The 57,671-nt window shown below is 39.5% G+C and carries 54 protein-coding genes (2 of these 54 running past the window's edge); 34 read left to right on the plus strand and 20 right to left on the minus strand.

Annotated features, from left to right (window positions below):
• Positions 1 to 607 carry the 5' portion of a hypothetical protein gene (locus FHS59_RS14035; protein ID WP_184495948.1) on the minus strand. It extends 122 nt beyond the left edge of the window, so the window shows 607 of its 729 coding nt (coding positions 1-607); it begins with the start codon at positions 605 to 607; its stop codon lies off the left edge, out of view.
• 74 nt (positions 608 to 681) lie between these two features.
• Between FHS59_RS14035 and FHS59_RS14040 the strand changes: the two genes are divergently transcribed.
• Both FHS59_RS14040 and sdaAA read left to right on the plus strand, forming a co-directional pair.
• Positions 682 to 1,086, plus strand: a complete 405-nt coding sequence (locus FHS59_RS14040; protein ID WP_184495950.1) for an OsmC family protein — start codon at positions 682 to 684, stop codon at positions 1,084 to 1,086.
• Between the two features lie 32 nt (positions 1,087 to 1,118).
• Positions 1,119 to 2,027, plus strand: a complete 909-nt coding sequence (gene sdaAA, locus FHS59_RS14045) for an L-serine ammonia-lyase, iron-sulfur-dependent, subunit alpha (RefSeq protein ID WP_184495951.1) — start codon at positions 1,119 to 1,121, stop codon at positions 2,025 to 2,027.
• Here sdaAA and FHS59_RS14050 read toward each other — a convergent pair.
• From FHS59_RS14050 to FHS59_RS14070, 5 genes are all read right to left on the minus strand, one after another.
• Positions 2,016 to 2,474, minus strand: coding sequence for a hypothetical protein (locus FHS59_RS14050; protein WP_184495953.1), 459 nt, complete (start codon positions 2,472 to 2,474; stop codon positions 2,016 to 2,018). The two genes, sdaAA and FHS59_RS14050, sit on opposite strands and share 12 nt — an antisense overlap.
• Positions 2,471 to 3,409: a calcium/sodium antiporter gene (locus FHS59_RS14055; protein WP_184496116.1), complete on the minus strand. Its 939-nt coding sequence runs from the start codon at positions 3,407 to 3,409 to the stop codon at positions 2,471 to 2,473. Before FHS59_RS14055 ends, FHS59_RS14050 begins: the two co-directional genes overlap by 4 nt.
• Positions 3,410 to 3,416: 7 nt before the next feature.
• Positions 3,417 to 4,064, minus strand: a complete 648-nt coding sequence (gene upp, locus FHS59_RS14060) for a uracil phosphoribosyltransferase (protein WP_184495955.1) — start codon at positions 4,062 to 4,064, stop codon at positions 3,417 to 3,419.
• Between the two features lie 61 nt (positions 4,065 to 4,125).
• A complete protein-coding gene (locus FHS59_RS14065; RefSeq protein ID WP_184495957.1) occupies positions 4,126 to 5,421 on the minus strand; it encodes an OmpA family protein in 1,296 nt (431 codons plus the stop codon).
• Positions 5,422 to 5,542: 121 nt separating this feature from the next.
• The gene (locus tag FHS59_RS14070) at positions 5,543 to 6,823 is read right to left on the minus strand and encodes an OmpA family protein (protein WP_184495959.1); all 1,281 of its coding nucleotides are present in this window, start codon (positions 6,821 to 6,823) and stop codon (positions 5,543 to 5,545) included.
• A gap of 172 nt (positions 6,824 to 6,995) precedes the next feature.
• On the opposite strand from FHS59_RS14070, the gene FHS59_RS14075 reads away from it, so the two are divergent.
• The 9 genes from FHS59_RS14075 to FHS59_RS14115 all read left to right on the plus strand — a co-directional run bounded on the left by FHS59_RS14075 (position 6,996) and on the right by FHS59_RS14115 (position 15,056).
• Positions 6,996 to 7,904, plus strand: coding sequence for a M20/M25/M40 family metallo-hydrolase (locus tag FHS59_RS14075; protein ID WP_184495961.1), 909 nt, complete (start codon positions 6,996 to 6,998; stop codon positions 7,902 to 7,904).
• Between the two features lie 10 nt (positions 7,905 to 7,914).
• A complete protein-coding gene (hpt, locus tag FHS59_RS14080) occupies positions 7,915 to 8,451 on the plus strand; it encodes a hypoxanthine phosphoribosyltransferase (protein WP_184495963.1) in 537 nt (178 codons plus the stop codon).
• 15 nt (positions 8,452 to 8,466) lie between these two features.
• Positions 8,467 to 9,039, plus strand: a complete 573-nt coding sequence (locus FHS59_RS14085) for an adenylate kinase (protein ID WP_184495964.1) — start codon at positions 8,467 to 8,469, stop codon at positions 9,037 to 9,039.
• A 72-nt stretch (positions 9,040 to 9,111) separates the two neighbouring features.
• Complete coding sequence (obgE, locus tag FHS59_RS14090; protein ID WP_184495966.1) at positions 9,112 to 10,107, plus strand: GTPase ObgE; 996 nt, start codon at positions 9,112 to 9,114, stop codon at positions 10,105 to 10,107.
• 76 nt (positions 10,108 to 10,183) lie between these two features.
• A complete protein-coding gene (locus FHS59_RS14095; RefSeq protein ID WP_184495968.1) occupies positions 10,184 to 10,756 on the plus strand; it encodes a nucleotide exchange factor GrpE in 573 nt (190 codons plus the stop codon).
• Between the two features lie 7 nt (positions 10,757 to 10,763).
• Positions 10,764 to 11,876, plus strand: coding sequence for a molecular chaperone DnaJ (gene dnaJ, locus FHS59_RS14100; protein ID WP_184495970.1), 1,113 nt, complete (start codon positions 10,764 to 10,766; stop codon positions 11,874 to 11,876).
• A gap of 81 nt (positions 11,877 to 11,957) precedes the next feature.
• Positions 11,958 to 12,845 carry a hypothetical protein gene (locus FHS59_RS14105; protein WP_246388441.1) on the plus strand — a complete coding sequence of 296 codons (888 nt, stop codon included), beginning with the start codon at positions 11,958 to 11,960 and terminating at the stop codon, positions 12,843 to 12,845.
• Between the two features lie 14 nt (positions 12,846 to 12,859).
• Entirely contained in the window at positions 12,860 to 13,753 is an 894-nt protein-coding gene (locus FHS59_RS14110) for an ABC transporter ATP-binding protein (RefSeq protein ID WP_184495971.1), read from the plus strand.
• Positions 13,746 to 15,056 (plus strand): ABC transporter permease, encoded by a 1,311-nt coding sequence (locus FHS59_RS14115; RefSeq protein WP_184495973.1) that lies wholly within the window; start codon positions 13,746 to 13,748, stop codon positions 15,054 to 15,056. The genes FHS59_RS14110 and FHS59_RS14115 overlap by 8 nt, the downstream gene beginning before the upstream one ends.
• 164 nt (positions 15,057 to 15,220) lie before the next feature.
• On the opposite strand, the gene FHS59_RS14120 is transcribed toward FHS59_RS14115, so the two are convergent.
• Positions 15,221 to 15,691: a Dps family protein gene (locus FHS59_RS14120; RefSeq protein WP_184495975.1), complete on the minus strand. Its 471-nt coding sequence runs from the start codon at positions 15,689 to 15,691 to the stop codon at positions 15,221 to 15,223.
• A 144-nt stretch (positions 15,692 to 15,835) separates the two neighbouring features.
• Between FHS59_RS14120 and FHS59_RS14125 the strand changes: the two genes are divergently transcribed.
• Together FHS59_RS14125 and FHS59_RS14130 are read left to right on the plus strand one after the other, a co-directional pair.
• Positions 15,836 to 17,071 (plus strand): sensor histidine kinase, encoded by a 1,236-nt coding sequence (locus FHS59_RS14125; RefSeq protein ID WP_184495976.1) that lies wholly within the window; start codon positions 15,836 to 15,838, stop codon positions 17,069 to 17,071.
• Between the two features lie 355 nt (positions 17,072 to 17,426).
• Positions 17,427 to 19,007 carry a peptide chain release factor 3 gene (locus tag FHS59_RS14130; protein WP_184495978.1) on the plus strand — a complete coding sequence of 527 codons (1,581 nt, stop codon included), beginning with the start codon at positions 17,427 to 17,429 and terminating at the stop codon, positions 19,005 to 19,007.
• 38 nt (positions 19,008 to 19,045) lie between these two features.
• Here the strand turns inward: FHS59_RS14130 and FHS59_RS14135 are convergent, their stop codons facing one another.
• On the minus strand, positions 19,046 to 21,463 hold the full coding sequence (locus FHS59_RS14135) for a TonB-dependent receptor plug domain-containing protein (protein WP_184495980.1): 2,418 nt from the start codon (positions 21,461 to 21,463) through the stop codon (positions 19,046 to 19,048).
• A 551-nt stretch (positions 21,464 to 22,014) separates the two neighbouring features.
• On the minus strand, positions 22,015 to 23,661 hold the full coding sequence (gene ade / locus FHS59_RS14140; RefSeq protein WP_184495982.1) for an adenine deaminase: 1,647 nt from the start codon (positions 23,659 to 23,661) through the stop codon (positions 22,015 to 22,017).
• Between the two features lie 130 nt (positions 23,662 to 23,791).
• Between ade and cmk the strand changes: the two genes are divergently transcribed.
• The 9 genes from cmk (at position 23,792) to FHS59_RS14185 (ending at position 31,564) form a co-directional block, all read left to right on the plus strand.
• Complete coding sequence (cmk, locus tag FHS59_RS14145) at positions 23,792 to 24,496, plus strand: (d)CMP kinase (protein WP_184496118.1); 705 nt, start codon at positions 23,792 to 23,794, stop codon at positions 24,494 to 24,496.
• Positions 24,480 to 25,376 carry a 4-hydroxy-3-methylbut-2-enyl diphosphate reductase gene (locus tag FHS59_RS14150; protein WP_184495984.1) on the plus strand — a complete coding sequence of 299 codons (897 nt, stop codon included), beginning with the start codon at positions 24,480 to 24,482 and terminating at the stop codon, positions 25,374 to 25,376. The genes cmk and FHS59_RS14150 overlap by 17 nt, the downstream gene beginning before the upstream one ends.
• Before the next feature lie 137 nt (positions 25,377 to 25,513).
• Positions 25,514 to 26,866 carry a Na(+)-translocating NADH-quinone reductase subunit A gene (locus FHS59_RS14155; RefSeq protein ID WP_184495986.1) on the plus strand — a complete coding sequence of 451 codons (1,353 nt, stop codon included), beginning with the start codon at positions 25,514 to 25,516 and terminating at the stop codon, positions 26,864 to 26,866.
• Between the two features lie 3 nt (positions 26,867 to 26,869).
• Positions 26,870 to 28,072, plus strand: coding sequence for an NADH:ubiquinone reductase (Na(+)-transporting) subunit B (locus tag FHS59_RS14160; protein ID WP_184495987.1), 1,203 nt, complete (start codon positions 26,870 to 26,872; stop codon positions 28,070 to 28,072).
• Positions 28,059 to 28,823, plus strand: coding sequence for an NADH:ubiquinone reductase (Na(+)-transporting) subunit C (nqrC, locus tag FHS59_RS14165; protein ID WP_184495989.1), 765 nt, complete (start codon positions 28,059 to 28,061; stop codon positions 28,821 to 28,823). Before FHS59_RS14160 ends, nqrC begins: the two co-directional genes overlap by 14 nt.
• 30 nt (positions 28,824 to 28,853) lie before the next feature.
• Positions 28,854 to 29,537: an NADH:ubiquinone reductase (Na(+)-transporting) subunit D gene (locus tag FHS59_RS14170; RefSeq protein WP_184495991.1), complete on the plus strand. Its 684-nt coding sequence runs from the start codon at positions 28,854 to 28,856 to the stop codon at positions 29,535 to 29,537.
• Positions 29,538 to 29,553: 16 nt separating this feature from the next.
• Positions 29,554 to 30,165, plus strand: coding sequence for an NADH:ubiquinone reductase (Na(+)-transporting) subunit E (nqrE, locus tag FHS59_RS14175; protein ID WP_184495993.1), 612 nt, complete (start codon positions 29,554 to 29,556; stop codon positions 30,163 to 30,165).
• A 129-nt stretch (positions 30,166 to 30,294) separates the two neighbouring features.
• On the plus strand, positions 30,295 to 30,924 hold the full coding sequence (locus tag FHS59_RS14180; RefSeq protein ID WP_184495994.1) for a 3-keto-disaccharide hydrolase: 630 nt from the start codon (positions 30,295 to 30,297) through the stop codon (positions 30,922 to 30,924).
• 85 nt (positions 30,925 to 31,009) lie between these two features.
• The gene (locus FHS59_RS14185; RefSeq protein ID WP_184495996.1) at positions 31,010 to 31,564 is read left to right on the plus strand and encodes a DUF502 domain-containing protein; all 555 of its coding nucleotides are present in this window, start codon (positions 31,010 to 31,012) and stop codon (positions 31,562 to 31,564) included.
• A gap of 53 nt (positions 31,565 to 31,617) precedes the next feature.
• On the opposite strand, the gene selD is transcribed toward FHS59_RS14185, so the two are convergent.
• The 8 genes from selD to FHS59_RS14225 all read right to left on the minus strand — a co-directional run bounded on the left by selD (position 31,618) and on the right by FHS59_RS14225 (position 42,009).
• On the minus strand, positions 31,618 to 32,658 hold the full coding sequence (gene selD, locus FHS59_RS14190) for a selenide, water dikinase SelD (protein ID WP_184495998.1): 1,041 nt from the start codon (positions 32,656 to 32,658) through the stop codon (positions 31,618 to 31,620).
• Positions 32,630 to 33,685, minus strand: a complete 1,056-nt coding sequence (gene mnmH, locus FHS59_RS14195; protein ID WP_184496000.1) for a tRNA 2-selenouridine(34) synthase MnmH — start codon at positions 33,683 to 33,685, stop codon at positions 32,630 to 32,632. Before mnmH ends, selD begins: the two co-directional genes overlap by 29 nt.
• 67 nt (positions 33,686 to 33,752) lie before the next feature.
• Positions 33,753 to 34,073 (minus strand): thioredoxin, encoded by a 321-nt coding sequence (gene trxA / locus FHS59_RS14200; protein ID WP_184496002.1) that lies wholly within the window; start codon positions 34,071 to 34,073, stop codon positions 33,753 to 33,755.
• A 156-nt stretch (positions 34,074 to 34,229) separates the two neighbouring features.
• Entirely contained in the window at positions 34,230 to 35,000 is a 771-nt protein-coding gene (locus FHS59_RS14205) for a lipoprotein (protein WP_184496004.1), read from the minus strand.
• A 111-nt stretch (positions 35,001 to 35,111) separates the two neighbouring features.
• Complete coding sequence (gene dnaE / locus FHS59_RS14210) at positions 35,112 to 39,398, minus strand: DNA polymerase III subunit alpha (protein WP_184496006.1); 4,287 nt, start codon at positions 39,396 to 39,398, stop codon at positions 35,112 to 35,114.
• A 228-nt stretch (positions 39,399 to 39,626) separates the two neighbouring features.
• On the minus strand, positions 39,627 to 40,271 hold the full coding sequence (rsmG, locus tag FHS59_RS14215) for a 16S rRNA (guanine(527)-N(7))-methyltransferase RsmG (protein ID WP_184496008.1): 645 nt from the start codon (positions 40,269 to 40,271) through the stop codon (positions 39,627 to 39,629).
• The gene (locus tag FHS59_RS14220; RefSeq protein WP_184496010.1) at positions 40,271 to 40,882 is read right to left on the minus strand and encodes an RNA polymerase sigma factor; all 612 of its coding nucleotides are present in this window, start codon (positions 40,880 to 40,882) and stop codon (positions 40,271 to 40,273) included. The genes rsmG and FHS59_RS14220 overlap by 1 nt, the downstream gene beginning before the upstream one ends.
• Positions 40,873 to 42,009, minus strand: a complete 1,137-nt coding sequence (locus FHS59_RS14225) for a glycosyltransferase (protein WP_184496012.1) — start codon at positions 42,007 to 42,009, stop codon at positions 40,873 to 40,875. The genes FHS59_RS14220 and FHS59_RS14225 overlap by 10 nt, the downstream gene beginning before the upstream one ends.
• A gap of 122 nt (positions 42,010 to 42,131) precedes the next feature.
• On the opposite strand from FHS59_RS14225, the gene tgt reads away from it, so the two are divergent.
• Genes tgt through FHS59_RS14240 form a run of 3 tightly spaced genes read left to right on the plus strand, consistent with a single transcriptional unit; the run spans position 42,132 to position 45,251 of the window.
• Positions 42,132 to 43,262 carry a tRNA guanosine(34) transglycosylase Tgt gene (tgt, locus tag FHS59_RS14230; RefSeq protein ID WP_184496014.1) on the plus strand — a complete coding sequence of 377 codons (1,131 nt, stop codon included), beginning with the start codon at positions 42,132 to 42,134 and terminating at the stop codon, positions 43,260 to 43,262.
• Positions 43,263 to 43,265: 3 nt separating this feature from the next.
• Entirely contained in the window at positions 43,266 to 44,339 is a 1,074-nt protein-coding gene (locus FHS59_RS14235) for an LptF/LptG family permease (protein ID WP_184496016.1), read from the plus strand.
• Complete coding sequence (locus FHS59_RS14240) at positions 44,340 to 45,251, plus strand: DMT family transporter (RefSeq protein ID WP_184496018.1); 912 nt, start codon at positions 44,340 to 44,342, stop codon at positions 45,249 to 45,251.
• Between the two features lie 3 nt (positions 45,252 to 45,254).
• Here the strand turns inward: FHS59_RS14240 and FHS59_RS14245 are convergent, their stop codons facing one another.
• From FHS59_RS14245 to ispE, 3 genes are all read right to left on the minus strand, one after another.
• On the minus strand, positions 45,255 to 45,587 hold the full coding sequence (locus FHS59_RS14245) for a type II toxin-antitoxin system PemK/MazF family toxin (protein ID WP_184496020.1): 333 nt from the start codon (positions 45,585 to 45,587) through the stop codon (positions 45,255 to 45,257).
• Positions 45,574 to 45,816, minus strand: a complete 243-nt coding sequence (locus FHS59_RS14250; RefSeq protein WP_008198770.1) for a ribbon-helix-helix domain-containing protein — start codon at positions 45,814 to 45,816, stop codon at positions 45,574 to 45,576. Before FHS59_RS14250 ends, FHS59_RS14245 begins: the two co-directional genes overlap by 14 nt.
• An 80-nt stretch (positions 45,817 to 45,896) precedes the next feature.
• Positions 45,897 to 46,706, minus strand: coding sequence for a 4-(cytidine 5'-diphospho)-2-C-methyl-D-erythritol kinase (gene ispE / locus FHS59_RS14255; protein ID WP_184496022.1), 810 nt, complete (start codon positions 46,704 to 46,706; stop codon positions 45,897 to 45,899).
• Between the two features lie 528 nt (positions 46,707 to 47,234).
• On the opposite strand from ispE, the gene ilvD reads away from it, so the two are divergent.
• The 9 genes from ilvD to leuB form a co-directional block, all read left to right on the plus strand.
• Entirely contained in the window at positions 47,235 to 48,914 is a 1,680-nt protein-coding gene (ilvD, locus tag FHS59_RS14260; RefSeq protein ID WP_184496024.1) for a dihydroxy-acid dehydratase, read from the plus strand.
• 4 nt (positions 48,915 to 48,918) lie between these two features.
• Positions 48,919 to 50,613 (plus strand): biosynthetic-type acetolactate synthase large subunit, encoded by a 1,695-nt coding sequence (ilvB, locus tag FHS59_RS14265; protein WP_246388443.1) that lies wholly within the window; start codon positions 48,919 to 48,921, stop codon positions 50,611 to 50,613.
• A 9-nt stretch (positions 50,614 to 50,622) separates the two neighbouring features.
• Positions 50,623 to 51,123 (plus strand): acetolactate synthase small subunit, encoded by a 501-nt coding sequence (ilvN, locus tag FHS59_RS14270; protein ID WP_184496026.1) that lies wholly within the window; start codon positions 50,623 to 50,625, stop codon positions 51,121 to 51,123.
• A gap of 179 nt (positions 51,124 to 51,302) precedes the next feature.
• Positions 51,303 to 52,346, plus strand: a complete 1,044-nt coding sequence (ilvC, locus tag FHS59_RS14275) for a ketol-acid reductoisomerase (protein WP_184496028.1) — start codon at positions 51,303 to 51,305, stop codon at positions 52,344 to 52,346.
• A gap of 18 nt (positions 52,347 to 52,364) precedes the next feature.
• On the plus strand, positions 52,365 to 53,873 hold the full coding sequence (locus tag FHS59_RS14280; protein ID WP_184496030.1) for a 2-isopropylmalate synthase: 1,509 nt from the start codon (positions 52,365 to 52,367) through the stop codon (positions 53,871 to 53,873).
• Positions 53,874 to 53,877: 4 nt separating this feature from the next.
• Complete coding sequence (gene leuC / locus FHS59_RS14285; protein ID WP_184496032.1) at positions 53,878 to 55,284, plus strand: 3-isopropylmalate dehydratase large subunit; 1,407 nt, start codon at positions 53,878 to 53,880, stop codon at positions 55,282 to 55,284.
• A 109-nt stretch (positions 55,285 to 55,393) separates the two neighbouring features.
• On the plus strand, positions 55,394 to 55,984 hold the full coding sequence (gene leuD / locus FHS59_RS14290) for a 3-isopropylmalate dehydratase small subunit (RefSeq protein WP_184496034.1): 591 nt from the start codon (positions 55,394 to 55,396) through the stop codon (positions 55,982 to 55,984).
• A 6-nt stretch (positions 55,985 to 55,990) separates the two neighbouring features.
• Positions 55,991 to 57,577, plus strand: coding sequence for an alpha-isopropylmalate synthase regulatory domain-containing protein (locus FHS59_RS14295; RefSeq protein ID WP_184496036.1), 1,587 nt, complete (start codon positions 55,991 to 55,993; stop codon positions 57,575 to 57,577).
• Positions 57,546 to 57,671 carry the 5' portion of a 3-isopropylmalate dehydrogenase gene (gene leuB, locus FHS59_RS14300; protein WP_184496038.1) on the plus strand. Its footprint extends 942 nt past the window's final position, so only the first 126 of its 1,068 coding nucleotides appear in the window; it begins with the start codon at positions 57,546 to 57,548; its stop codon lies beyond the right edge, outside the window. Before FHS59_RS14295 ends, leuB begins: the two co-directional genes overlap by 32 nt.

Genomic DNA, 57,671 nt, shown 5'->3' on the forward strand with positions numbered 1-57,671 from the left:
CGGTTACATTACTTCTGAAAACCCCAAATTCAAAGTTGATTGCGGCTTTTAGATTGGCTCCAATTGCTAATTCCGATTGGCCAATTCCTTGCAAAAGTCTTCCTGTTCCTAAAATATTGAATCGGCTTTGGTGTACCTCTGGGTCGTATTGCTCTGTGACAGTTTCTACTCGGTTGAGGGCATACTCAATGTAATAAGGGGCAATTAGTCCTATAGATGGTCCTACAGCTGCTAAAGCAGAAACCTGAACGCCTTGATTAGGAGCTTTTTTAAACAGGATGATTTCTCTTCCATATTGTGGGCGGATGGAGTATAGATAATTGGACTTTCCAAAAATATAGCTGTTCCCTAATACGGTGTTGTATCTTACTTCCTTTGGGTTTTTAACATTGGAAAGCTCTACTGCCCAAAAACTAAATTGATCATCAGCTATTCTTGTCCCGACTTTAAACACAAATCCACCGATCAAACCACCGTTGGTATTTTTGTTTACACCAAACAGGTATTCTTTGTCGTATTCATAGTTACCAATGTCTTCTCGCTGCGCAAAAGAGTCCATTGCAATAAGAATGAAGAATAGAGGAAGTAGTAATTTCAGCTTTGTCATTCGAAAAGGTCGAAAATATTGCCCTAATTTGTGGATCCAATTATTATTTAAACTGATTTTAAAAGTAAGGGTTTATGCCAACTATAAAAAGTTCATATTTAGGAAATTTGAGAACTACCTCAGAGCACATCCAATCTGGAACAAGCATTCTGACTGATGCGCCTGTAGATAATAACGGTAAAGGTGAAAAGTTTTCGCCTACTGACCTGGTTTGTAGTGCGTTGGGTAGTTGTATGGTGACCATTATGGGTATAGTGGCAGAAAGAAATCAGGTTAGCCTAGAGGGACTCACTTGGGAAGTGACAAAAATAATGCAGGCATCTCCAAGAAAAATTCAGGAGATAATTGTGGATTTCCATTGGGAAAATCCTGTAACTGATACTGCGATGATCCAGAAATTGATGAATGCTGCAAAAACATGCCCAGTGGCTTTGAGCTTGGATCCGGCTATTAAGCAGACAATTAATTTCAATTTCTGAGTTCAGAATATCAAAAATAGAACCCAACAAGTATGTGCTATTTATTTGAATCGTTCAAAGGCTGGAAGATTTATTGTGAGGAAAAAAATGTAACGCTTCATGATTCTGTGATTGAATATGAAGTAGAACAAAAGAACGCTGAATCCAATCAAATAAAAGCCGGAATTTTAAATGCCTATCAGGTCATGAAAGATGCGGTGAAAACCGGTCTTGAAGAAGAAATGACATCACGATCAGGCATGATCAATAATGGAGCTAAAAAGGTCTTTAATCATCCTCTTGCTGTTTTATCTCCTGAATTTCAAAAGCTGATAGCCCGAGCACTTGCTGCGAAAGAAGTGAATTCCTGTATGGGTAGAGTAGTGGCTGCACCGACTGCTGGTGCTTCAGGTATCTTGCCTGGAACTTTGGTGACCCTGCAGGAAATCCATGGCTTATCAGATGAAAAGATTGTTGAGGGATTGTTAGTTGGGGCAGGGATAGCTCTGATTATTGAAGAAAAGGCAAGTTTGGCAGGAGCAGTAGGTGGATGTCAGGCCGAAACAGGATCTGCCGCAGCTATGGCAGCTGGTGCAATGGTTTATTGTTTAGGAGGATACACAGATCAAGTATTTAATGCTGTGGCTATCACTATCCAATGTATGCTGGGGTTAGTTTGTGATCCTGTTGCTGGTTTGGTAGAGGTGCCTTGTGTAGTAAGGAATGCTTCGGCTGCTTCTATTGCTTTCAGCTCAACCCAAATAGCATTGGCGGATGTAAGCTCTGTAATACCTGTAGACGAATGCATTGAAGCGATGGGTGAGATCGGGGCGTCAATGGAAAGCCGATATAAAGAAACTGCTATGGGGGGACTTGCGGCTACTTTGACAGGACAGCAAATTTCGAAGAGGGTTTTAATTCAGGATATCGAAATTCTTCCTGATGATGAATCAACCGAGTAATTTTTGAAAAAACGGGATAGTTAAAATCTGATCAATACTCAAACAAAAAATGGTAGCCCAAAAAAGGCTGCTCAAAAGCATATTTAGATAAATATGCCTTTTTTTTGCCCCAAAGGAAACCATAATCAAAGTTCCACCAATCGGTGTCAGTACAAGCGGAGTTATTGCAGCTATTCCAACCTGCCCATATTTTTTCCAGACTTTAACAAGAGCCCTGTTTTTCTTAGAGAATATGGGCTTTTTCTTATTGAATCTCAGTTTTAAGTAGTCTTTGAATTTTGAGCCAATCAGAGTAAAAAGAACAACACTAGTCATCATTCCTGCCACAGTTACGGTAATTGAGCCGACAACACCATATCCTGCAGCAGACCCCAAAACAGGTCCTGCGATAAATTTGAAAAGGCTTAAAAAATAAATTCCTAGAAATGTAATGAAGGATTCACTCATAGTAAGAAATACATATAACTTCCGTATCCTATTACTAAAATCAGCCCTTCAATAAATGAAATTCTCATTTTGGTTCTCATTAATGGGAATAGAATCAACGTAAATCCGATCATCCACAAATAGTCCAGGCTTAAAAATTCACCTGAGACTTCGATTGGCTTGATGATAGCTGTTATCCCAATTATGGAAAGAATATTCATAATGTTGCTTCCCAAAATGTTTCCAATCGCCATGTCTGTTTTCTTTGCTAGGGCTGCCATGATTGAAGTGATCAATTCAGGAAGACTTGTTCCTATTGCTATGATAGTTACTCCAATTACCCTCTCAGAAACGCCAAACTCTCTGGAAATTTTTATGGCATTGTTGACCAAAAGTTCGGAACCAAAATATAGGCCGACAATTCCTCCAAAGAAAAGAGAAATTGCCACTAGCCAGCTATAGCCTTTTACATGCTCAACTTCCTCTTCACCTTCTGTATTATCTCCAAGTCCACCTTGTCCTGTATTTCGAAACAAGTAGATATTAAATGCGATAAAAAGACCAAAAAGAAGTACTCCTTCCAGAGTTCCGATGATTCCATTATAACTGATAGCATAAAAAAGCAATGTCACCAAAACTGTAATGAAGTAGTCAAATCTTATGGTGCTTTTTCTAATTAGAATTGGATAGAATAGGCCACTTAATCCTAATACCATTCCAATATTTGCTATGTTGGATCCTACCACATTTCCTATCGATATATCGCTGTTGCCTTTTAAAGCGGCATTCACACTTACCAATAGTTCTGGCGCTGATGTACCAAAAGCCACAATAGTCAAACCTATCAAACCGGCACTCATTCCTAACTTCACAGCGATTGCAGAGGCACCATCTACTAAAATCTTTCCTCCATAAAGTAAGATTACCAACCCCAATCCTAAAAGAATATAATCCATCATATGTTTAAAGTTTTGGGCCAAAAGCAAGGTCTCCTGCATCTCCAAGCCCCGGAACGATATAGGATAAATGATTTAGTTTTTCATCGACTGTGCCCAGCCAAAAAGCAAAAGGTATTTCTTTTAGATTATTCTGGATGTATTCAATTCCTTCTGGGGCTGCAAAGGCAGCTGCAATATGGATCATTTTGGGAGTTCCATTAGTCAGGATAGTGTCAATAGTTTTGATAATTGATTTTCCTGTGGCTAGCATTGGATCAGCAATGATGATTGTTTTACCTTCCAGGGATGGACTAGCTTGGTAGCCTAAATGGATTTGAATATTGCCATCACTTTTTTCTTCACGGAAAGCCCCAATAAATCCACTTTCAGCTTGGTCTATAATATTTAAAAATCCTTGGTAAAAAGGTAGACTTGCTCTTAAAACTGAAATAATGACTGGGTTGGATTCGAAAACTTCAGTTTTTGCAGTTCCCAAAACAGTTTCTACTTCTATTTTTTTGAAATCAAAAGATTTGGAAATCTCATAAGCCAATAGTTCTCCTAATCTTTCCAAATTTTTGCGGAAACGCATTCTGTCGAGCTGAATTTGCTTGTCTCGCAATTCAACCAAAAATTGGTTTGCAGCAGATGGGGTGTTCGAAAGGATAAACATTTCACGAAGATAAAATAAAACCCGGCTCTTTTGAAACCGGGTTTTATTTGAATTAGAAATCTTATTTCACTTCGAAGCTAGTTCGTCTAGCCAATTGGCGGGCATCAGGAGATGATTTATCTACGCTGGTATCCTCTCCATACCCTTTGAAAGTTAATTTTGATGCATCTATTCCCGTGGAAATTAGTAAATCATAAACTGCTTTTGCTCGTTTTTCGGATAGTTTGATGTTATAGTCGTCTGATCCTAACTCATCTGCATATCCTTTAATCTCTAATCCGACTCCTGGATTCTTCTTCAAGAAATTGGCTACATAATTCACAGCCGAGACCGAATATCCAATGGGCTTAGCACTGTCAAATGCGAAATAAACATTTACATAGCCCTCGTTAATTGCTTTCTTGAAGAAGTCAACTTCTTGTTTTACTTCCTGTACTGGGCATCCATTTGTTGATGCTGGCCCAGGTGAGAATGGGCATTTGTCCATATGGTCTGGCGTACCATCTCCATCTGAATCCAATGTCATACCTTGCGAATTTACTCTTGCTCCCACAGGAGTATTGGGCTCTGTGTCCAAATAATCCGGAACCCCATCTCCATCTGAGTCTTTAAGCATGTCTTTGATACCATTGATTTGAGATGCTAATTCCTCTTTGGTAGCATATTTATCTGATTCAATATACCAATCCGCATGAGTATCAGCTGAGCCAAGATAGAAGTTTAGGCCTATCGTGCCAGTCCACCAAGTGCCAGGTGCATGAACAAATGGATTTTGTAATGGATCAGCAGGCTGTGTTTTTGCGTTGTACGAATTTCCATCAAACGTATAAGTTTGTCTACCATTGTAAATCATAGAAATATCACTGGTCAAAGCGATTCTTTCTCCAAGCTTATATTGTCCTGTCAGGCCACCTATGAAATTATAATGATAATCCGCTCCATTATTTAATACTGTTTGATCGAAATTCATTCTTCCAAAACCAGCACCAAAATGTCCTAGAAGACCAATTTTCCGGGTAAATGATTCAAAATTTAAAATCCTTGCCAAATTGGATACCATTTGAATATCTGCCCGTAAATAATTGGTTTTAAATTCTGGGCTTTCTCCTTTTACTTCAGAGAATGACCCAAATCCCGCGTCGAATTTCAATCCGAATTTATCATTAAACATATATCGAGTTCCGATATCAAAGTGTCCAATATTTAAGGTGGGGCTAAGGAAACCAGGTGTTAGGGGAGCCATTGGTTTATTAAAACCAAAATTTGTTTCTAACGACCATTTATTGAATTCAGATTGAGCCAATACAGATGATCCAAGGCTAAAAACAAAAGAAATAGCCAGCAGAAGTTTTTTCATTATTTGTGAAATAAGGGTGTCCCGGCAAAAGTAAAAAAAATCGTTCCAATTATTCAAAAAAATATAGAGCATAAAAAAAGCCCGGAAAACCGGGCTTTAAATATGATTTTAAGAGTGTAGCTTACTTCACTTCGAAGCTAGCTCTTCTTGCCATTTGTCTTGCATCAGCAGAAGACTTATCTACACTTGTGTCTTCTCCGTAACCTTTGTAAGAAAGTCTAGAAGCATCAACTCCAGAAGCGATCAATAGATCGTAAACAGCTTTTGCTCTTCTTTCTGAAAGTTTCATGTTATAATCTTCTGGACCTAATTCGTCAGCATATCCTTTAATTTCTACATTTACTCCTGGATTCTTTTGCATAAAGTTAGCAACATAACTAGCTGCACTTGTAGAATAACCTAGTGGCTTAGCGCTATCAAATGCATAATATACATTTATATATCCGTCGTTGATAGCTTTCTTGAAGAAATCAATTTCTTCTTTTACTTCTTCAACAGGGCATCCATTTGTAGATGCTGGACCAGGAAGGAATGGGCACTTATCCATGTGATCAGGAGTACCGTCACCATCAGAATCCATTGTAGTTCCTTGAGAGTTAACTCTTGCTCCAGCTGGAGTATTAGGCTCTTTATCTAAGTAATCAGGAACACCGTCACCATCAGAATCTTTCAACATATCCTTGATTCCGTTGATCTGAGAAGCTAATTCTTCTTTAGTAGCATATTTATCAGCAGCGATATACCAGTCAGCATGCTCTTCAGCTGAACCTAAGTAGAACTGTAGACCTAAAGTACCAGTCCACCAAACGGCGTTAGCACCATAGAATCCATTGTCAATTTCAGGACGGATTGCAGTAGCACCATCCCAAGTAACAGTTTGGCGACCGTTGATAATAGCACTGATGTCACCTACTAAAGCAATGCTTTTACCCAATTTCAATTGAGGAGTAACACCAATGATGAAATTGTAAACATCGTCAGTGAAATCACTGTAAAGATTTTCTTCAGGATTAACATTACCGATACCAGCACCACCGTGAACAAGAAGTCCGATAGATCTAGTAAAGGATTCAAAATTCATGATTCTACCAGCATTCATTACACCTTGAAGATCAAGTCTGTAATATTTGGTGTTGAATGATGGAGATTCTCCATCAACCTCATTCATGGAGCCGAAGCCATAATCCAGCTTAAGACCGAATTTTTCATTGAACATGTAACGGGCACCAAAATCAACATGGCCAAAATTAGCTGTTGGTGAAAGGTATCCTCCAGTTAAAGGAGCCATTGGTTTGTTGACGCCTCCATTGATTTCCAAAGAGAATTTGTCGAATTCTTTCTGGGCATTGGCGCTAAGTGCCAAGGCACCTGCCATTAGTGTTGAGAGTATTAATTTTTTCATAACAAAAAATTTTTGTTCAAATTTTAAGTGTTTGATTGATGTGATTACAAATTTATAAACTTTTAACTTACTGCAAATCTAGATGAATTATTTAATTCACAATTCCGCTAATCAAATAAATCTAAACAATTTTGCGATCTATTGACAAATAATCAACATAATTAATGCCAAAATGAAAATTTTGTACGAATTGTTAGAGCTTCAAGGAATATCTGGAGATGAATCAAGGACAGCTAAATATTTATGCGAATATGTCGAAAAACGCAAAAAAAACTGGAAAGTTGCCCCAGAAATTTTCTTTGGTGAAGAATTTCATGATTGTTTGCTCTTAAAATTCGGTCATCCAACAACCGCAGTTTTTGCACATATTGACACAATTGGTTTTATGACTAGGTATAATAACCAGCTAATTTCTGTAGGTGGGCCAGAGGTAATTCCAGGTACATGGTTAGTGGGTGAAGATTCACTTGGGGCTATAAGATGTAGAATTCAAGGTAATGAAGATGAACTTTTTCATGACTTTCCAAGAGGTATTATTCCTGGTACATGTTTGTCTTTTGAACAAGAAATAAGAGTAGATGAAGAATATATACAAGCTGCTTATTTAGATAATCGACTTGGTGTATATAATGCATTAAAATTATGTGAAACCCTTGAAAATGGGTGGGTTATATTTTCTACATATGAAGAACATGGGGGTGGGAGTATGCCTTTTTTGTTAAGATTCATACAAGAAAATGCCCCTATAAAACATGCTCTTATTTCTGATATTACATGGGTGACAGAAGGTGTGAGACACCACGAGGGAGTTGCTATTTCCATAAGAGATAAATTCATTCCCAGAAGGAAATTCATCAATAGGGTTATAGAACTGGCAAAGGAAAGTGGAGTGCCGTTTCAGCTAGAAGTAGAAAGTGCAGGGGGGAGTGATGGAAGGGAAATTCAATTTTCTGATTATGCCATTGATTGGTGTTTTATTGGTGCGCCGGAAGATCATGTACATAGCCCGGATGAAAAAGTTTCCTTGGTGGATTTACAGGCTATGATTGACATGTACCAATACTTAATGAAAAATCTATAATTCAACTTTTATGAAAATTCAGATAAAGGATAAAAATTTCATTCCCTATTTGAGTAGTGTACAATTGCAGGACAGAATTTCTCAGGTTGGGGCAAAGATCACTCAAGATTTTCATGGAAAGGATTTAGTAGTGATAGGCGTATTGAATGGATCTTTTATGTTTTTGGCAGATTTATGTCGAGTTATTGACTTACCTCTGACTTGCTCTTTTGTCAAAATAAGCTCTTATGAAGGGATGGAAAGTGGAGAAAAAATAAAATCACTTATTGGTTTAAAAGAAGATTTGAAAAATAAATATGTCCTCATTGTTGAAGACATTGTTGATACCGGAATCAGCATGAAATACATGTTAGAGCAGGTTTATGGCTTAAATCCAGCAAAGGTTTCTATCGTAACTTTGTTGTTTAAACCAGAGGCTTTTCGCTTTAATTATCCAATTGATTATGTCTGTTTTGAAATTCCCAATAAATTTGTCGTCGGCTATGGCCTCGATTATGATGGTTTTGGTAGAAATCTTCCAGATATCTATCAACTTGATACTCCTTAAATAACAAGATCAGGAATGTATAATATCGTTTTATTTGGCCCTCCAGGTGCGGGCAAAGGCACTCAAAGTGAAAAATTAATCCAGCAATATGGATTGACTCATCTGTCAACAGGGGATTTGTTCAGAAAGCATCTAGGTGAAGGAACAGAATTGGGTTTGCTGGCAAAAAAATATATGAATGAAGGACACCTCGTTCCTGACGAAGTGGTCATCAAAATGGTCGAAGAGAAAATCTCTGAAACAAAAGACTCTAAAGGGTTTATTTTTGATGGATTTCCTCGTACCACAGCCCAAGCTGAAGCTTTGGATGAAATGTTATCTCATCATGACTTGGAAATATCTGGCATGATTGCTTTGGATGTTCCTCAGGATATACTTCGTGAAAGAATCAAGGAGAGAGGAAAGACTTCTCAGAGAGCAGATGATCAAGATGACGAAAAGATCTCTACGAGGATTCAGGTTTATCTGAACGAAACCCTTCCTGTAGCTTCTTACTACGAAAAGCAAGGTAAATTCCAGAATATTAATGGTGTAGGTGAAATAAATGAAATATTCAATCAGATCACTTCAGTGATTGATAGCTACTGATTGGCTTAATTTTCCTAATTTTGCAATCCACATTTGGCTAAGCTTCTATGCTTAGCCTTTTTATTTTAAAAGATGGCTGATTCAAATTTCATTGACTACGTAAAATTTTGTTCTCGATCTGGAGCAGGGGGAGCAGGTTCTCTACATTTCAGAAGAGAAAAGCATGTGCCTAAAGGAGGTCCTGACGGAGGTGATGGTGGTCGAGGTGGTCATATCATCTTAAGGGGAAATTCCCAACATTGGACTTTGCTTCACTTGAAATACAAAAAACATGTGATTGCAGAAGCTGGAAAAGGGGGAGAAGGAGGAAGAAGAAAAGGTGCTGATGGGAAAGATATGATTTTGGACGTTCCATTAGGGACTGTTGCAAAAGATGCAGAAACTGGTGAAAAACGTTTCGAAATAACCGAAGATGGTCAAGAAGTAATTTTGACCAGAGGAGGTAGAGGAGGATTAGGGAATGATCATTTTAAAACTTCGACCAATCAGGCGCCGCATTATGCACAGCCAGGGGAAGAAGGGATTGAGGAATGGATCATTTTGGAATTAAAACTTCTTGCTGACGTCGGTCTAGTTGGATTCCCAAATGCCGGTAAAAGCACTTTGTTATCATCCATTTCAGCAGCAAAACCAGAAATTGGCGATTATCCATTTACAACCTTAGTTCCTAATCTCGGAGTAGTTGGCTATAGAGATGACAAATCTTTTGTCATGGCAGATATCCCAGGGATTATCGAAGGTGCAGCAGAAGGAAAAGGTTTAGGGATTCGCTTTTTGAGGCATATCGAGAGAAATTCAATTCTTTTATTTATGGTGCCGGCTGATGCTCCATCCATCAAAGAGCAGTACTCAATATTATTGGGTGAACTGGAAAAATACAATCCGGAATTGCTGGATAAGCAGCGATTGCTAGCGGTTTCTAAAGTGGATATGTTAGATGAGGAACTGATGAAAGAAATGGAGTCGGATTTGCCTGAAGGCATCCCTCATGTTTTCATTTCTTCTGTCAGTCAATTTAACCTCGATAAACTGAAGGATTTAATTTGGCAGGCGATCCATCAAGATTAAGGTGTCAGATTGTCAGTTTGTGAAGGCTGGCAAACTAATTGTAAAATGGCTGAGGCCAACTATTGCAAAGTTTATTATGAAAAATAAAGAACAAGTGGAAAAGGATTTTGAGCAAGAAGAGGAGCAGTTAGTACAGGAAACTCCTGATGCGAAAGAAACAAATGAAGATTCACCAAAAGAGAGTGTAGAGGAAGTTTCCATGGAAGAGAAATTAGCTGCAGAAGTTGCTGATCTAAAAGATAAATATTTGAGGTTATATTCTGATTTTGAGAATTTTAGAAAAAGAACCTCGAAAGAAAGATTGGATTTGATCTCAACTGCTTCTGAGGAAGTATTGAGAGATTTGATCCCTGTAGTAGATGATTTTGAAAGAGCATTTAAAGTAAGCGAGAATCAAGAAGAAGGCTCAAAAGAGCGAGAAGGCAATCTTTTGATTTTCCATAAACTTTTGAGAATACTGGAAAGTAAAGGGCTGAAATCAATGGATGACCTTATCGGAAAGCCTTTTGATGCAGATACACAAGAGGCAATCACTCAGATTCCTGCTCCTAGTGAAGACTTGAAAGGGAAAGTAATCGATGTAGTGGAAAAAGGATATACCCTTGGTGACAAAGTAGTTCGCTACGCCAAAGTGGTAACTGGAGCTTAAAAATATTATGGCAAAAAGAGATTATTACGAAGTATTAGGTGTGTCAAAGTCGGCTTCAGCCGATGAAATCAAAAAAGCATACCGTAAACTGGCGATTAAATATCACCCGGATAAAAACCCGGATAATCCCGAAGCAGAAGATAAGTTTAAAGAGGCAGCTGAGGCATATGAAGTCTTAAGTAACCAAGAGAAACGTCAACGCTATGACCAATTTGGTCATCAGGGTGTTTCAGGAAATGGCGGCTTCGGCGGCGGTGGAATGAACATGGAAGATATCTTCTCTCAATTTGGAGATATTTTCGGTGGTGGCGGTTTCGGTTCATTTTTCGGAGGAGCTGGAGGCGGCGGAGGCCGAAGAACGAAAAAAGGAACAAACCTTCGTGTCAAACTGAAGCTGAACTTGGCTGAGGTAGCAAACGGAGTTGAGAAAAAGATCAAAGTTAAAAGACATGTTGTAGCTCCTGGAGTTACTTTCAAGAGTTGCTCTACTTGTCAGGGAACTGGTCAGATCAAGAAAGTAGTAAATACCATGCTGGGCCAAATGGTATCCGCAAGTACTTGTGCTGTTTGTGGTGGTAGTGGCCAGATCGTCGATAAGAAACCTGCAGAAGCCGATGCTAGAGGTCTGATCATCAAAGAAGAAGTGATTTCTATCAATATTCCAGGAGGTGTAGCTGAAGGAATGCAGCTTAGCATGTCTGGAAAAGGAAATGAAATTCCAGGAGGAATTGCAGGTGATTTATTGATTGTCATTGAAGAGATCGAAGATCAAGTGCTTCAAAGAGATGGAAATAATGTCATTTATGATTTATTTATTTCTTTCGTAGATGCGGCTTTGGGATCTTCTATTGAAGTGCCTACCATTGACGGGAAAGTCAAAATAAAAATCGAGCCTGGAACTCAAAGCGGTAAGATGCTTCGATTGAAAGGAAAAGGAATAAAAGATATCAATGGGTATAGTAAAGGAGATCAGTTGATTATGGTCAATGTTTGGACTCCGACCCAATTGTCCAAAGATGAAAAAGAGTCTTTGGAAGCCCTTCGGGATTCTGAAAATTTCAAACCAGATCCAGGAAAATCTGACAAATCATTTTTCGATAAAATGAAGGAGTTTTTCTAAAAATTAAATTAGCCAGAAGCAATTCTGGCTTTTTTTATATTTTTAAAAAACCTTTTTAAAGTCGCCTCGTAACCTAACGGTATGCTTAGAAAATTGTGTCTACTATTTCTGGGAATCTTTGGATGTGTAGGTGTGAGTAAGGCACAGCTTGTTAAAGAGTTCAAAGCCAGCGAGAAAACTGGTTTTGAAATGGTTCATCTCGTATTTTCATCCTACAAGAGTACTACTTTAGTCAAGCGGATTAGATCCATGGAGCCTATTTATATTCATGGACATCTTCAGAAAACCAATATTCTCCCGGTATTTTCCCATGAAATCAGGAATAATGTCCTGGAATCTTCTTTGACCCATAAAAATGTCGAGTCGGATAACTTAGGGAAAAGTATTACCTCAAAAATATTCTCAGGAAGTGATTCTGATTTTGACCATACCTGGGATTTAGGTTTGGCTTCCAATTACTTGTATAACCTGGATTTTAATTTAGGAATGGGAAAGACGGAAATCGATCTTGCCCAACTTCCTGTAAGTAGACTAAAAGTTCACAGTGCGAGTGCGGATGTGATGATTCATTATGGTTCCAAAGATCCAAATCAAGTGACCATGGATACACTTTTGGTTACTTTGAATATGGGGACTGTGGAGCTATCGGATGTGAATTTCTCCAATGCTTCCAAAATGATTTTCGAAGTCAATTATGGTTCCTTGGATTTGTCCTTCTCTGATGCCATGCCAAATAAATGTCAAGTCATCGCGGCAGTGGGTGCGGGCTCACTTCGATTAAACCTTCCGGATGATAGCTACCCAATTAAAATCAGAATGAAAACGACTGCCATGTGCAGAACCACTCTTCCAAAATATCTGAAATCTATCGATAATCACACTTATATTACCAAGGGATTTAGCGAATCTGATCCGAGATTGCTTGAATTGATTTTGGATGTAGGCGTTGGATCTTTAACGATAGAATAGTTTTTTCAGGCTTTATGCTTCAGATAAAAAATCTCAATAAATCTTACGGTTCCAATAAGGCACTTACTGATATTGATCTCCATGTGCCAAAAGGAGTGATTTTTGGGCTTCTAGGTCCTAACGGTGCTGGGAAAACCACCCTCATCCGGATTATTAATCAAATAATTGAGGGCGATACTGGTGAGATTCTAATTGATAAGGAAGTTTTAAATCCTACCCATATATCCAAAATAGGATATCTCCCTGAGGAAAGAGGTCTTTATAAAAAGATGAAAGTCTGGGATCAGTTGATGTATTTTGCCAGGCTTAAAGGTCTCAGCCATTCCGAGGCAAAATCGAAAATCAATTTTTGGCTAGAAAAACTAGAAATCAGCTCTTGGAAAGAGAAAAAGATTGAGGATCTCTCCAAAGGGATGGCTCAAAAAGTCCAGTTTATTTCTACAATTATTCACGAGCCACCGCTTTTGATTCTCGACGAACCATTTTCTGGATTTGACCCTGTCAATGCAGAATTGATAAAAAATGAAATCCTGGAGTTAAAAGAAAAAGGAACGACAGTCATTTTGAGTACTCACAGGATGGAATCTGTCGAATTACTTTGTGACCAGGTGGCCATGATCAATCGGTCAAAAAAAATCCTCGATGGGACGATACGCGAAGTAAAGAAGAGCTTTAGACCGGAGGTCTATAAAATTTCTTTGAGAGAGTTGAAGCAATTGCTGCCACGCGAATGGATAGCAAAAGAAGATGATGGAAATTATAATTTCACTTTGCCACTTAGCGGGAAAACTCCCAATGAATTTCTTTCCGAATTGATGCAATATGGAGAAGTAAGCCAATTTCAGGAGGTAGTTCCTAGTATGGAGGAGATTTTTATTCATCAAGTAAAAGCGACACAACATGGATAAAATCTGGTTAGTAATCCAGCGAGAATATTTGGCAAGAGTAAAGAAAAAATCTTTCCTTTTAGCCACTTTGATCACTCCTCTGATATTTCCGGCAATCATGGGAATTTTCGTCTGGATTTCATTGGAAGATGAAGGTGGAGATGCATTACGAATCATCGAAGTAGTGGATGAAAACAAGATGTTTTTCCTGGAAAGCTCAGAGCAGTATGCATTTTCTTTCTCTGACACAGATAAAGAAGAAGCCAAAAAGATGGTGCAGGAGGGAGATCGATACGGGTTTTTATACATTCCGGAATTTAAGTTGGAGGATCCACAGGGGATAGTTTTTTATGGGGAAGAAAATCCAAGTATGAGTCTGATTTCTTATTTGGAAAATAACCTTCGGAAAAAGATCGAAGAACAGCGGCTTTTCGAAAGTGGGATCGACCCGAAAATCATCAATGAAGTTCGTACCAATGTGGGAATTCGTTCCATCACGCTGGATGAAAAAGGAGGCGAAACAGTGAATGATGCCACAGTAAATTATGCCTTAGGTTTTCTGACAGGGATTTTGATATACATTTTTATTTTCGTCTATGGCAACCAGATCATGCAAGGTGTGATCGAAGAAAAGTCCAGCCGAATTGTAGAGATTTTGGTTTCTTCCCTCAAACCATTTCAGTTGATGCTTGGCAAAATAGTAGGAATCGGAGCGGTAGGTTTGACCCAATTTCTGATTTGGGTGGTGCTGATCGGTACTCTAACCACTTTTGTGATGGGGTATTTGGGAATGCAAATGCCACAACAAACTGCCATGGAAATGGCTAATCCTGAATTAGCTAATAGTATCCCTCAGACCAGTAATGTGGCTGAAATCATGCAGGTCATTTCTGGAATTAATTTCCTGGGATTGGTTTTGAGCTTTTTGTTTTATTTCCTCGGTGGATACTTGCTTTACGGAGCTATGTTTGCGGCTATTGGTTCTGCGGTGGAAGCACCTTCCGAAGCTCAACAATTTATGTTTCCAGTTACGATTCCTTTGATCGCAGCTTATATGGGGTTGTTTGTTTTTGTATTGAATGACCCGAATAGTTCGGCTTCTTTCTGGCTTTCTATCATTCCTTTGACCTCTCCGATAGCCATGATGGGTAGAGTCAGCTATGGAGTTCCTTGGTCAGATTTAGTGCTATCCATGTCTTTGCTGATTGCTGGATTCCTATTTACCACTTGGATGGCAGGAAAAATTTATAGAATCGGAATTTTGATGCATGGGACAAAGCCGTCATACAAGACACTTTGGAAATGGATCAGGATGAATAATTAGAGCCAAGAACAAAGAGCCAAGAGCCAAGAACAAAGAACTTATTCCCAAGATTCATGAAACTAGAGATGGGATCAAATGCAACGTTCTTGGATTCAATTTTCAAGATTGTATTGTAAAAAAAATCCCGATCTAATTCTAGATCGGGATTTTTTACCTTTTGGGTGTTATCTCAAATAAGCAGAAAGCATCCAGATCACTTTTTCTTTCGCCGTAATATAATCGCTCATCAAGGAAGAAGTTCCTTCATCATTTGATTCAGCTGCCGCTTCTAATGTTTCCCTTTCCAGTTGTAATAAAGTCTGAAGATTGCTTTTGACTGTTTCGACCATCGTCATCGGATCTTTCACTTCTTTGGCTTCCTTAATTTTCGAAGTTTCTAAATATTCTGCGAAAGAGGATAAAGGCCTAGCTCCAAGAGTCAAGATCCTTTCCGCTACCTCATCGATGCTTGTATTTGCTTCATTATATAGCTCCTCAAATTTCGCGTGGAGTTCAAAGAAATTTGGGCCGGTCACATTCCAATGGAAGTTTCGTAGATTTTGATAATAAACTTCGTAGTTGGCCAATAATTCATTTAGCTTTTCAACCAAGATTTTACTTTCTTTTACCTCTAAACCAATTTCGTTCGTTTTCATAGCTGATATCTAGTTTTGCGCTGTTTAATTTAAGTATAAATTTACGAATAGAGACCGAGCAAGGCCAACTGAAAATTTCTATAGGCGAGTTATACGATCTATCGATTTGGACAGTTTGTACCATATAGTACCCAATTCACATTCATGAAAAATCGTTTTCAAGATCTTACCACATTAGACCTTTATAAAAACAGGAAGCAAGTCAAATGGCTGGTAATTCTCGTTTCTATTGTGATTGGTGGAGGTTCGATTTTCTATACTAACGTTTTGGTAGAGGAACTTAGAGAAAGGGAAAGAAGGCAGATCGAATTGCTCTCTTCGGCTTTGGAATATGCCGCCACCACTACAGAAAACCTAACCTTTATCAATCAGGAAATCATTCAGCAGAATTATTCGATTCCCATCATCATGGTGGATGCCACTGGCGAACCAATCGAATTCAGGAACATTCCATTCAAAGCAAATGCTAGTAGTTCGGATTCTGTGAAAACACTGGCTTTGGAGCTTGCAGAAATGCAAGAAGAATACGAGCCGATCTTATTGCGTGAGGCAGATATTCATGTTTATTACAGAAATTCGGAGCTTCTTACCAATCTAAAATATTACCCATACGTGCAGTTGGCGGTGATTTTATTATTTGGTGTTTTGGCTTACACACTTTTTAACCAAAGCAAAATATCTGAGCAAAACCGGGTTTGGGCTGGACTAACCAAAGAAACAGCGCATCAACTGGGAACTCCGATTGCTTCTTTGATGGCTTGGATCGATTATTTGAGAAATTCCCCTGTTTGGGAAGAAAACAAAGAAATCATTACTGAGATGGATAAGGATGTGGTCAAGCTCAGAATGGTTACTGAACGTTTCAGTAGCATTGGTAGCAAACCTGTCATCCAGCCAGGAAACTTGTATTACAGCCTTGAGGATACTGTAAATTATTTAAGGCCAAGAATATCTACGAAAGTTGACTTGACCATTAATTCTGATTCCCGTGATCTAGAGGCAATGATGAATAAACCCTTGTTTGAATGGGTGATCGAAAATATTTGTAAAAACGCGGTCGATGCCATGAAAGGGAAAGGTTCGATCACGATCGATGTAATTCAGGACTCTGAGAAATTTGTGATCATTGATATCACAGATACAGGGAAAGGAATGGAGAAAAAGATGTATCGCAAAGTTTTTAATCCAGGCTTTTCTACCAGACAAAGAGGCTGGGGATTGGGCTTGACATTAGCCAAAAGAATCATTGAAGGCTACCATGGAGGAAAAATCTTTGTGAAGCATTCTGAGGTGGGAGTGGGTACTACTTTTCGAATTGTGCTTCATTGTAGCATAGAAGGAGCTTCTCAGTTTATTACAGAAGGAATCCTGGAATATTGACGATTTACGAAGTTAGAAATACGAATTACGAGATCTATTGAACTTCGGGTATTTTGGATAAAAAAGGACTTTTTAAGGATGAAGATGAAAATGCATACTCCCAAAACTTGCTTCATTATTCACAAAGCTCACTGTTGGATAACTATGTTGCCACTATCAAAAATTTCGTATATCGTATTTCGTAAATCTTACATCTTTATATTTTCAGAATAGAAAATGGATTCTAACCCTATCGAGAATCTCGTATCTCGTATCTCGTATTTCCCAATTCATATTTCCCCAAATTCTCCTTTGGAACTTCTGTCTCATTTTTAGTGGTTTTTCCCTACCTTTGCCCCCTAATTTGATGTCTCCCATGAGTTTGAAAGAAGAAATCCAGAAGCGTAGAACCTTTGCCATTATTGCTCACCCGGATGCGGGTAAGACCACTTTGACTGAAAAACTGTTGCTTTTTGGTGGTGCAATCCAGACTGCTGGTGCCGTAAAATCGAATAAAATCGATACCGCAACCAAGTCTGACTGGATGGCGATCGAGAAGCAAAGAGGGATCTCTGTTGCTACTTCTGTCATGGGATTTGAATACAAGGATGTCAAAATCAACTTGCTTGATACTCCTGGTCACCAGGATTTCGCAGAAGATACTTACCGTACTTTGACTGCGGTGGATTCTGTCATCATGGTAATTGACTGTGTGAAAGGGGTGGAGATGCAGACTGAGAAATTGATGGAAGTGTGTCGCATGAGAAATACTCCTGTAATCTGCTTTATTAATAAGCTCGATAGAGAAGGTCGTGATCCTTATGAATTGATCGAGGAAGTAGAGCAAAAGCTAAACATTCAATGTCACCCTCTTTCCTGGCCAATCGGTATGGGAAAAAGCTTCAAAGGAGTTTACAATCTTTTTGACCATAAACTCAATCTTTTTACTCCTTCTCAACGAAAACTGAGCGATGTTCGTCAGGTTTTTGAAGATGTGCAAGATCCGGAATTGGAAGAGTTGATCGGTAAAAACTTTGCCAATCAATTGCGCGAAGATGTGGAATTGATCGAGGGTGTTTATCCTGAATTTGATACGAAAGAATACTTAGAAGGGAGAGTTGCTCCGGTTTTCTTTGGCTCTGCAGTGAATAATTTCGGGATCAATGAGATGCTGGATACTTTTATCAAAATCGCTCCTGCTCCAAAAAGCCGTAGAACTGAAGATCGGGAAGTGATGCCTGATGAGAAAAAATTCTCTGGTTTTGTGTTTAAGATCCACGCGAATATGGATCCCAATCACCGAAACAGAATTGCTTTCTTGAGAATTTGTTCAGGTACTTTTGAGCGAAATAAACCTTACAACCATGTGCGTGGCCCGAAACCTTTACGATTCTCTAATGTGACCCAATTTATGGCGCAGGATAAAGAAATGATCGATGAGGCATTTCCAGGGGATATTGTGGGGCTTTATGATACCGGAAACCTGAAGATCGGCGATACGCTGACCGACGGCGAAAACATGCAGTTTGTTGGGATTCCTAGTTTCTCGCCCGAGATTTTCCGCGAGGTGGTAAACAAGGATGCGATGAAGACCAAGCAATTGGAAAAAGGACTTCAGCAATTGATGGAAGAAGGAGTGGCACAGCTGTTTACTTTTGATATGGGTTCTAGAAAAGTAGTGGGTACGGTTGGGCAACTTCAGTTTGAGGTCATCCAATTCCGTCTTAAAAACGAATACAATGCGACGGTGGAGTTTCACCCGATGAATCTATACAAAGCCTGCTGGATCACCAGCAAGGACAAAAAGCAGTTAGAAGAGTTTGTCCGATCCAAAAACCGTCACATAGCTCACGACAAAGATGGCAAGCTGGTTTTTATGGCCGAATCAAAAGCCTGGCTTCAGATGGTGATGGATAATTATCCTGAGATAGAATTTCACTTTACATCTGATATTTAAAAGCAAGCCCTTCAGAATTAAATAGTCTGGAGGGTTTTTTACTTTTCAATTTTGTAGCTGAATCTCCCAACACCAATTTTTCCTTGAGTGCTGAGTCCCTCAATCTGGCCAAAAACTTCAGTTTCTATGTCATGGTTATAGAATGACACCGATGCTCTTCCCAAGGAATCAGTTTGGATAAATGGCTCCCAAAAAATTGTGGCTCGTCGATCCGGTTTTGGATTGTTTATGTTTTGAACCGGATATTTAGGAGAGTAAAATTCCTTCTGAACTTGATACCCTTTTAAGACCAGGGTTTCTGCTTCTTGCTTAATGGAGCTTTTTCCGTTGATACTTTTTCTTGTGTAAAACCCTATAGCTCCGTTAGCTCCTCTTGATCCAAAGACAGCAGTGTCTGGACCTTTCCATACGGTATAACTTTCGATATCTTGGACTGGGATGGTAATCAAACTTTTAATATCAATGGGAATGTCATCGATCATAATCAAAGGATCTGTTCCATTCTTGATAGAACCATATCCTTGAATCAATACTTTCCAATCTGAGCCATTTCCCGAAACTTGCACACCTGAAACACGTCCCCGAACCAGTTCCAGAGGATGCTGTTGATTTTCAAGACCTGGATTTCCGGCTACTTGCACTTTTACCGAACCCTCTCCATAGATTTTTGGACCTGTGTATTCTGGTTCAATTTTCTTGCCTTTGACCTCCACTCCATCTAATAGGTACTCAGAGTTATCTAAATCAAAGGCCTTATTGCTGTTTTTACGAAGCTCTGATTCACTTAGGAAAGATTTGGGCAAAGCAGCTTTTTTTGAATTGAATAAAGGCTGATTATTCGGGATTTTCGGAAAAAGATAGCTGGTGTCAAGAAGAATTAAGCCTGCTTTCCCATTTTCAGCTTTTCCTTGCAATACCAGTTTTGTGGTGTCAAAAAAGACTAGATCAGTGAGTTCAAAGCTGCCCTTTTCTGTAGTTTGAGCGGTTTTAGAATCTGGAAAAGGGAATAATGAAAGATAGGAAACAGAACCTGCAGCCAAAGGATTTTGGTTTTTGTCCACCAGTTTCCCCTTTACTGTTATCCCTTTTTCAATTGGATATTCAGGCTTGGCAATATTTCCTTCTAGAGCTTCCGAGATAGTAAACTTTCTCCATCCCTGCGTCATCATCAATAAATCCAAAGCTTCTTCACGATCCTGATTTTCTGGATTGAAATAATAACCCGGGGATTCTAGATGCCCTTTAAGTTCAGAAGACATCAAAAGATAAGATTGAATCGTTTCACCGTTTTCATCCAAATAAATCTGTCCACCATCGACAACATTTAAGGAAAAGTTGGCGATCACAGGATTGCCATTTTGATCTTTAGCTTCTATATCGAGATGTACCGAATCTCTAGGAGCATAGGACATTTTATCAGGGTTGACAGAAATCTGAATTTGATCTTGATAATCGATGAAAACCAGCCGCTCAGACAATGGATTGCCCTCTTCATCCATCACAGTGATTTGGGTGATTCCAGAAGGAAATTCCTTTTTAGGGATTTTGGAAAATGAAATCTTATTTGATAAATCAATTCGGCTTGTTGCTCCGACCAAACCTCTTGTTTGAGCTAGCAACAAAACTTGTTTCAGTTCTGAGTTTTTGCTGGATTGTATTTTGATGAGTAGGTCGTTTGACTTAGGTGAATTGGTCACTGATAAGAGTATTCCTGATGCTAAGGAATTTGGCAATTGGATAGTTTGTCCAGTTTCTTTTACTCTTGCCTGATAGTTTTTTCCTTTCTCAGGGATGAAAGCGAAAACCCCCATCCCTAGATGATTGCTTTTAAACTCCCTTATTATATTTCCATTTTCCAGAATTTCACCTGTAACATTTCGGCTCCATCCATCCCTACCTATTGCTTTGAAAGCCAATTTATTCATCAAACCCTCAATAAGATTTCCTCCCTCTGGGAAAAACTGGAGGTCTATAACGTCTTTTGGAAATTCATTTTCTCCTTTCTCTTCTATTCCGCTCACAATTGTGATTTGTTTATGGAAAAAGTATTCCTCTTCCGAATTCCTCATCCAGTTGGTATAAGCTCTCAATAGATAGCTTCCCGGTGGAATTGAATCAGGTAAAGTCAAATATCCTGATGCAAATCCATCAGGAGAAAAAATTTTATGATGTTTAATGATTTGCCGGCCTGTATCGATCAACTCTATATAAATAGTATTGCTGAGTGTGGAGGTTTGATGAAATGGACCTGCGGTCAAATAGGTTTTGAACCAAATCGTTTCGCCTAAAGCATAAAAATCCCTGTCTGTATGAACATAAGCTTTCTCTTGGGGTCTTTCAGAAAGATATTTCTCAAAAGAAGAAATGATTCTATCCAGCGGATCATTTACTGGAATGTATGAAGACAAAAAAATAAATAAAACTAAAACAGAAACTGTGTAATGATACTTTGTCAATCTGAAGGTTTTTAAAAAGCGAGGATAGTTAAATCAATTAAACTAAAAATTTGATTTTAGGTTAGTTTTTCGGTTGAACAAGTCAAAATTATTTTTTGGTTTAACCATTTAGCCAGCAGTTGAATTTCAGTATTAATAAGGAACAAACTCCTCTTTCCCCCTAAACCTGGATGGTTTTATATTATCATAAGTATTAAAAGCACCACATTTATCGCAATCCTGAAAATAAAGGCAATGTTATTCTTAACTGGATTTTCAATATTTTCTTTGTGCTTGATACTCTGAAAGAAATAATAGGATGAGGCTATAATTGTCAAGCAGACGACGAGAATCAATGGAATAGTCAGAAAGTTTAACTCCTCAATTCTGCTTGCAAACGCATTGATAATAAATGAGATCATGGTCACAATGCTCCCGATGGAATGAGCCTTGTGGATTTGAGATAAAAGATGGGCGTCTGTATCTTTCAAAATAGGACAAATAATTTTTTAGCAGAAAAGAAGAAAGAAAGTTTCAGAATGAACTATAAGCTAAGTTTTGGGCTTCATCGGTCACCCAGCATCGGGCATCGGACTTTCTAAAAACACCTCCTCAAACTCAAACTTCTGCCCATTAAACAAGCCTTTGTCACTTAGCTTCAAATCAGGAATCACCAGCAAGGCCATAAAGCTCAGCGTCATAAATGGCGAGTTCAGTGTAGCTCCCATATCTTTTGCTAGTTTGTCTATTCGAGTGTAGGCTTTAGCGACTTCATATCCATCCGAAGCAGACATAATTCCGCCGACTGGAAGTGGGAGAATTTCTTCCTGGTCTCCGGAAACCGCAGAAACTCCACCTTTGGCTTCAATGATTAAATTGACAGCTTTGCAGATGGATTTATCATCGATCCCCACAGCAATAATATTATGAGAGTCATGTCCGACAGAGGAAGCAATTGCGCCAGTTTTCAATCCAAAGTTTTTGATAAACGCCACCGCCGGAGCAGCATCTTCGTAGCGATTGACTACAGTGATTTTTAGGATGTCTTCGGTTGGATTTGATTCGGCAAAGCCGTTTTTGATCAAAATTTCTCCTGAGATTTCCGGGGTGATCAATTGACCATCCAATGCTTCGATGACTCTGACTTTATTTCCATGGGCTTTGATTTGAAAGTCTTCGGGCTTTTTGAGCGAAGTATGGAAATTATTGATAATCTCATTTTTGATCGGTTTGATCAGTGTTTCTCCATTTTCTGCAACTTTTGCTCCATTGATAAAAGTGCTGATGACTTGGAAGTCTTTCAGGTCTTTCACTAAAATAAAATCTGCAGGATCCCCTTCTCTAAGTTGCCCAATATTCATCGCATAGTGAGCGATAGGATTCAGGCAAGCAGCTTGAAGTACCTTGAATAAATCTTTGCCTTTTGCGACAGCTCTGGCAGCTAGTTCATTGATATGGGAAATGGCGAGATTATCCGGGTGCTTATCATCTGAGCAAAACATAATTTGATCCGGAAATTCATCGATCAGATCAATCAGGGCTTCAAAGTTTTTTGCAGCGGAACCTTCACGAATCGCGATTTTCATCCCCAGTTTGATTTTGCCCAGTGCCTCTTCATAGGTAAAGCATTCATGATCGGTGCTAGGCCCTGCTGAGAAGTATTTCTCTGCCAATTCGCCTTTGAGTCCAGGAGCATGACCATCGATGGGTTTTCCGTATTTCTTCGAGATCCGAATTTTCTCCATCACCAGCTCATCCCGATTCACCGTTCCGGGCCAATTCATCATTTCCGCCAAATAGTGGATCTCAGGTCTGGACATCAGGTTTTCTATATCAGCTGCATCGATTTCTCCACCTGCAGTTTCAAAAGGAGTTGCAGGGACACATGAGGGAGCACCAAAGTAGAATTTAAAAGGGACCTGTTTTCCATTTTCAATCATATAATCCACCCCTTTCATGCCGCAGACGTTGGCGATTTCATGTGGATCGGAAACTGTGGCAACAGTCCCATGACAGACCGCCAACCTTGCAAATTCCGAAGGAACCAGCATGGAACTCTCCACATGCACATGAGCATCTATAAATCCAGGCATTAGGAATGGTAGGTTTTCATCCGAATCGATGCGATTAATTGCTTGGATTTTTCCATCAGTAATTTCAATCGAGACGGGATAAATAGACTTTTGGAGAATGTCAACCAGTTGTCCTTTGAGAATCATGGAGAAACAATTAAAAATTTTGCAAAGCGCCCGTGAATTGATCAGGTCTTTCTGCTGTTGGGAATAGGTTTAGATTAAAACTACTATATTTGTGGCTGAAATAAAAAGCGGATTAAAGCAGGTTTTTTCGATGGGTAAAATCGTCATTGCAATTGATGGATATTCAGGATGTGGAAAGAGTTCAACCGCCAAGGCAGTTGCAAAAGAATTGGGCTACACCTATATCGACACTGGGGCAATGTACAGAGCTGCTACCCTTCATTTTTTGAACAATTTTGTCACGCTTTCTAATCCACATGAGGTAGAAAAAGCCCTCAAATCACTAGATATCAGCTTTCATTTTAACCCGGAAACAGAAAAGCAAGAGACTTTTCTCAATGGGTTGAATGTGGAAAATGAAATCCGAAAGATGAAAATCTCGTCTAAAGTAAGTGAAGTTGCTGCAATCAAGGAAGTTCGAAAAGAACTGGTTGCGCAGCAAAAGGGGTTTGGTAAGAAGAAAGGAGTGGTCATGGACGGACGAGATGTCGGTTCTGTAGTATTCCCGGATGCCGAATTAAAAGTGTTTATGACTGCTAATCTCCACACCCGCGCTGAAAGACGTCAGCAGGAGCTCCTTGAAAAAGGAGAAATGGTTGATTTGGAGGAAATAAAAAATAACCTGGGGGAAAGAGATCGGATAGATTCTTCCCGCGAAGTTGGCCCATTGATCAAAGTATCTGATGCCATAGAAATTGACACGAGTTATATTGATTTTGAAGATCAGGTAGCTCAAATCGTCGATCAGGCAAAGAAAATCATCGAAAAAGAGAAAAGCTATGCAGGTAACCATTGATAAAAATTCAGGTTATTGCTTCGGAGTGGAGTTTGCCATCAAGATGGCAGAAGATGAGATGGAACAAAGCGATCAGCTTTATTGCCTTGGAGATATCGTCCATAATGATATGGAGGTAAAGCGCTTACGCGAAAAAGGCTTAGTGGTGATTGATCGTGAAGAATTGCAGGAATTAAGCAATTGCAAAGTGTTGATTCGTGCTCACGGAGAACCGCCGGAGACGTATAAAACTGCGATTGAAAACAATATCGAATTAATAGATGCTTCTTGTCCAGTTGTTTTAAAATTACAACATAGAGTAAAGACTGCCTTTGACCGCATGGAGCGTGAGAATGGTCAGATCGTCATTTATGGTAAGAAAGGACATGCGGAAGTGATCGGTTTGACTGGTCAGACTTTGGAGAAGGCTGTGGTGGTGATGGAAGAAAGTGATCTGGAAAAAATAGATTACACTCGTCCTGTAACTCTCTTTAGCCAGACCACAAAAAGCACCAAAGGATTTTACGATCTGTCTCAAAAAATCGAAGAAAGAATCAAAAATGCCAATTCCGAAATGGAAGAGGTGCCATTTAATGCAAATGATTCTATTTGTCGCCAAGTTTCCAATCGCGAACCGCAACTTCAGCGCTTTGCCCATGAAAACGATGTGATTCTTTTCGTTTCCGGAAAGAAAAGCTCCAATGGAAAAGCACTATACCAGGTTTGTCTCAATGAGAATAAGAGAAGTTATTTCATTGAAAATGAGACAGAAATGAATTCAGAATGGTTTAAACCTGAAGATAAAGTTGGTGTTTGTGGAGCGACATCTACGCCGATGTGGCTGATGGAACAAGTAAAATCTCATTTAGAATCAATGGAAGAAAGTGCTTTGCCGATCTGATTTAAATATCACCTTCAGAAATAATTGGCAACCATTCTCTTAAAAAGTGAAACATAATATCCCAGATACTCCCTAAATAAAATTTGTATTTATTAGATTTGGGGCGTTTTTCAAAGGCTCATAGTTCAAAAACAGATATGTCTAAAATAGTGAAGCTTAAGAAGGGTTTTGACCTCAAACTGGTAGGAAAGGCTAATCAAGAGTTAGCTGATTTTGCTCCAGCTCAAACCTTCGCCATTAAGCCGACGGACTTTATTGGCTTGCAAAGGCCTAAAGTACTTGTCAACGAAGGAGATACCGTAAAGGCTGGTACTCCCATCATGTTCGATAAAGCCATGGATCAGGTAATCTACACTTCACCGGTTTCCGGTCAGGTAGTAGAGGTCAAAAGAGGAGAGAAGAGAAAGCTTCTTGAAATCAAGATCCAAGCGGACGCAACCATCACCCACGAAGATTTAGGAAAAGCCAATTTAGCCTCTCTTGACAGAGATGCTTTAGTTGCTAAAATTGCCGGTTCTGGCGTTTGGCCTTCCATCATCCAAAGACCATACGGGATTGTAGCAAATCCTGCTGACACTCCTAAGGCTATTTTCGTATCTGGTTTTGATACAAATCCTTTGGCAGCTGATTATGGTTTCACTCTGAAAGGTGATGAGAACTACTTCCAGGCTGGTATTGATGCTTTGGCAAAACTTACTACTGGTAAAGTTCATCTAAACCTTGATGGTGCTAACCCAACTCCGGCTGTTTTTGCAAATGTAAAAAATGCAGAAATCAACAAATTTTCCGGTCCACACCCAGCAGGAAACGTAGGGATTCAAATCCATCATTTAGATCCTATTAATAAAGGAGAAATTGCATGGACTGTTAACCCTTATGGAGTTGTTCAGATCGGTAAATTGCTTTTGGAAGGTATTTATGATGCCTCTAAAGTTGTAGCAGTGACGGGTTCTGAAGTAACCAAAGCTGCTTATGTGAAAACTTACACAGGAGCAAACGTTTCAACTTTCACAAAAGGAAATCTTAATTCAGGTCATGTCAGAGTGATTTCTGGAAATGTTCTTTCCGGAGAGAAAATCTCTTTGGATGGCTACATTGGATATTATCACAACCAGATTACTGTTATCCCTGAGGGAGATTATGAGGAATTCTTGGGTTGGATCAAACCAACTACTTCCAAGTTGAGCTTTAGTAAGGCTTTGGGTATTTTCTCTTTCCTAAACAAAGGAGAGTTTAAAGTAGATACGAATACTCACGGTGAAGAAAGACCATTTGTGGTGACTGGAGTTTTTGAAAAAGTACTTCCAATGGATATCCTTCCTACTTATTTGTTTAAAGCGATCGTTTCTGAAGATTTTGACGAAATGGAAGAGCTTGGACTATATGAGATCATTGAAGAGGATGTGGCATTGTGTGAGTTTGTAGATCCTTCGAAGAACGATTTGCAGGAATTGGTAAGAAATGGGATTGAATTATTAATGTATAGTTAAAATATGAAGGCATTACAAAACTTATTTGATAAGCTAAAGCCGAATTTCGAAAAGGGTGGAAAGTGGGAGAAATTCTACACTCTTTATGAAGGACACCGGACGATTGCTTTTGCTCCTGATTTGACTACAAAGGCAAAAGGTGCGCAGATTAAAGATGCTGTAGATTTAAAAAGAGTCATGATCACGGTAGTAATTGCCATGATCCCTGCTTTGATTTTCGGAATTTTGAACGTAGGATATCAGCACTTCCTAGCTGTAGGTGAAGAAGTGACTTGGGTGGACAGAGCACTTTTCGGTGCCATGGCCGTTCTTCCTACTTTAATTGTTTCTTATGCGGTAGGTCTATTGACAGAATTTACTTTCTGTGTGATCAGAAACCACCCAATTAGTGAAGGATACTTGGTATCAGGGATGTTGATCGCCCTAGTGATGCCTCCATTTATTCCATTATGGCAAGTGGCATTGGCTACAATCTTTGCCGTAGTAATCGGAAAAGAGGTTTTTGGCGGTACTGGTATGAACATCCTAAACGTAGCAATGACAGCAAGAGCATTCTTGTATTTTGCTTATCCTGCTCAGATTTCAGGTGATCAGGTTTGGACTTACCTAAGTGGTGAAACAGCTGTAGATGGTTTCTCTGGAGCAACTGCTCTTTCTGTAGCTTACAATGCTGGAGTAGAAGGAACACAAACAGCTGTTGAAGCTCTAAATGCTCACAATGCTTCTATCGGAGGTGATTTCAGCTTTATGAATTTATTCATGGGTTGGGTTCCTGGTTCTATCGGTGAAACTTCTACTTTGATGGCTTTGGTTGGAGCGATTATCTTGATCGCAACAGGCGTAGCAAGCTGGAAAATCATAGTTTCTGGTTTTGCAGGAGCTTATGTGATGGGTACAGTATTGAATCTTTTGGCAGTGAATGAATACATGGCTATTCCACCTCAATACCACTGGGTAATGGGAGGTATGGCTTTTGGATTGGTTTTCATGGCAACTGACCCGGTATCAGCGGCGCAGACAGAAACTGGAAAATGGATCTATGGTATGTTGATCGGTGTTTTGACTGTCATCATCCGAGTGACTAACCCAGCTTATCCAGAAGGGATCATGCTAGCAGTATTGTTAATGAACGTATTTGCTCCATTGATCGATTATTATGTAGTAAAAGCTAACAAAACAAGGAGGTTACAACGTGCAACAGTCTAACGCTTATATCATTACTTTCTCTGTCATTTTGACCGTAGTACTGGGTTTATTACTTTCCGGTACAGCTCAGGTTTTAGGTCCAAGACAGCAGGAAGCCATTGCTTTGGATAAGAAAAAGCAAATTCTAGGTGCTGTGATCAGCGGTGAAGAAATTTCAGCAATGTCTCCTCAGGAAGTAAACCAATATTACGAAAGTCATATTGGTGCTACTGTAGTAGATATCAATGGAAAAGAAGTTACTGAAAAAGATGGTGTAGCAGTTTCTGCCGAAAACGTAGACGTTGCTAAAAACTATAAGCTTCCAGCTGAAGATAGACTTTATCCAGTTTTCATTTATCATGAAGAAGGGGATGATTCTAAAGTAAAATCCTATATCCTTCCTTTATACGGAGCAGGCCTATGGGATGCAATCTGGGGATATCTTGCTTTGGATACAGATATGAATACTGTAGGTGGAATTACAATGGCACACGCCGGAGAAACTCCTGGACTTGGTGCAAGAATCACTACTCCCGAAGTTCAATCTAGATATTCAGGTAAAGAGATTTTTAATGAGTCTGGAGAATTGGTAGGAGTGGAAATGCAAAAAGGTGAAGGGAAGGATTATTCTTCTGAGCCACACAAAATTGATGGAATGTCAGGTGCTACTATTACAGGTACTGGCGTCAATAATATGGTGAAAAGTTACCTGAGTCATTATAAGGCTTATATTGAGTCAAAGAAATCTTCTCAGGCAGTAGCCGCTCTTTAATCGAATTAAAACTCACTGAAATTTATCAATATGAGTGCTGAAACTATAGAAAAAGCGATTGTCAAAAAGCCAGCAGAGGCTTTCCTTTCCAAGCGCCGTAAAAAATTAGTAACAGATCCTTTAGTGGATGAAAACCCAATTACTATTCAGGTATTGGGAATTTGTTCAGCATTGGCGGTAACTACACAGCTGAAGCCTACTCTTGTAATGGCGATCTCTGTAATTTTCGTAGTTGCGATGTCTAACTTTGTGATCTCTTTAATGAGAAACACGATTCCTGCCCGAGTTCGTATTATCGTACAGCTTGCTGTGGTTGCTACCTTGGTAACTTTAGTAAGTGAAGTGTTGAAAGCTTTCGCTTACGATATGTATAAAGAACTTTCTGTATTCGTAGGTTTGATCATCACCAACTGTATTGTAATGGGTAGACTTGAAGCTTTTGCTTTGGGTAACAAACCTTATGATTCTGTTTTGGATGGTTTGGGATCTGCATTAGGTTATTCTTGGATTATCCTAACAGTGGCTTTCTTTAGAGAGCTTTGGGGTTCGGGATCAGTGTTCGGATTACCTGTATTTGACACTATTTCAGGTATTTTCGGTCCTGATTTTAAATTGGCTACCAACGGCCTAATGGTTTCTCCTGTGGGTGCTTTTATCATCTTAGGATTGATCATTTGGGTACAGCGTACCAAAACAGGATATGTTGAACACTAAAAACCAGTAAAGAAAAATGGAATTATTTAGCTTAGGTATTCGGTCGATTTTTATCGACAATATGGTTTTCGCTTACTTCCTTGGAATGTGTTCTTTCCTGGCGGTTTCGAAAAAAGTTAGTACAGCTATCGGTTTGGGAGCAGCAGTTATCTTCGTATTGACGGTGACAGTTCCAGTAAACTGGTTATTGAATGAATATGTATTGAAAGAAGGAGCTCTTTCTTGGGTAATGGCAGATCTTGCGTCTGTTGATCTTTCTTTCTTGAGATTCATCATGTTTATCGCGATCATCGCTGCGATGGTACAGTTGGTAGAAATGGTGGTTGAGAAATTTGCTCCAGCACTTTATGGTGCATTGGGTATTTTCCTTCCATTGATCGCTGTAAACTGTGCAATCCTTGGGGGATCACTCTTCATGGCTCAGAGAGATTATACCTTGGCTGAATCTGCAGTTTATGGATTCGGTTCTGGTACTGGTTTCTGTTTGGCTATTGTGGCACTTGCCGCAATCAGAGAAAAACTGAAATATTCTAATGTTCCAAATGGTTTGAAAGGATTGGGTATTACAATGCTTTTGACTGGATTAATGGGAATGGCCTTTATGTCCTTTATGGGTATTGACCTTTAAGATTAGAATTAGAACTTATATAGTAGTAAAAACCCGAAGAAGTAATTCTTCGGGTTTTTTATTTTAATAGGAGAAATTAATTCAAGAATTGGCTTTAAATTTCATGTCAAACTATTAAACACTCGTATTATGAAAAATTTATTTTCATTTGCCATTTGCTTTTTGATCACACTTTCAGTTTCTGCCCAATCTGGAGAATGGGTGGAGCTTTTCAACGGTAAAAACTTAGATGGCTGGAAAATTTCAGAAAACTCTCAATCATTCAAAGTGGAAGATGGAGTAATCAAAGTAGAAGGCCCAAGAGGACATGCATTTTACAATGGAGATGTCGCAAACCATGATTTCAATAACTTCGAAGTAATCGCCGAAGTAAAAACAATGCCTGGAGCTAATTCAGGAATTTTTATTCATACCCAATACCAAGAAGATGGATGGCCAAATGTAGGCTATGAAATTCAGGTAAATCAAAGTCATGGTGATTGGAGAAAAACGGGTAGTGTTTATTCTTTCCAAGACGTGAAAGATGTTTATGTGAAAGATGGAGAATGGTACACTGAGCATATCATCGTACAAGGTGATGTGGTGACTGTAAAGATCAATGGCGAAACAGTGAATGTTTACGACCAATCCAAAGACGAAAACCGTAAAGGTGATTTGGGTACTAAAAAAGTAGACCACGGAACGATAGCTTTGCAGGCCCATGATCCAAAGTCTGTGATTTATTACAAAAGCGTGAAAGTGAAAGTTCTTCCTGATTGATATAGAGAAATTTAAATAGAATAGTATCATCAAGTATAAATCCTGATTAGTTTTGAACCCTAATCAGGATTTTAAATTTATAGCCATGGCTTTTACCTATAAGCGTATTCTTTCTTATTTCTTGCGTGGGTTATTGTTTGTCACTCCGCTGGTAGTGACGATTTATATTATCTTTCAAACCATCCTTTTCCTCGATAATTTAATTCCAGTTCCTATCCCAGGTATTGGGATTTTGATGGTATTGGCATTAATAACTTTTGTGGGCTATTTGGCTAGTTTATTCTTTGCAAAACCGCTTTTTGATTGGTTAGAAAGAGGCTTGGTGAGAATCCCATTGGTCAACTTGATTTATACCAGTATCAAGGATTTGATGGGGGCATTTGTTGGAGATAAAAAAAAATTTTCCTCTCCGGTAAAAGTTCAGATAAGCGACACCTTGATGAGATTGGGATTTATCACGCAAGAGGATATGTCTATTATCGGAGAGGCTGATTTGGTAGCTGTTTATTTTCCCCATAGTTACAATGTGTCAGGAAATGTGTTCTTGGTGCCAAAAGATAAAGTAACACCTTTGGTAGGTGTAAAAAGCTCCGATGTGATGAAGTTTATGGTGAGTGGAGGAGTTTCAACTTTAGTTTAAAAAGATATGATTCATAAAAAGAACAGCCAGCAATTATCGCTGGCTGTTCTTTTTTAGTTCACTTCCACTACAAATTCCCCTTTTTCTTTAAACTTCCCAATTTCCCAAATCACCTGATTCTGTTGCTTCATCGCGTCTTCAAACCATTTTTGGTTTTCTGGATCTACTGCTAGCATAAGACCTCCGCTAGTTTGTGGATCGCAAAGTTTGACCAAATCCATTCCTACCACACCTTTTGTTTTGGCACTATAAGCATTCCAGTTTCGATACGTATTGTCTGGGAAAATAAATTGATTGATGTACTCCTGAATCCCATCGATCAAAGGAAGTTTATGTAATATTATTTCGGCTGAGACCTTGGCCGCGTCGCACATTTCGGTGAGATGTCCAAGCAAACCAAATCCAGTCACATCGGTCATCGCATGAACTTCCTCATGATTCCCTATTATTTCTCCTATAGAATTTAATCTACAAGCCGTGTCAAGTAAGTTGAGGTAATCTTTATCCTGAATTTTTTGTCTTTTTAAAGCAGTGGCCAAGACGCCAATTCCAAGGGGTTTGGTGAGGTAAATGATATCGCCGGCTTTTGCACCTTTATTGGTTTTGATTTTTCGTGGATGCACAATTCCATTGACAGATAGTCCGAAAATCGGGTCTTTAGCTGCAATAGAATGTCCTCCCGCCAATTCTATTCCTGCGGTTTTGCAAATACTTTTTGCTCCCTCCATAACTTTTGCTGCAAGTTCAGGTGCTAACTTCTCTACTGGCCAGCTCAAAATTGCATTGGCAAAAACTGGTTTTCCTCCCATTGCATAAACATCCGAAATGGCATTGGCAGCGGCAATTCTTCCAAAATCATATGGGTTGTCAACAATTGGTGTAAAGAAATCTACGGTGTTGATAATCGCAATATCCTCTGAAACCTGATAAACTGCCGCATCATCTTTTCCAGAGTTACCTACCAAAAGTTTCGGGTCGATTTGAGAAAATGATCCACTTGAGGATAAAATCTGATCTAAGATTGCCGGAGCTATTTTGCATCCGCATCCAGATCCTTCGCTCCACTCAGTGAGTCGGGTTGGTAAGTTTTCCATGAATGATACTCTTAAGCTTTAATAAAATTTCTGTGGATTCATTTAAATCCTTATTTGATAAATCTAAAATTTCGATGGTGTCTGAGCTATGTCTTTCCAAATCGAATTGGTATGTCTTATCATAATAAATCAACATATTTGATATCCAAGACTCATGATTATCATTGAGGATATCCTCAATGGCATTGGTAGTTCTAAGACCTCCCAATTTCTTTTTAAGCCTGTTGACTGCTGCAATAAGTTCTTCTTTCGGTAAATGGGAATATTCTTCCTTAATCAATTGAATCCTGTCTGCTTCTGGCTTTCTGATATCGATCAAAGGAGATTTTGCCATTTGATCAAAAAAATGATCGTTCAACACGATTTTCCCAATCCTTCGACTTTCATTTTCCAGCCAAATGATTTTTTCAGGATCCTTCTTTGCCAATTCTTCTGACATCAGGTTTTCGAATTGCTCCACACTTGGTTGAGGAGCTTGACCGATCGCTCCAAATGCCGATCCTTTGTGATTCGCCAAAGCCTCTAAATCTAAAATCTGTTCTCCTCTTGTTTCGAGTTCTTTCAGAAGTCTGGTTTTTCCCACTCCGGTTTTTCCTCCTAAGACAAGCAGGTTCCAATTCTTTCTTACCTGCTCAAAAGTGAAAGTTCTGTAGGTCTTGTACCCGGCTTTTAGCCGGTATACTTCAAATCCCACCATGCTCAAAAGCCAGGAAAGGATTTGACTCCTCATACCACCTCTCCAGCAATAAACCAGAATTTTCCCATCAGGAAATTTGTCTAAAACAGACTTTTGGATTTCATGAAACCTGGGGCCAACAAGCTCAAATCCTTTTAAGGTAGCCTCAATAGCACCTTTTTCCTTGTAGATGGTTCCGACGATAATTCTCTCCTCATTGGTAAGGATAGGTATATTGCAAGCGTCTGGGATGTGACTTTGAGCAAACTCTCCTTCGCTTCTGGCATCTATCAGAGGGATCTGAGTTCTTAGAGACCAAAACTCTTCCAGTGAAATCAATTTTTCTTTCATCGAACCATTAAGATAAAAAAAAGCCACAAGGAATACCCTGTGGCTTTACTCTTAATAATTATTTCTATTAAAGTTGAGCGTCTAGTTTTTGTGCCAAAACTGATTTTGGAACTGCACCAATTTGCTTATCTACAATTTGTCCTCCTTTGAAGAATAATAAAGTTGGGATAGATCTGATTCCGAAAGCTTGAGCTACTGAAGGGTTTGCATCTACGTCTACTTTTCCGATGACAGCTTTTCCGTCATAATCACCAGCTAATTCTTCTACCACTGGACCGATCATTTTACAAGGTCCACACCACTCTGCCCAGAAGTCTACCAAAATTGGTTGTTCGGATTTGATAATTTCTTCGAAGTTAGCATCAGTGATTTCAATTGCTTTTCCCATTGTATGTTTAGTTTAGATTTGCTTAATTTTTTCAAATATATGAGCAAAAGCCGATTGAAGAATAATAAGTTCCGATCGATTTAAAATTTTTGTCTATGACTTATAGAAGAAATTAATATTCTGATTGAATTACTTGACCTATTTGCTTCAAAAATTTTACTCATAATAGGTGTAATTAACCTTTCCCAATTCCTGTTGTCCAAAATGTAAATCGTAATATATCTCTTCTATTATTCTTCCCATTTCATCATAGAAATATTTTAAAGCTTCAGAGTTCTCTGTTTCAGAAGTAGTCTTTGAAAAAATTCTCCCCATATCATCGTAGTTGATCTGGTAGCTGTAATACGGGATTTCAATGTTTTTATCCCAATAAAAATATTCCTTAATAACCTTATTACTTTCAGGATTTTCGTAAAACATTTCAATTTTCTCTCCAGCGAATGGTAATCGGCCAGTCATTTTCACCTTTCGTTGATTTTCATCATAAAAGAACTCAAGAATTTTGGTGTTTGAATCATTATTCCCTCTGGAGATGCTAGCTATTTGATGGAAGTCTGTATATAGATATTGGGTTGAGTTCAGATATTTCAAGAGACCATTTTCCCTAAAATAATTCTTTGAATAAATAATGTGGCCTAGATTATCGTAATGGTGTACGGAGTAGGAATAATTATCATTGGACTCATATGTTTTAATCGTAAGAATTGAATCACCCGCTTGATTGTAGAAAAATTCCTCATGGCTAATGTTGTTTTGCAATTCCATTGTTTTGGATTTTAATTTTCCTGAAGGGTTTTTTACAACATGAACCAAAAGTGAATCGAGATTTAGAATGTCAAAATCTTCTTGAACTGCTACTGGATTTTCTTCTTCAGTACAAGCAGTTAGATAAAGTAGACTAAAAAGTACTAGGAGATATTTTTTCATTTTGAGTTAGTTTTCAGGTAGTTAAGATAACTAAACTCACTGGTGAAAAAAAATAGCTGAGATGGAAAAATTCCACCTCAGCTTTAAATTTTGAGTTTCAAAGGTCTTGGTTTAAATCACTTTGTAAACCACTTCCGGGATCTCTTTCAATTCTTTGATCATCTCAGCACTTGGATCGATGGAGAATTTCTTTGAAAATAATTCCAATGCTATATTCTCCTTCCTGTCCACAATGTCAAAGTAGAGCTTTGCGTCACCTTTATATTTTTCCGTGATGGCCTCCAGCTTTTCCATCAGGTCTAGGGTCAAATCATCCAAATCAATATTTACACGAAGCCCTTTGACCATTTTTCCACGGACTTCACTGAGCAGCATGATATTGGTGATCTTAAACTCCAATTCATTTTCTGCCCATCTCTTCCCGACAATCTGTCCAGAAAGGTACAAAAACCAGCCTGTCATGAAGTATTCTTTGAATTTCACGTAGTCTTCGCCAAACAGAAAGAATGTAAAACCTCCATGGTAATCCTCCAGCGTCAAGGTTCCAAAAGGCTTTCCATTTTTGGTAGTCCTATGCGCAAAACTGGTTACGGAGCCAGCAATTTTTAATTCCTTCTTGTTCTTTAAACTTTCCAGATCATTTAACTCAGGAAGATTCGCGTTGGTGAAGGATTCGATTTCCAATCGATATTGATCTAGCGGATGCCCTGAAATGTAAAGACCGACTACCTCCTTTTCAATGTTTAGCTGTTGAAGCTGCGAAAATGGCTCCATCGGTGCCACTGAAGGCAAAGGAATGTCCATGCTTCCACCGCCACCTCCAAAAAGACTTACCTGCGCACTATCTTCTTCCTGCTGTACTTTTTGTGCATACTTGGTTGCTTTTTCGATCAAGGTTAAATCTCCATCGGGAGCTTCCAAATATTGACGACGATGATGCTCTTTGAAACAGTCAAACCCTCCAGCCATGGCTAAAGCTTCCATGGTTTTTTTATTTAGAGCTTTGGAGCTTACTCTTTTCGCAAAGTCAAAGATATTTTTGAAAGGACCGTTCGCTTCTCTTTCTTTGATAATTTCATCTACAGCAGCCGAGCCAGCTCCTTTGATTGCAGCCATTCCAAATCGAATTTCTCCGGCTGCATTTACAGTAAACCCATTTTTGGATTCATTGACATCTGGCCCCAAAACTGGGATACCTGCCCGCTTACATTCCTCCATGAAAAACGTCACCTGCGTGATGTCATTCATGTTATTGCTCAGTACCGAAGCTAAATATTCAGCAGGATAATGGGCCTTTAAGTAAGCTGTCTGATAAGCAATCCATGCATAACAGGTGGAGTGGGATTTGTTAAATGCATAGGATGCAAAAGCCTCCCAGTCAGTCCAGATCTTTGAGAGTTTTTTGGCATCATGTCCTTTGGCGGAAGCCTGTTCGATGAATTTAGGTTTCATCTTATCCAGTACATCTTTCTGCTTCTTACCCATGGCCTTTCTCAAAACATCCGCCTCACCTTTGGTGAATCCAGCTAGCTTTTGAGAAAGAAGCATTACCTGTTCCTGATAGACAGTAATCCCATAAGTCTCTTCCAGGTATTCTTTCATATCGTCCAGATCGTACTCGATTGGCTCGATACCATGTTTTCTTTTAATAAAAGAAGGAATGTACGCCAATGGTCCTGGACGGTACAGTGCGTTCATGGCAATCAAATCCGCAAAAACGGTAGGCTTCAGTTCGCGCATGTATTTCTGCATTCCGGCAGATTCATATTGAAAAATACCAACTGTTTCTCCTCTCTGGAAAAGCTCATAGGTCTTTTCATCGTCGATAGGGAAGGTGTCAGCGTCCAACTCGATGCCATGTCTTTCCTTGATGATTTTGATCGCTGTTTTGATCAGAGTCAGGGTTTTTAAACCCAAAAAGTCCATTTTCAAGAGGCCTGCAGATTCTACCACCGAGTTGTCAAACTGGGTACAAACCATGTCGGAATCTTTGGCAAGGGCAACAGGAACGAAATTGGTGATGTCGTCCGGAGTGATGATCACCCCACAGGCATGAATTCCGAGGTTTCGAACTGATCCTTCCAGCATGGTCGCCTGATTGATCGTCTTAGCAGATTCATCCTGACCTTTTGAAATTCTAATTAATTCATCCGCTTTGGCGATCATTTCTCCCTGGCCTTTCAACTTATCAGAAAGTGCAGCTCTGTTTCCTGCCATTCCAAAAAGGGCTTTCAGCTTGATGTCAGGAACTAGGTTTGCTAATCTTCCAGCTTCCGCCAAAGGCAAATTCAATACCCTCGCTGTATCACGGATTGCGGATTTGGCGGCCATGGTACCATAGGTGATAATTTGGGCCACCTGATTCGAACCGTATTTTTTGATTACATAATCAATGACGCTCTGACGACCTTCATCGTCAAAGTCAATATCAATATCGGGAAGTGAAACCCTATCCGGATTTAGGAATCTCTCAAAAAGGAGATCGTACTCGATCGGATCCACATTTGTAATTCCAATGCAATAGGCCACTGCAGATCCGGCAGCCGATCCACGTCCAGGCCCTACAGAAACTCCCATCTTTCTTGCTTCACCGGTAAAATCCTGTACGATCAAGAAATAACCTGGGTAGCCTGTTTTTTCGATAGTAGCTAATTCAAAATCCAAACGTTCTTGGATTTCAGGTGTGATTTCCTTGTATCGTTTTTTGGCTCCTTCATATGTCAAATGCCTCAAAAAAGCATTCTCTCCACGTTTTCCGCCGTCAACATCGTCCTCGGGATGTTTGAATTGATCAGGAATATCGAATTTTGGAAGTAGTACTTCCCTTGCCAATTTGTAAGCTTCGATTTTGTCTACAATTTCCTGCGTGCATTCTATCGCCTCCGGCAAATCGGCAAAAAGCTTTTTCATTTCATCAGGACTCTTGATGTAGAATTCATCATTTGGGAATCCATATCTGAATTCACGTCCTCGTTTCCCGATGTATTTTTTAGGCTTCTCTACCAGTTCGCCGTCTTTCACGCAAAGCAAAACATCATGCGCTTTGGCATCAGTCTTTTCATTGTAGTATGAGTTATTTGCAGCAAAGTATTTTACATCATACTTGCGTGCAAATTCTAAAAGTACCTCATTGACTTTTTCTTCTTCTGGTACTCCATGGCGATTTAATTCGACATAAAAATCATCCCCAAACTGTTCTTTCCACCATACAAATGCTTCTTCAGCCTGGGTTTCTCCGACATTCAAAATCAAAAATGGAATTTCACCCCAAAGGCCACCAGTGGTTGCAATCAGGTTTTCTTTGTACTTCACCAATACTTCTCTGTCAATTCGAGGGACATAGTAAAATCCTTCGATATTGGCGTAAGAAGCTAATTTGGCAAGGTTATGATACCCTGCTTTATTTTTTGCAAGAAGAACGGTCTGGTACCCGTCATCTTTGTTTGCTTTGTTTTTTCTGTCCCGGCAAAGATTGAATTCACAACCTAAAATAGGTTTGAGTTCTTTGCCCATCGCTTCTTTCACAAAATGAAATGCACCCATCATATTGCCATGATCGGTCATCGCAATTGCGTTCATCCCTAGAGATTTTGCGCGGGCTACTAAGGCTGGAATCTCGGAAGTCGCCTGAAGGACTGAGTACTGACTATGGACATGAAGATGTGTAAAAGGAATATCTGTCAAGTCAGAAATATCTGCTCTTCCAGCTTGTTTCAGAATGTCTTTGGCAGCAGCCTTTTGATCATCTTTCGCTTGCGCAAAGTTTGCTTCAGCAAGCTTTGGAGCCTCATAAACAACTTGATCAATTGTGAGTCCTGCTTCTGGAGCTTGGACACCATGTGTGATCAGGCCAAAGAAACATCGAGCCGTCGCGTCCACATCGTAAGCCGCATCGTGAGCGTCACCAAAACCCTTTCCAAAAAGTTTCTGGTGAAGTTCTGTCAACGTTGGCCATTTGTATTTTCCTCCTCTTCCTCCTGGTATCGCACAGAAATCTGTGGATATATCTTTTGTATCCAGTTGAGTAGCGGTGAGAGGCATCGGTGCTTCTGCTCGCAAAAATTCCGAACCTACCACATTGATATCGAACTCTACATTGTGTCCGACGAGGTATTGCGCCTGTCTGACATCTCCTTCGAAAATTCCTAAAATCTGTTTTAGATCATGACCTTCTTTTTCAGCTCTTTTAGTAGAGATGCCATGGACTTTTTCAGCATTGTAAGGAATAGTGAAGCCATCAGGCTTGATGATATAATTATGATTTGAAATCAGTTTTCCCGTCGCATCATGCAGCTGCCAGGCGAGTTGGACCAGCCTAGGCCAGTTGTCAACATCTGACATGGGAGCATTGTAATCGCGAGGGAGACCTGTTGTTTCGGTATCAAAAATTAAATACATACAGCTTGGGGAATTGAGACTTCAAATTAGGGCTAATCTCCGAAAGGAGGCAAGTGAAGTGGAGCTAATTGTCGGGAAAATGAAAAAAATATTCACTCAGATTCTCAAAGTGAAGAGAAAATTATTTTTTCTAAAAATCTCTTGAAATATATATAAAATGGTACGTCTTAACTTTTGAAATAAAATCTCTAAAATCAGAAATCTAAGATCAAAATTCTGACATCAAATTTATCGTTTGTCCTCCCAAGGCATATAAACGACCTTTTTGGTCTCAAAAAAATCTTCTTTGAAATAATCCTCCAAATGGTAAACCACATAAGATTTTCCTAATTCCTCCATTTCTTCATCCACATCTCCGCCTTTCAAATATAGGATCCCATTAGGATACTCATTGATGTCTTCTTTTCGGATTTTGTTTTTTACCCAAGGATAAAAATTAATCATTCTGGTAACAGCTCTGCTGACCACGAAATCATATTTGCGAACCAATTCTTCTGCTCTGGCTTGCTGTGCTTCGACATTAGTCAGTTTCAATTGCTTCACGACATCTTTCACAACCGTGATTTTTTTTCCAATGGAATCAACCAGATGAAAGTGGGTTTCTGGAAAAAGGATTGCCAAAGGAATTCCCGGGAAACCTCCACCAGTTCCAATGTCAAGGACTTTAGTGCCAGGCTCGAAAGGCATTACTTTAGAAACGCCTAAGGAATGTAACACGTGATGGATGTAAAACTGATCCATGTCTTTGCGACTGATCACATTTATTTTTGAATTCCAATCAGCATATAATTCTGCCAGTTTAGAAAATTGTTCTTTTTGCTTTTCACTGAGGTCAGGAAAGTATTCCTGGATGATTTCTACTCCTGGGTTCATTAGATGTGTTTTTCTTTGCCAGAGGCGATTTCATACAGCAATTCCCTAGATCGGTGAAGCTGAGCTTTCACAGTTCCTAAAGGTTTTTCAAGCTCTTGGGCGATTTCTTCGTAGGAAAGTTCATCGAAATACCTCAACTGCACGAGTTTTCTATATTTCGCAGGTAGTTTATCCACAAAAATGCGTACCATTTCTATACGCTGGGTTTTTATAAACTCATCCTGAGGATTGTTATCATCGTCCTCAACATCAATATTCACAGAGTTTCCTCCATCATCCGTCATCGTATTGTTCAAACTCATTGTTTTGAGCTTTTTCTTACGGATAAAATCAATGGTGTTATTGGTGGCGATTCGGAATAGCCAAGTACTGAAAGTATAATCCTTCTTGAATCGCTCTAAATTCTTAAATGCTTTTGCAAAAGCCTCCATCGTCAGATCCTCTGCATCATCGGCATCGCGAATCATTTTCAGAATCATGAAATAAACGGCTTTTTTATACCGCTTCATCAAACTGGCATAGGCTTGTTGGTCTTTGTCCTGAACGGCTTTGTCGATCAGAGCAAAATCCTCTAGTGCTTTATTTGAAAAACCTCTTTCGTTTATTTCCATTGGATATCTTTTGCCTGGTGGGAGATAGTTCCCAAAACCCAAAAATAACCTAAATACAAGAAATCCAGCATCCAGACATTTTTTGCGGCTTTAGTACCTTGGATCTTTTTACTTGCTGACGCAAAAACGCTGACAACTATTACAGACCTTAGAAGAATAATACCGAAAACAATTAAAAATTGTTCCCAACTCTGGTCAATTCCGAAATAAATTAGCAATCCGAGACCTCCTAACCAGAATAATGCATGAGAAAGAGAGAAGAATCCAATTTTTTGTTTGTCTTCTCCGCGATAATACTTTCCTGCATGTAAGTGTCTTTTCTTCTGAACCAAATATTCTTTGAAAGTAGTCTTTGGCTTAGAAGTCGTATTGGCATCCGGGTCTAAAACTACAGCCGTATTTTTACCGGTTGCATATTGATTGACAAATAAGTCATCGTCACCTCCTTCGATATGCCATAAACCTTTGAAAGCTTTCACTTCCATAAAGAAGCTTTTGCGATAGCAAAGATTTCTGCCTATTCCCATAAAAGGAGCTTTCCAAAGGCTAAAAGAAATGTAATACAATGCCGTAAGAAGTGTCTCGAATTGGATCCAGCTATTTAAAAAACCTGAAGATTTTTCATAGCCAGAATATCCTAAAGAGAATGTCTTGTCATTTTGGCGAACTGGGGCAGTCATTTTACGGATCCACTGATCAGAATTTGGAATGCAATCAGCATCCGTCAGTAAAACGACATCATTTTTGCAAACTTTAATTCCCAATGTCATTGCAAACTTTTTGGCAGTGACATGATTTGGCGTATACTTGATCGTCACAGATCGAAGTCTTGGATAGATTGCCATCATTTCTTCGAGAAGTCGCTTGGTCCTATCCGTGGATCTATCGTTGACGATCATAACATCGTATTTGGGATAATCCTGCTCGAAAAGTTTAGGGATCAGGGTTTTAAGATTTTGGAACTCGTTATGAGCCGCAATCAGAACTGTCACTCCCTCTTCTTTTTGGGGATCAGAATGAGCCTTGGTAGGCTTTGAAAATGAAGTACGGCCAAATATCAAAAGCAGGTAAACTACCTGAATCAATATTCCGACACCGAAGATAAACCAAAGTAAAAATAGGCCCATAGGTCAATTTTGCTGGGCAAATATAAAATCAAATTCAGCAAGTCATTTAAGAATAACAGTATATTTTTGTAGCCAAGATCATACAATTTGCGGATTGTCCCTACAAGTCTGCGTTTTAACCTATGAAGTTTACCCTTTCGCATCAAGATAATAAAAGTAAAGCCCGTGCCGGAGTCGTGAAAACCGATCATGGCGAAATCCAAACACCGATTTTTATGCCTGTCGGTACAGCTGGATCTGTCAAAGCAGTCCATCAGCGTGAGTTGCTCTACGACGTGAAAGCGGAAATCATCCTTGGCAACACCTATCACCTATACCTTCGTCCAGGATTGGATATTCTGGAAAAGGCAGGAGGTCTCCATAAATTCAATGGTTGGTCTAAGCCGATCCTGACTGATAGTGGAGGATATCAAGTGTTTTCTTTGGCGGGCACTAGAAAAATCAAGGAAGATGGCGTGATGTTTAAATCTCATATTGATGGTTCGAAACATCATTTCACTCCAGAAAATGTGATGGATATCCAGCGGACCATTGGTGCTGATATTATTATGGCCTTTGATGAGTGTACTCCATATCCTTGTGAATATGGCTATGCCAGAAATTCCATGGAAATGACTCACCGTTGGTTGAAAAGATGCATAGATCGTTTTGACTCTACAGAAAGTAAGTATGGATACAGTCAAACGCTATTTCCGATTGTCCAAGGCTCGGTTTATAAAGACCTGAGGAAGCAAAGTGCAGAGTTTATTGCGTCCACAAATCAAGAAGGAAATGCGATCGGAGGTCTTTCTGTAGGGGAACCTGCGGAAATGATGTATGAAATGACTGAACTGGTGACCGATATTCTGCCCACAGATAAGCCTAGATATCTGATGGGGGTAGGGACGCCGGCCAATATTTTGGAATGTATTGCTTTGGGCGTGGACATGTTTGATTGTGTCATGCCAACAAGAAATGCGAGAAATGGGATGCTTTTCACGTCGGAGGGTATTATAAATATCCGAAACGAAAAATGGAAAGATGATTTTTCGGCTATTGACCCAGCTATTGGAGGTCATGTCAGCACTTTCTACTCAAAGGCTTATTTGAGGCATTTGGTGATCAGTAAGGAGATTTTGGCAGCTCAAATCGCGAGTATTCATAACCTAAGTTTTTATCTTTGGCTGGTTAAGGAGGCAAGAGAACATATCCTTGCAGGAGATTTTGCCGTTTGGAAAGATCAAATGGTGAAAAAAGTAAGTACCAGACTCTAATTCATGAAACTTCTCGACAAGCTGATCATTAAGGATTTTTTAAAGACCTACGTTTTTGTGGTCTTGATGCTGATCCTGATTGTTTTGGTATTGGATTTTACTGAAAAAAACGATGCTTATATCAGGAATGATGTTCCTTCCAGAGAAGTTTTGAAGTACATGGGGAATTATGGATTGTATCTGAATAATCTATTGACCCCGATTACCGTCTTTATTTCTGTCATTTTCATTACTTCCAAAATGGCTGGTAGAACAGAAATCATTGCGATATTAAGTAGTGGAGTTAGCTTTCCGCGCTTATTGCGTCCTTTTATTTTCGCGGCCATGATGATTGGAGGGATCAGCTTTTTATTGAATGGATGGGTTCTTCCTGTGGCTACGAAAGGGGTTACTGAATTTAAATTGACCTACCTAGAGAAAACCAGAACAACGACGGATCCTAATATTCATATTAAAGTGGGGGCAGATTCCTACGCTTATCTGAGTAGGTTTTTCAAATCAGGTAATACTGGATATGCATTTACTTTGGAGACAATCCGTGATGGGGAGTTGATCAATAAAATTTCTGCTGATAGGATTGTTTGGGATACCGCCAAACATGAGTGGACGATGATTAACTGGCGACTTCGTGAGTTGAAGGATAAAAAAGAAGAATATACGGTAGGGGAGAAATTGGATACAGCTTTGACAATTACTCCCGCCGATTTTGATCTTCCTCCCAATCATCATGAGACTTTAAAACTTCCTGAGCTAAGTAGACAAATTCGGGTTTTGGAAGAGAGAGGTGCAGACAATGTCGCATTTTATAAGATTGAGCGATATGTAAGATTTATGTCGCCTTTTGCCGCTATCATTTTGACTTTTATTGGAGTCATTATGTCTGCTCGAAAAACTCGGGGAGGTTCAGGTTTTCAAATTGCGATGGGATTTTTATTGGCCTTTATTTATATATTATTGTTTATCCTTTCTAGGACTTTTGCCGAAAATGGGGCTACGTATCCGATTTTGGCAGTTTGGCTTCCGAATATCGTATTTGCCTTAACCGGTTTAGTTTTATATAAAACTGTTCCCCGATAAATGAGTGCGACCGTCAAAGACTATTTGATGCTTCACTTCATAGTTCTGATATGGGGTTTTACCGCCATTTTGGGACTTTTAATCAGTTTGCCTTCAATTGAGTTGGTGTTTTATCGGACCTTGATCGCGTCAGTTGGAGTAGCTTTTTTATTTCTGATCAAAAAGAAAAATATTCTCCTCCCAACAAAAGATCTTCTAAAAGTCACTTCCACTGGGATTATCATTGCTTTGCATTGGATCCTCTTTTTTTGGTCGGCTCGAGTTTCTACTGCTTCTGTTTGCTTGGCTGGAATGGCTACTACATCACTTTGGACAGCTTTTGTGGAGCCTATATTTAACCGTACTAAAATCAAATGGTACGAAGTCGCATTAGGGTTGGTGGTGATTTCTGGTTTGTTGGTGATTTTTTCATTTGAATCCGGCTATTGGTTAGGATTGATAATGGCCTTAGGCTCGGCATTATTGGCTGCGGTTTTTTCCGTCATCAATGGCAACCTCACTCAAAAACACAGCCCTTACCAGATTACCTTTTATGAAATGGCAGGAGCTTGTTTATTCACTTTACTTTTTATGCCTATATATTCTGAATTCCTAAGTGATGGCGTAGGGATCCAATGGGCTTGGGAAGGGATGGACTGGTTTTGGCTTTTGATTCTTGGAGGAATATGCACGGTTTATGCATTTTCTGTATCAGTAGATTTAATGAAGCGTCTTTCAGTTTTTTCTATCAATTTGACTGTAAATCTTGAGCCTGTTTATGGAATCGTTCTTGCTGTTTTGATTTTTGGGGAAAGTGAAAAAATGACTCCCCAGTTTTATCTTGGAACCGCCATCATTTTGGTGTCTGTGCTTTCTTATCCCGTTTTGAATTATTTAAATAAAAGGAGAAAGCCTGTAAGGCCGTTAGGATAAAAATTAAAGTGTTGTGATATCCTGCAAAGTAGAAAGTGCCAATTTCAATTCTTCACTTGAAATCTCGCCTACTTTTTCGATCAACCTTTTTTTGGATATCGATCGAATATGAAAAACTAGTAGTTCAGACTCCAGTTTCAGCCCGTTTTTGGCAGAGGGTTTCAAAATTGGATTTCCTTGATAGTTTTTGATTTTAGTAGTCAAAGGAGCAGTGATGACCACTTGAAGAAATTTATTCATCAAGTTTCCACTTAAGATGACTACCGGTCTTCTTCCAGCTTGTTCCGATCCTACCGATGGATTCAAATCAGACATCCATATCTCACCCTGCTTCATCTTCGATTTGCTTAAGATATGAGTCCATGCCTTCTTCTGCTACCAAAAGTATGTCTTCATCCTGTGCTGCTTGCTTATAGGATTTGATGTATTCCGCTCTTTTCAGATGTTCTAAATAAAGGTCAAGCGCATTCTCCATCAATTTATTTTTTGGAAGAGAAAGCTTCTTCGCATAATCAGCTAGTCTCTGAAGGAGCTCGTCGGGAAGTGTACTAGTGAATGTCGCCATTGTATTTCATATTTATGATTTACAAATATAAAATACAAAACCGTTTTAAGAATACAATTAACCTATTTATTCCTAGTGACTTAAAGTGTAGCTACAAATTGGAAATATGAATCCTTTCTTATCATAATTTCGGGCTCATGATCAAACAATCCAAAAACAGTAGAGCCTGATCCAGACATGGCAGCATAATAAGCCCCGGCTTCGTAGAAACTATCTTTGATTTGCTTGATTTCCGGATGATTTGAAAAAATGCTTGGTTCAAAATCATTCTTCAACTCCTCTTTCCATCTTTTCTTGTCCTTTAAAATCTCCGACAAGTCTTTTTCTGGCTTCTTTGGAGTAACTCCAGCGTATGCTTCTTTGGTGCCAATGTGGATTCCAGGATTGATTAATACAAGATGTGTCCCTTTCAAGTCAATGTTTACTTCATTTAGGATTTCACCTCTTCCAGTTGCGATTTTGGGAGTGTTTTCAATAAAAAACGGACAGTCACTTCCCAGTTTTGCAGCATATTCTTCTAGGAAAAAATCATCTAAAATCAGATCAAAAAGATTGTTCATCAAGTTCAAGGCAAAAGCAGCATCTGCCGAACCTCCACCAAGGCCCGCACCCATCGGAATGTTTTTGTGTAGATGGATAGCGATGTTTGGTAGATTTGGGAAATCCTTTTTGAGGAGCTGGTAAGCCTTAGCTATTAAGTTGTCTTTAGGGTCTCCGGGAATTGATAAACCTGAGCTAGTCCATGTTGATTTTTTAGGTTCTATAATGATTTCCAATGCATCAAATAAAGGAATAGGCACCATGCAGGTTTCGATCTCATGAAACCCATCATTTCTCTTTGAAGTGATGTGGAGGCCTAAGTTGATTTTTGCGTTTGGGAAGCAAATCATGGATATCTATTGAGTTTGCTCAAAAATAGGAGGAAAATCGACTAGCAGAAAAAAGTAGGTCAATTTTTAGATTTTCTTTAAAAGAACTTTCTTTTTGAAAGAAATGATGCTTTAATTCGAAACTCTTAGATAGATGTCAGACTTTTTTAAAAATTTTTACGATTAATTGAAATCAGTACAAAATTTTGAAAAATGAAAATATGGCAAATCTATTTGTTGAAAAACGGTGTATTTGTAATTCAATGCAAAATTTAAGATTGAAAAAATAGGATTTACTTATATAAAATATCTGGCAATTGCCTTTGAGGTAAAATTAAATATTGTAAGTCTGAATTTTCAGTTTTAAGTTTGTGAAGAAATAAAATCGATTCAAGAAATCACTCGACATAACTATGTATAAAGTAGTCATTTTGCTAAGCTTAATTATTCTCATTGGATGTTAAAAGTGAGGCACTAGACTATTTATAATGAATTAACCAAATCTAAAGTGCCTCACTAAACCTGAGGCACTTTTTTTTACACTCTATTATGACCCTGAAAAAACACAGTTGGGAAATCAGTGAAAATCCGGAGCATCCGGCCGGAATGGCTATGTTGTATGCCACTGGAATGAGCGATAAAAAGATGAAACAGCCTTTTGTAGGGATAGCAAGTTGTGGCTATGAAAGTAATCCCTGCAATATGCACCTAAACGACTTTGCCGGTCTGATCAAAGCTTCTTCCCAAGAGCATGATTTGACCGGTTTAGTTTTTAATACCATCGGTATCTCTGACGGGACCACCATGGGTACGTTAGGAATGCGCTATTCTTTGGTTTCCAGAGAGATAATAGCTGATTCTATTGAGTCATTTATCATAGGACATTCTTTTGATGGCTGTGTCGCTGTGGCTGGATGTGATAAGAATATGCCTGGAGCTTTGATGGGTATGATCCGTACCAATCGACCTTCAATTCTTCTGTATGGTGGCACGATCGCTTCGGGACATTATAAAGGAGAAAAACTGAATATTGTTTCTGCTTTTGAAGCCTTTGGTAAAAGAGTAAACGGTAACATCTCAGATGAAGATTATGACGGTGTCATCAGAAATGCTTGCCCTGGAAAAGGTGCCTGTGGAGGAATGTATACCGCCAATACCATGTCTTCGGCAATTGAAGCAATGGGGATGTCACTACCTTATTCAGCCTCTTATCCAGCAAATTCTCCCGAGAAATTGAGAGAATGCGCCGAAGTAAATAAGTACATGAAAGTCTTATTGGAAAAGGATATCAAGCCAAGTGATATCATCAATAAGAAAAGTATAGAAAACGCAGTAACCGTGGCGATTGCTTTGGGCGGAAGTACCAACGCAGTCATGCATATTATTGCTATCGCCAGAACTGCAGGTGTTGATTTTACACTAGAGGATTTCAAAGCGATCAATGCGAAGACTCCTATGATTGGGGATTTTAAGCCATCAGGGAAATTCATGATGGAAGATCTTCATGAGCAAGGAGGATTGCCTGCTTTCATGAAATATATGTTGCAGAATGGCTTCTTGCACGGTGATTGTTTGACTGTAACAGGAAAAACTGTAGCAGAAAATCTAGCTGATGTAGAGCCAGTGACTCCATCTATGGTCAATGTGATCCATCCTTTGGAAACACCAATCAAAGCAACCGGTCACCTTTGCATTCTTTCTGGAAATTTGGCTCCAGAGGGAGCAGTGGCAAAAATTACAGGAAAAGAAGGAAGTGCATTTACAGGGCCTGCTCATGTTTTTGACTCAGAACAAGATGCAAATGATGCCATCCGAGATCATAAAATAGAGAAAGGTGAAGTAATCGTAATTCGAAATATTGGTCCAAAAGGAGGTCCTGGAATGCCGGAAATGTTGAAGCCAACCTCAATGATTATCGGAGCTGGACTAGGATCTGATGTGGCATTGATCACCGATGGAAGATTTTCCGGAGGAACACACGGATTTGTAGTGGGGCACGTTACTCCTGAAGCATTCTGTGGAGGTCCGATAGGATTGGTTAGAAATGGTGATATCATTACCATCGATGCTGATAATCTTCAATTATCAGTGGCTGTTTCTGATGAGGAATTGGCTGAAAGAAAGAAAACCTGGAAACCGAAAGATATTTCTGATTTGCAGGGAACTTTGAAAAAATACAATAAACTAGTTGCCACAGCATCTGAAGGTTGCGTGACAGATAAATTCTAAGCCTATGAAAGACTTGATGATTCGAGGAGCAGACATCGTAGTCAGAACTCTCATAGAGGAGAATGCCGAAATTATTTTCGGATATCCCGGAGGGGCAATCATGCCAGTGTATGATGCACTGTATGATTATCACGATCAGATCAAACATGTACTTACGCGCCATGAGCAGGGAGCGATCCATGCTGCGCAAGGGTACGCACGAGTCTCTGGGAAAGTAGGCGTCTGCCTTGCAACTTCTGGACCTGGAGCCACAAACTTGATTACGGGATTGGCTGATGCCTTGATAGATAGCACACCATTGGTTTGCATTACTGGACAAGTAGCGGCACATTTATTAGGTACTGATGCATTTCAGGAAACTGACGTGGTAGGTATGTCTATGCCATGTACCAAATGGAATATCCAAGTAAGAAATGTAGAAGATATCGCTCCAGCGATAGCCAAAGCATTTTTTATAGCAAGGTCGGGAAGACCAGGACCTGTATTGATCGATATCACCAAAAATGCGCAGACTGATTTCGGTGAGTTCAACTATGTGCCATGTTTAGGTTTTAGATCTTACCAGACTAAAATCGAAGTAAATAAAAGCGATATTCAAAAAGCTGCTGAGCTGATTGATGCAGCGGAAAGACCGTATGTGTTATTTGGCCAAGGGGTCGTTTTGGGTAAAGCAGAAGCTGAATTCAAAGCATTTTTGGATAAAACAGGAATTCCTGCTGCTTCAACTTTGTTGGGATCTGGGGCTTTGCCTCAAGATCACCCAAGTTATGTGGGTAAATTAGGGATGCATGGAAATTATGCTCCTAATATGCTGACAAATCAATGTGATGTTTTGATAGCAATTGGGATGAGATTTGATGATCGGGTGACTGGCGATGTAAAGCGTTATGCAAAGCAAGCCAAAATCATTCATCTAGAATTGGATCCAGCTGAGATCAACAAAACAGTTAAATGTCACCATTCTGTTCTGGGTAATTGCAAAGACAGTTTGGAGCTTTTGACAGAGGCAGTGACCGCGAAATCACATCCAGAATGGATGGAAAGATTCCGTGAATTTGAAAGAGAAGAAAATGCAGCTGTTGTACAGCATGATATTACTCCTACGAAAGTCGGCTTGACAATGGGAGAGGTGATTCATCAAGTGAATCAATATAAAGCAGATGATGCGGTTTTGGTGACAGATGTAGGCCAGCACCAAATGATCGCTTGGAGATATTTCAATTATAAAAAATCCCGAACACAGGTAACTTCAGGAGGATTGGGGACGATGGGTTTTGCTTTGCCAGCAGCATTGGGAGCTCAGATGTTTGATTTCTCAAGACAGGTTGTTTGTGTAGTTGGCGATGGAGGTATCCAGATGACAATTCAGGAGCTTGGAACGATCATGCAGACTAAAGCTCCAGTCAAGATCATTTTGCTTAATAACAATTACCTGGGAATGGTAAGACAATGGCAGCAGATGTTCTTCGATAAGAGATATTCATTTACAGAATTGGACAATCCTGAATTTGTGAAAATTGCTGAAGCTTATGGCATCAAATCACAAAAGGTGTCTGATCGGTCAGATTTAAATGAGGCGATTGAAGATATGTTAATCCATGATGGACCTTACTTCTTAGAAGTTGTGGTTGAGAAAGAGGATAACGTATTCCCAATGATCGCTACAGGTTGCTCAGTAGAAGAGGTAAGATTAAGTTAACAACGGCCTATGAAACGTTACACCATATTTGTGATTACCGAAAACTTTATCGGTATTCTCAATCGCATCACGATCATCTTTACCAGAAGAGGAATCAATATCGATGCACTTACTGCCTCTGAAAGCAGAATTGAAGGAATTCACCGAATCACGATCGAAGTGACAGCCAGTGAGGATACAGTCATCCAGCTGGTGAACCAAATCGAAAAGATTATCGATGTGATCAAGGCCTTTTATCATGAAGATGAAGGGGTGGTTTATCAGGAAATTGCGCTTTATAAAATTCCGGTTTCAAAACTGGATGGCGGTCTTGAAAAAATCATTCGTCAGCATAATGCAAAAATAATCGCGGCAGAACCTGAGTTTGTCGTTCTTGAGCTTTCCGGTCACAAAGAGCAAACACAGGAACTCCTGGAAATTCTAAAAGGATATGGACTTTTGGAATTTGCCCGCTCAGGAAGAGTAGCCGTCGCCAAAAGAATGCATACAATAGACAGTTACGTAAAATAAAATAAATCAAATCAAACCTATGAAATCGAGATGTGCGAAAGACTTCTCTGAAGTTTCTTTGTCCATTTTGATTCCATGAGAACATTAAACAAATAATAAACTCATGTAATGACCTCTTTTAGAAATTGTGAAAAAAGAGCGATTCCTAAAAGGCCATTAAAAATCAAATTACTAAGCACATGAAATTAAAATTCGGCACAGTAGAAGAAAACGTAGTAACCAGAGAAGAATTTCCTTTGGAAAAAGCTAGAGAAGTCCTGAAAGACGAAGTTATTGCAGTTTTGGGTTACGGAGTACAAGGACCTGGTCAAGCGCTAAACTTGAAAGACAATGGATTCAATGTTATTGTAGGTCAAAGAAAAGGTTCAAAAACTTGGGATAAAGCTGTTGCTGATGGCTGGGTTCCTGGAGAAACATTGTTTGAGCTAGAAGAAGCTTGTGAAAAAGGTACTATCCTTCAATTCCTTCTTTCTGATGCAGGTCAGATTGCACTTTGGCCAACAGTTAAAAAACACTTGACTCCTGGAAAAGCATTGTACTTCTCTCACGGATTCGGTGTGACATATAAAGAAAAAACAGGAATTATTCCTCCTGCTGATATCGACGTGATTTTGGTTGCTCCAAAAGGATCAGGAACATCTTTGAGAAGAATGTTTGTGGAAGGTAGAGGATTGAATTCTTCTTACGCGATCTATCAGGACGGTACAGGAAAAGCAAAAGATAGAGTAGTTGCTTTGGGTATCGGTGTAGGTTCAGGATACTTGTTCGAAACAGATTTCTACAGAGAAGTAACTTCTGATTTGACAGGAGAAAGAGGAACATTGATGGGAGCCATCCAAGGGATTTTCGCTGCTCAGTACGAAGTGTTGAGAGCAAATGGTCATACTCCTTCTGAAGCTTTCAACGAAACTGTAGAAGAATTGACTCAATCCTTGATGCCATTGGTAGCTGAGAATGGTATGGACTGGATGTATGCCAACTGTTCTACTACTGCTCAAAGAGGTGCTTTGGACTGGTGGAAGCCTTTCAGAGATGCTACTAAGCCAGTATTTGAAGAATTGTATAACAGTGTAAAAACTGGACAAGAAGCGCAAAAGTCTATCGATTCTAATTCGAAAGAAGATTATAGAGTGAAATTGGAAGCTGAATTGAAAGAATTGAGAGATTCTGAAATGTGGCAGGCAGGTGCTGTCGTCCGTCAATTGAGACCAGAAAACAATTAAACCTAAAACCTAAGAACAATGAGTGAAAAGCTATGGATATTTGACACAACCCTAAGAGATGGGGAGCAAGTGCCAGGGTGTCAGCTGAATACCCAGGAGAAAATTGTGGTGGCGAAAGCTTTGGAAGAACTAGGTGTAGATATCATCGAAGCCGGCTTTCCAATTTCCAGCCCGGGGGATTTTAACTCGGTAGTGGAGATTTCAAAGGCAGTTTCAAACCCAATCATTTGTGCCCTCTCGAGAGCCGTTGAGAAAGATATCGAAGTAGCAGCCCAAGCACTCAAGTTTGCAAAGAAAGGTAGGATTCACACTGGTATCGGTGTGTCTCCTTACCATATTCAATATAAGTTGCGCTCCACGCCTGATGATATCATCAAGCGTGGTGTGGCAGCGGTGAAGTTTGCAAAAAGATTTGTGGAGGATGTGGAATTCTATGCAGAGGATGCAGGTCGATCAGAGCCGGATTTTCTTTGCAAGATCATTGAGGAAGTTATTAAGGCAGGAGCTACAGTTGTAAACATTCCGGATACGACAGGATATTGCCTTCCTGAGCAATATGGTGCAATCATCGCTAGCCTAAAAAACAATGTTCCAAATATTGACAAAGCAATCATCGCGACGCATTGTCATAACGATTTGGGCATGGCTACTGCAAATACTGTGGCTGGGGTTCAACATGGTGCCCGTCAAGTAGAAGTGACAATTAATGGTATTGGCGAAAGAGCCGGTAACACCTCTATGGAAGAGGTTGTCATGGCGATTAAGTGTCATCAATCCATTCCTGTTCATACGGATATTGTAACTCCTAGGATTTATAAAACCTCTCGATTGGTTTCTAAATTGATGAATATGCCAGTGCAGCCAAATAAGGCGATTGTTGGAAGAAATGCTTTTGCACACTCTTCCGGAATTCACCAGGATGGCGTGTTGAAACATAGAGAAAACTATGAAATCATCGATCCAAAGGATGTGGGAGTAGAGGAATCTACAATTGTATTGACTGCAAGATCTGGTAGAGCTGCATTGAAACATCACTTGGATGCATTGGGTGTAGAACTAGAAGGTGAGGCATTAAGAGAAGTCTATGAGGCATTCTTGATCCTTGCTGATAGCAAAAGAGATATTGGAAGAAAAGACTTGATGGGTCTGGTAGGTAAATATTTGGAAGAATCCAACTTTATCGAACTAGGTACAGTAACCTATTCTTCTAATGGGGCCATTCAGGCCAAAGTTTCATTAACCATTGGTGATGAACCACATACAGCGACTTCCCAAGGAAATGGGCCAGTTGATGCAGTATTGAAGGCAATTGATAAAATCGTAAAACCTCAGGTTGACCTAGAGGAATTTCTGATTCAGGCAATCACTCATGGCAGTGATGATGTGGCTAAAGTCCACATGCGATTGATCAAAGGTGATAAGCCTTATTATGGATTTTCTTCAAACACAGACATCGTCTTGGCATCAGCTCAGGCATTTGTGGATGCGCTAAACAAAATACCAGTCAAAGAATATACGACTGCTTAAAATCATGGAAAAGACAACATTATTTGATAAAATCTGGGATGCTCACGTGGTACGTTCTGTACCATCCGGTCCTGATGTTTTCTTCATCGATAAACATTTTATCCATGAAGTTACCTCTCCGGTTGCATTCCTAAACCTGGAAAAACGTGGTGTTAAGGTGAAATATCCTCATCGCACCATCGCAACTCCAGATCACAACGTTCCTACAGTAGATCAGGATCAAACCATCAAAGACAAGCTTTCTCGTATGCAAGTGGAGAAGCTTCGCGAAAACTGTAAGAAATACGGAATTGAACTGCATGACTTAGGATCTGCCCATCACGGGATTGTTCACGTGATCGGACCTGAATTGGGAATTACCCAGCCGGGAATGACCATCGTTTGTGGGGATAGCCATACTTCTACACACGGAGCTTTCGGAGCTATTGCTTTCGGAATTGGTACATCTGAAGTAGAAATGGTTTTTGCTACCCAGTGTATCATGCAGTCCAAGCCAAAGAAAATGCGGATTACTGTTGAAGGTGAAATTGGTCCTGGGGTTACTTCTAAGGATATTATCCTTTACATCATTGCCAAAATCTCTGCTGCTGGAGCTACAGGTTATTTTGTGGAATATGCAGGATCTGCGATCCAAAGTTTGTCTATGGAAGCCAGAATGACCATTTGCAACATGTCTATCGAGATGGGTGCAAGAGGTGGTTTGATTGCTCCGGATGAGACTACTTTTAACTATCTGAAAGGAAAACAATATTCTCCAGCTGGGGAAGATTGGGATAAAGCAGTGGCTGAATGGTCAAAATTGAAGACTGACGATGGAGCTGTATTTGATAAAGAATACACTTTTGATGCAGCGGATATCGAGCCAATGATCACTTATGGTACTAACCCAGGAATGGGAATCAAAGTACTTGGTAATATTCCTACTACCGAAGGAATGGAAGGAAGTAACAAAACTTCATACTTGAAATCTTTGGACTACATGGGATTTGCACCAGGTGAACCTGTTAAGGGTAAGCAAGTGGATTATGTATTTGTAGGATCATGTACAAACGGTAGAATTGAAGACATTCGCTCAGTGGCAGCTTTTGTGAAAGGGCATAAAAAAGCAGATAATATTACTGCTTGGATTGTACCGGGATCAAAAGAAGTGGAGAAAATGGCGCAGGAAGAAGGCTTGGTGAAAATCTTGGAAGATGCCGGATTTGAATTGAGACAACCAGGATGTTCTGCATGTTTGGCAATGAATGATGATAAAATTCCAGCGGGGAAATATGCTGTTTCTACTTCCAACAGAAACTTCGAAGGTCGTCAAGGGCCAGGTGCTAGAACTATGCTCGCATCTCCTCTGACTGTAGCAGCTGTAGCTGTGAAAGGTGAAATCTGCGATCCAAGAGAAGTATTTCAAAATTAAAAACACGAAGTCAGAAATGGGAAGTACGAGTTTGAATCGGTGATTGAGATTAATTAGCCGAATAAACTTTTCAACTTTCCAACTTTCCAACCTTTGAACTAATTAAAAAATGGCTTACGATAAATTCACAGTTTTAACGAGTACGGCTGTTCCTTTGCCTACCGAAAACGTAGATACTGACCAGATCATCCCAGCTCGTTTCCTGAAAGCTACCGAGCGCGAAGGATTTGGCGACAACCTTTTCCGTGACTGGAGATATGATGTAGAAGGAAATCCTAAAAAAGATTTCGTACTAAACGACCCAACATACTCTGGAAAGATTTTGGTAGCTGGAAAGAATTTCGGCTCTGGATCAAGTAGAGAGCACGCTGTTTGGGCAATTTATGATTATGGATTCAGATGTGTGGTTTCAAGCTTCTTTGCAGATATATTCAAAAATAACTGTTTAAATATCGGTGTATTGCCGGTGACAGTTTCTCCGGAGTTTGCAGACAAATTGCTATCTGCAGTGACTGAAAATCCAAGTACAGAAATCGAAGTAAGTATTCCTGCTCAAACGATCACGCTTCTTTCAACAGGAGAATCTGAATCTTTTGACATCAATTCTTACAAAAAAGATAACATGCAAAATGGTTTTGATGACATCGACTATTTGCTAAACATGGAGTCTGAAATCGACGAGTTCGAAAAAACAAGATAATACTTGATGAATCAGCAGAGACGCATAGAAATAATGGATACAACCCTGAGGGATGGTGAACAGACCTCAGGCGTTTCCTTTCTGCCTTCTGAAAAGCTGCAGATAGCGAAATTACTTTTGGAGGAACTCCGGGTAGATCGTATTGAAGTGGCATCAGCTCGCGTTTCTGACGGAGAGCTGGAGGGAGTACAAAAAATTACCCATTGGGCAGCTGAAAAAGGCTATTTGGATCGTGTGGAAGTGTTGGGTTTTGTAGACACTCCGGCATCTGTAAACTGGTTGATTCAGGCTGGTGCAAAAGTGATGAACCTATTGACCAAAGGTTCATTAAACCACCTAACTCATCAACTCAAAAAGACTCAGGAGCAGCATTTTGCTGATATTGCAAAAAGTATTGCCCATGCTCAGGAAAACGGAATAGATGTCAATATCTATCTGGAAGATTGGAGCAATGGCATGCGTAATTCTCCTGACTATACTTTGGATCTTATTGAGTTTCTTTCGAAACAACCGGTAAAAAGAATTATGCTTCCTGATACCTTGGGACTACTTTCTCCGGAGGAGACCAAGGATTATTTCATCAAGATTACAGAAAAATACCCGTCTGTTCATTTTGATTTTCATGCACATAATGACTACGATCTTTCTGTAGCCAATGTCATGGAAGCTATCTTGCATGGAGCTTCGGGAATCCACACCACTATTAATGGACTTGGAGAAAGAGCTGGTAATGCTCCTTTAGAATCTGTAATCGCGGTAATCAAGGATTTTACATCTCTTCAGATAGGTGTTCAGGAGCAGAAAATCTATCGGGTAAGTAAATTGGTCGAGCAGTTTTCTGGTCAGCATATTCCAGCAAATAAGCCTGTTGTAGGAGAAAATGTATTTACCCAAACAGCAGGAATTCATGCGGATGGGGATAACAAAAAGAATCTCTATTTCAATGACCTGCTTCCAGAGCGATTTGGGAGAGAGAGGAAATATGCGCTTGGCAAAACTTCCGGCAAAGCTAATATTCTGAAGAATCTTGAGGAATTGGGAATTTCTTTAGAGAAAGATGAGCTCACAAAGGTTACCCAGCGAATCATTGAACTTGGAGACAAGAAAGAGCGAGTGACGACGGAAGATTTGCCTTACATCATCTCTGATGTGTTGCAGAATAATTCCATCGAGAAAAATATCCATATCGAAGGGTATCATATGACTCATTCTAAAGGGTTGAAACCAACTGTCCAGCTCAGAATGAAAGTTTATGGAAAAACCTACGATGAAAGTGCAACTGGTGACGGACAATATGATTCCTTCATGAGAGCACTAAGAAAGATTTATAAATCTTTGAAAAAAGAACTTCCGAAACTGATAGATTATCATGTTTCAATTCCTCCAGGTGGTAAAACAGATGCTTTTGTAGAAACTGTTATCACTTGGGATTATGGGAAAATATTTAAAACAAAGGGGTTAGACCCTGATCAAACAGTGGCAGCGATGATGGCCACAGAGAAAATGCTGAACATCGTCGAATCATTTAATCAAAATCCAACCCAAGAAGAATCCAAATTCTATGGAAATGAATATCGCGCTGTTGCCGGGTGATGGCATCGGCCCTGAAGTAATCGACCAGGCTGTGAAAGTAGTGAAAGCTATCGGCCAAAAATTCGGACATAACATCACTTTTAAAGAGGCGCTA

The organism is Algoriphagus iocasae, assembly GCF_014206875.1.
GTDB lineage: Bacteria > Bacteroidota > Bacteroidia > Cytophagales > Cyclobacteriaceae > Algoriphagus > Algoriphagus iocasae.

What these genes read in the sequence shown, in the direction of transcription:
- rsmG (WP_184496008.1), bottom strand. Translation starts at nt 40,271, where the DNA reads ATGAACCCAGGAGTAGAAATCATCCAGGAATACTTTCCTGACCTCAGT.
- FHS59_RS14130 (WP_184495978.1), top strand. Translation starts at nt 17,427, where the DNA reads ATGAGTTTGAAAGAAGAAATCCAGAAGCGTAGAACCTTTGCCATTATT.
- FHS59_RS14120 (WP_184495975.1), bottom strand. Translation starts at nt 15,691, where the DNA reads ATGAAAACGAACGAAATTGGTTTAGAGGTAAAAGAAAGTAAAATCTTG.
- FHS59_RS14150 (WP_184495984.1), top strand. Translation starts at nt 24,480, where the DNA reads ATGCAGGTAACCATTGATAAAAATTCAGGTTATTGCTTCGGAGTGGAG.
- leuD (WP_184496034.1), top strand. Translation starts at nt 55,394, where the DNA reads ATGGCTTACGATAAATTCACAGTTTTAACGAGTACGGCTGTTCCTTTG.
- dnaJ (WP_184495970.1), top strand. Translation starts at nt 10,764, where the DNA reads ATGGCAAAAAGAGATTATTACGAAGTATTAGGTGTGTCAAAGTCGGCT.
- ilvC (WP_184496028.1), top strand. Translation starts at nt 51,303, where the DNA reads ATGAAATTAAAATTCGGCACAGTAGAAGAAAACGTAGTAACCAGAGAA.
- FHS59_RS14115 (WP_184495973.1), top strand. Translation starts at nt 13,746, where the DNA reads ATGGATAAAATCTGGTTAGTAATCCAGCGAGAATATTTGGCAAGAGTA.
- FHS59_RS14095 (WP_184495968.1), top strand. Translation starts at nt 10,184, where the DNA reads ATGAAAAATAAAGAACAAGTGGAAAAGGATTTTGAGCAAGAAGAGGAG.
- ilvD (WP_184496024.1), top strand. Translation starts at nt 47,235, where the DNA reads ATGACCCTGAAAAAACACAGTTGGGAAATCAGTGAAAATCCGGAGCAT.
- FHS59_RS14235 (WP_184496016.1), top strand. Translation starts at nt 43,266, where the DNA reads ATGAAACTTCTCGACAAGCTGATCATTAAGGATTTTTTAAAGACCTAC.
- FHS59_RS14280 (WP_184496030.1), top strand. Translation starts at nt 52,365, where the DNA reads ATGAGTGAAAAGCTATGGATATTTGACACAACCCTAAGAGATGGGGAG.
- leuC (WP_184496032.1), top strand. Translation starts at nt 53,878, where the DNA reads ATGGAAAAGACAACATTATTTGATAAAATCTGGGATGCTCACGTGGTA.
- FHS59_RS14245 (WP_184496020.1), bottom strand. Translation starts at nt 45,587, where the DNA reads ATGAAGCAGGGTGAGATATGGATGTCTGATTTGAATCCATCGGTAGGA.
- FHS59_RS14160 (WP_184495987.1), top strand. Translation starts at nt 26,870, where the DNA reads ATGAAGGCATTACAAAACTTATTTGATAAGCTAAAGCCGAATTTCGAA.
- FHS59_RS14295 (WP_184496036.1), top strand. Translation starts at nt 55,991, where the DNA reads ATGAATCAGCAGAGACGCATAGAAATAATGGATACAACCCTGAGGGAT.
- FHS59_RS14155 (WP_184495986.1), top strand. Translation starts at nt 25,514, where the DNA reads ATGTCTAAAATAGTGAAGCTTAAGAAGGGTTTTGACCTCAAACTGGTA.
- FHS59_RS14250 (WP_008198770.1), bottom strand. Translation starts at nt 45,816, where the DNA reads ATGGCGACATTCACTAGTACACTTCCCGACGAGCTCCTTCAGAGACTA.
- FHS59_RS14180 (WP_184495994.1), top strand. Translation starts at nt 30,295, where the DNA reads ATGAAAAATTTATTTTCATTTGCCATTTGCTTTTTGATCACACTTTCA.
- nqrE (WP_184495993.1), top strand. Translation starts at nt 29,554, where the DNA reads ATGGAATTATTTAGCTTAGGTATTCGGTCGATTTTTATCGACAATATG.
- FHS59_RS14075 (WP_184495961.1), top strand. Translation starts at nt 6,996, where the DNA reads ATGAAAATTTTGTACGAATTGTTAGAGCTTCAAGGAATATCTGGAGAT.
- FHS59_RS14225 (WP_184496012.1), bottom strand. Translation starts at nt 42,009, where the DNA reads ATGGGCCTATTTTTACTTTGGTTTATCTTCGGTGTCGGAATATTGATT.
- FHS59_RS14170 (WP_184495991.1), top strand. Translation starts at nt 28,854, where the DNA reads ATGAGTGCTGAAACTATAGAAAAAGCGATTGTCAAAAAGCCAGCAGAG.
- FHS59_RS14220 (WP_184496010.1), bottom strand. Translation starts at nt 40,882, where the DNA reads ATGGAAATAAACGAAAGAGGTTTTTCAAATAAAGCACTAGAGGATTTT.
- hpt (WP_184495963.1), top strand. Translation starts at nt 7,915, where the DNA reads ATGAAAATTCAGATAAAGGATAAAAATTTCATTCCCTATTTGAGTAGT.
- trxA (WP_184496002.1), bottom strand. Translation starts at nt 34,073, where the DNA reads ATGGGAAAAGCAATTGAAATCACTGATGCTAACTTCGAAGAAATTATC.
- FHS59_RS14185 (WP_184495996.1), top strand. Translation starts at nt 31,010, where the DNA reads ATGGCTTTTACCTATAAGCGTATTCTTTCTTATTTCTTGCGTGGGTTA.
- selD (WP_184495998.1), bottom strand. Translation starts at nt 32,658, where the DNA reads ATGGAAAACTTACCAACCCGACTCACTGAGTGGAGCGAAGGATCTGGA.
- obgE (WP_184495966.1), top strand. Translation starts at nt 9,112, where the DNA reads ATGGCTGATTCAAATTTCATTGACTACGTAAAATTTTGTTCTCGATCT.
- cmk (WP_184496118.1), top strand. Translation starts at nt 23,792, where the DNA reads ATGGGTAAAATCGTCATTGCAATTGATGGATATTCAGGATGTGGAAAG.
- dnaE (WP_184496006.1), bottom strand. Translation starts at nt 39,398, where the DNA reads ATGTATTTAATTTTTGATACCGAAACAACAGGTCTCCCTCGCGATTAC.
- FHS59_RS14070 (WP_184495959.1), bottom strand. Translation starts at nt 6,823, where the DNA reads ATGAAAAAATTAATACTCTCAACACTAATGGCAGGTGCCTTGGCACTT.
- FHS59_RS14105 (WP_246388441.1), top strand. Translation starts at nt 11,958, where the DNA reads ATGCTTAGAAAATTGTGTCTACTATTTCTGGGAATCTTTGGATGTGTA.
- FHS59_RS14050 (WP_184495953.1), bottom strand. Translation starts at nt 2,474, where the DNA reads ATGAGTGAATCCTTCATTACATTTCTAGGAATTTATTTTTTAAGCCTT.
- FHS59_RS14205 (WP_184496004.1), bottom strand. Translation starts at nt 35,000, where the DNA reads ATGAAAAAATATCTCCTAGTACTTTTTAGTCTACTTTATCTAACTGCT.
- ilvB (WP_246388443.1), top strand. Translation starts at nt 48,919, where the DNA reads ATGAAAGACTTGATGATTCGAGGAGCAGACATCGTAGTCAGAACTCTC.
- mnmH (WP_184496000.1), bottom strand. Translation starts at nt 33,685, where the DNA reads ATGAAAGAAAAATTGATTTCACTGGAAGAGTTTTGGTCTCTAAGAACT.
- FHS59_RS14065 (WP_184495957.1), bottom strand. Translation starts at nt 5,421, where the DNA reads ATGAAAAAACTTCTGCTGGCTATTTCTTTTGTTTTTAGCCTTGGATCA.
- upp (WP_184495955.1), bottom strand. Translation starts at nt 4,064, where the DNA reads ATGTTTATCCTTTCGAACACCCCATCTGCTGCAAACCAATTTTTGGTT.
- FHS59_RS14240 (WP_184496018.1), top strand. Translation starts at nt 44,340, where the DNA reads ATGAGTGCGACCGTCAAAGACTATTTGATGCTTCACTTCATAGTTCTG.
- sdaAA (WP_184495951.1), top strand. Translation starts at nt 1,119, where the DNA reads ATGTGCTATTTATTTGAATCGTTCAAAGGCTGGAAGATTTATTGTGAG.
- FHS59_RS14085 (WP_184495964.1), top strand. Translation starts at nt 8,467, where the DNA reads ATGTATAATATCGTTTTATTTGGCCCTCCAGGTGCGGGCAAAGGCACT.
- ade (WP_184495982.1), bottom strand. Translation starts at nt 23,661, where the DNA reads ATGATTCTCAAAGGACAACTGGTTGACATTCTCCAAAAGTCTATTTAT.
- tgt (WP_184496014.1), top strand. Translation starts at nt 42,132, where the DNA reads ATGAAGTTTACCCTTTCGCATCAAGATAATAAAAGTAAAGCCCGTGCC.
- ilvN (WP_184496026.1), top strand. Translation starts at nt 50,623, where the DNA reads ATGAAACGTTACACCATATTTGTGATTACCGAAAACTTTATCGGTATT.
- ispE (WP_184496022.1), bottom strand. Translation starts at nt 46,706, where the DNA reads ATGATTTGCTTCCCAAACGCAAAAATCAACTTAGGCCTCCACATCACT.
- FHS59_RS14110 (WP_184495971.1), top strand. Translation starts at nt 12,860, where the DNA reads ATGCTTCAGATAAAAAATCTCAATAAATCTTACGGTTCCAATAAGGCA.
- FHS59_RS14055 (WP_184496116.1), bottom strand. Translation starts at nt 3,409, where the DNA reads ATGGATTATATTCTTTTAGGATTGGGGTTGGTAATCTTACTTTATGGA.
- FHS59_RS14040 (WP_184495950.1), top strand. Translation starts at nt 682, where the DNA reads ATGCCAACTATAAAAAGTTCATATTTAGGAAATTTGAGAACTACCTCA.
- FHS59_RS14125 (WP_184495976.1), top strand. Translation starts at nt 15,836, where the DNA reads ATGAAAAATCGTTTTCAAGATCTTACCACATTAGACCTTTATAAAAAC.